At 72.5% G+C, this 45,260-nt stretch carries 40 protein-coding genes; 15 read left to right on the top strand and 25 right to left on the bottom strand.

Annotated features, from left to right (window positions below):
- The first annotated feature begins 372 nt into the window (after window positions 1-372).
- Window positions 373-1,374 (top strand): tryptophan--tRNA ligase, encoded by a 1,002-nt coding sequence (gene trpS / locus IH09_RS30910; RefSeq protein ID WP_052860875.1) that lies wholly within the window; start codon window positions 373-375, stop codon window positions 1,372-1,374.
- A 68-nt stretch (window positions 1,375-1,442) separates the two neighbouring features.
- On the opposite strand, the gene proC is transcribed toward trpS, so the two are convergent.
- Entirely contained in the window at window positions 1,443-2,252 is an 810-nt protein-coding gene (gene proC / locus IH09_RS30915; protein ID WP_052860876.1) for a pyrroline-5-carboxylate reductase, read from the bottom strand.
- 831 nt (window positions 2,253-3,083) lie between these two features.
- On the opposite strand from proC, the gene IH09_RS30920 reads away from it, so the two are divergent.
- Window positions 3,084-4,490: a M1 family metallopeptidase gene (locus tag IH09_RS30920; protein ID WP_052860843.1), complete on the top strand. Its 1,407-nt coding sequence runs from the start codon at window positions 3,084-3,086 to the stop codon at window positions 4,488-4,490.
- Window positions 4,491-4,735: 245 nt separating this feature from the next.
- Here the strand turns inward: IH09_RS30920 and IH09_RS30925 are convergent, their stop codons facing one another.
- Together IH09_RS30925 and IH09_RS30930 are read right to left on the bottom strand one after the other, a co-directional pair.
- On the bottom strand, window positions 4,736-5,281 hold the full coding sequence (locus IH09_RS30925) for a hypothetical protein (RefSeq protein ID WP_052860844.1): 546 nt from the start codon (window positions 5,279-5,281) through the stop codon (window positions 4,736-4,738).
- Between the two features lie 53 nt (window positions 5,282-5,334).
- Window positions 5,335-5,697, bottom strand: a complete 363-nt coding sequence (locus IH09_RS30930; protein ID WP_165484923.1) for a peptidase — start codon at window positions 5,695-5,697, stop codon at window positions 5,335-5,337.
- 245 nt (window positions 5,698-5,942) lie between these two features.
- On the opposite strand from IH09_RS30930, the gene IH09_RS30935 reads away from it, so the two are divergent.
- Window positions 5,943-8,477 carry a serine/threonine-protein kinase gene (locus IH09_RS30935; RefSeq protein WP_052860845.1) on the top strand — a complete coding sequence of 845 codons (2,535 nt, stop codon included), beginning with the start codon at window positions 5,943-5,945 and terminating at the stop codon, window positions 8,475-8,477.
- Window positions 8,478-8,604: 127 nt separating this feature from the next.
- Here IH09_RS30935 and ilvD read toward each other — a convergent pair whose 3' ends face one another.
- The 3 genes from ilvD to IH09_RS30950 form a co-directional block, all read right to left on the bottom strand.
- Window positions 8,605-10,512 (bottom strand): dihydroxy-acid dehydratase, encoded by a 1,908-nt coding sequence (gene ilvD / locus IH09_RS30940; protein WP_052860846.1) that lies wholly within the window; start codon window positions 10,510-10,512, stop codon window positions 8,605-8,607.
- A gap of 254 nt (window positions 10,513-10,766) precedes the next feature.
- Window positions 10,767-11,591: a sugar phosphate isomerase/epimerase family protein gene (locus tag IH09_RS30945; protein ID WP_172451020.1), complete on the bottom strand. Its 825-nt coding sequence runs from the start codon at window positions 11,589-11,591 to the stop codon at window positions 10,767-10,769.
- Between the two features lie 118 nt (window positions 11,592-11,709).
- Window positions 11,710-12,642: a Ppx/GppA phosphatase family protein gene (locus tag IH09_RS30950; RefSeq protein WP_052860848.1), complete on the bottom strand. Its 933-nt coding sequence runs from the start codon at window positions 12,640-12,642 to the stop codon at window positions 11,710-11,712.
- A 58-nt stretch (window positions 12,643-12,700) separates the two neighbouring features.
- Between IH09_RS30950 and IH09_RS30955 the strand changes: the two genes are divergently transcribed.
- Window positions 12,701-13,537, top strand: a complete 837-nt coding sequence (locus tag IH09_RS30955; RefSeq protein ID WP_052860878.1) for a hypothetical protein — start codon at window positions 12,701-12,703, stop codon at window positions 13,535-13,537.
- Between the two features lie 61 nt (window positions 13,538-13,598).
- On the opposite strand, the gene IH09_RS30960 is transcribed toward IH09_RS30955, so the two are convergent.
- A complete protein-coding gene (locus IH09_RS30960) occupies window positions 13,599-15,431 on the bottom strand; it encodes a BACON domain-containing protein (RefSeq protein ID WP_052860849.1) in 1,833 nt (610 codons plus the stop codon).
- A 230-nt stretch (window positions 15,432-15,661) separates the two neighbouring features.
- Between IH09_RS30960 and radA the strand changes: the two genes are divergently transcribed.
- Together radA and disA are read left to right on the top strand one after the other, a co-directional pair.
- The gene (radA, locus tag IH09_RS30965) at window positions 15,662-17,074 is read left to right on the top strand and encodes a DNA repair protein RadA (protein ID WP_052860850.1); all 1,413 of its coding nucleotides are present in this window, start codon (window positions 15,662-15,664) and stop codon (window positions 17,072-17,074) included.
- A gap of 120 nt (window positions 17,075-17,194) precedes the next feature.
- A complete protein-coding gene (gene disA / locus IH09_RS30970) occupies window positions 17,195-18,319 on the top strand; it encodes a DNA integrity scanning diadenylate cyclase DisA (RefSeq protein WP_052860851.1) in 1,125 nt (374 codons plus the stop codon).
- 110 nt (window positions 18,320-18,429) lie between these two features.
- Here disA and IH09_RS30975 read toward each other — a convergent pair whose 3' ends face one another.
- Window positions 18,430-19,425, bottom strand: coding sequence for an NAD-dependent epimerase/dehydratase family protein (locus IH09_RS30975; RefSeq protein WP_052860852.1), 996 nt, complete (start codon window positions 19,423-19,425; stop codon window positions 18,430-18,432).
- Window positions 19,426-19,499: 74 nt separating this feature from the next.
- The gene (locus IH09_RS39395; RefSeq protein ID WP_052860853.1) at window positions 19,500-20,312 is read right to left on the bottom strand and encodes a hypothetical protein; all 813 of its coding nucleotides are present in this window, start codon (window positions 20,310-20,312) and stop codon (window positions 19,500-19,502) included.
- A 257-nt stretch (window positions 20,313-20,569) separates the two neighbouring features.
- Between IH09_RS39395 and IH09_RS30985 the strand changes: the two genes are divergently transcribed.
- The gene (locus IH09_RS30985; protein WP_052860854.1) at window positions 20,570-21,154 is read left to right on the top strand and encodes a phosphatase PAP2 family protein; all 585 of its coding nucleotides are present in this window, start codon (window positions 20,570-20,572) and stop codon (window positions 21,152-21,154) included.
- Between the two features lie 82 nt (window positions 21,155-21,236).
- Here IH09_RS30985 and IH09_RS30990 read toward each other — a convergent pair whose 3' ends face one another.
- The 3 genes from IH09_RS30990 to IH09_RS38195 form a co-directional block, all read right to left on the bottom strand.
- Window positions 21,237-21,737, bottom strand: a complete 501-nt coding sequence (locus IH09_RS30990) for a pyridoxamine 5'-phosphate oxidase family protein (RefSeq protein WP_052860855.1) — start codon at window positions 21,735-21,737, stop codon at window positions 21,237-21,239.
- A 103-nt stretch (window positions 21,738-21,840) separates the two neighbouring features.
- On the bottom strand, window positions 21,841-22,077 hold the full coding sequence (locus IH09_RS30995; RefSeq protein WP_052860856.1) for a DUF7848 domain-containing protein: 237 nt from the start codon (window positions 22,075-22,077) through the stop codon (window positions 21,841-21,843).
- Window positions 22,077-22,283, bottom strand: a complete 207-nt coding sequence (locus IH09_RS38195) for a hypothetical protein (protein WP_190233456.1) — start codon at window positions 22,281-22,283, stop codon at window positions 22,077-22,079. Before IH09_RS38195 ends, IH09_RS30995 begins: the two co-directional genes overlap by 1 nt.
- 155 nt (window positions 22,284-22,438) lie before the next feature.
- Here IH09_RS38195 and IH09_RS31000 point away from each other — a divergent pair, with 155 nt between their 5' ends.
- From IH09_RS31000 to cseC, 6 genes are all read left to right on the top strand, one after another.
- On the top strand, window positions 22,439-23,170 hold the full coding sequence (locus IH09_RS31000; RefSeq protein WP_052860857.1) for a GntR family transcriptional regulator: 732 nt from the start codon (window positions 22,439-22,441) through the stop codon (window positions 23,168-23,170).
- Between the two features lie 322 nt (window positions 23,171-23,492).
- Window positions 23,493-24,452, top strand: a complete 960-nt coding sequence (locus IH09_RS31005) for an HhH-GPD family protein (protein ID WP_052860858.1) — start codon at window positions 23,493-23,495, stop codon at window positions 24,450-24,452.
- Window positions 24,453-24,864: 412 nt separating this feature from the next.
- A complete protein-coding gene (locus IH09_RS31010; RefSeq protein WP_052860859.1) occupies window positions 24,865-25,416 on the top strand; it encodes a SigE family RNA polymerase sigma factor in 552 nt (183 codons plus the stop codon).
- A 151-nt stretch (window positions 25,417-25,567) separates the two neighbouring features.
- Complete coding sequence (locus IH09_RS31015) at window positions 25,568-26,206, top strand: hypothetical protein (protein WP_094793881.1); 639 nt, start codon at window positions 25,568-25,570, stop codon at window positions 26,204-26,206.
- A gap of 8 nt (window positions 26,207-26,214) precedes the next feature.
- Complete coding sequence (gene cseB / locus IH09_RS31020) at window positions 26,215-26,925, top strand: two-component system response regulator CseB (protein WP_052860861.1); 711 nt, start codon at window positions 26,215-26,217, stop codon at window positions 26,923-26,925.
- 8 nt (window positions 26,926-26,933) lie between these two features.
- Window positions 26,934-28,235, top strand: coding sequence for a two-component system sensor histidine kinase CseC (gene cseC, locus IH09_RS31025; protein ID WP_052860862.1), 1,302 nt, complete (start codon window positions 26,934-26,936; stop codon window positions 28,233-28,235).
- A gap of 237 nt (window positions 28,236-28,472) precedes the next feature.
- Here cseC and IH09_RS31030 read toward each other — a convergent pair whose 3' ends face one another.
- Window positions 28,473-30,002 carry an MDR family MFS transporter gene (locus IH09_RS31030; protein WP_052860863.1) on the bottom strand — a complete coding sequence of 510 codons (1,530 nt, stop codon included), beginning with the start codon at window positions 30,000-30,002 and terminating at the stop codon, window positions 28,473-28,475.
- Between the two features lie 211 nt (window positions 30,003-30,213).
- Here IH09_RS31030 and IH09_RS31035 point away from each other — a divergent pair, with 211 nt between their 5' ends.
- Window positions 30,214-30,828 carry a TetR/AcrR family transcriptional regulator gene (locus IH09_RS31035; RefSeq protein WP_052860864.1) on the top strand — a complete coding sequence of 205 codons (615 nt, stop codon included), beginning with the start codon at window positions 30,214-30,216 and terminating at the stop codon, window positions 30,826-30,828.
- On the opposite strand, the gene IH09_RS31040 is transcribed toward IH09_RS31035, so the two are convergent.
- Both IH09_RS31040 and IH09_RS31045 read right to left on the bottom strand, forming a co-directional pair.
- Window positions 30,810-31,457: a M23 family metallopeptidase gene (locus tag IH09_RS31040; protein ID WP_052860865.1), complete on the bottom strand. Its 648-nt coding sequence runs from the start codon at window positions 31,455-31,457 to the stop codon at window positions 30,810-30,812. The genes IH09_RS31035 and IH09_RS31040 overlap by 19 nt on opposite strands.
- Window positions 31,458-32,444: 987 nt before the next feature.
- Window positions 32,445-34,970, bottom strand: coding sequence for an ATP-dependent Clp protease ATP-binding subunit (locus IH09_RS31045; RefSeq protein WP_052860866.1), 2,526 nt, complete (start codon window positions 34,968-34,970; stop codon window positions 32,445-32,447).
- Between the two features lie 564 nt (window positions 34,971-35,534).
- Between IH09_RS31045 and IH09_RS40340 the strand changes: the two genes are divergently transcribed.
- Entirely contained in the window at window positions 35,535-36,224 is a 690-nt protein-coding gene (locus tag IH09_RS40340; protein ID WP_446750513.1) for an SCO3374 family protein, read from the top strand.
- On the opposite strand, the gene IH09_RS31050 is transcribed toward IH09_RS40340, so the two are convergent.
- From IH09_RS31050 to IH09_RS31095, 10 genes are all read right to left on the bottom strand, one after another.
- Window positions 36,155-36,490, bottom strand: coding sequence for a histone-like nucleoid-structuring protein Lsr2 (locus IH09_RS31050; RefSeq protein WP_052860867.1), 336 nt, complete (start codon window positions 36,488-36,490; stop codon window positions 36,155-36,157). The two genes, IH09_RS40340 and IH09_RS31050, sit on opposite strands and share 70 nt — an antisense overlap.
- Before the next feature lie 157 nt (window positions 36,491-36,647).
- On the bottom strand, window positions 36,648-37,166 hold the full coding sequence (locus IH09_RS31055) for an amino-acid N-acetyltransferase (RefSeq protein ID WP_052860868.1): 519 nt from the start codon (window positions 37,164-37,166) through the stop codon (window positions 36,648-36,650).
- Between the two features lie 9 nt (window positions 37,167-37,175).
- Window positions 37,176-37,718 (bottom strand): BlaI/MecI/CopY family transcriptional regulator, encoded by a 543-nt coding sequence (locus IH09_RS31060; protein WP_052860869.1) that lies wholly within the window; start codon window positions 37,716-37,718, stop codon window positions 37,176-37,178.
- Window positions 37,719-37,890: 172 nt separating this feature from the next.
- On the bottom strand, window positions 37,891-38,070 hold the full coding sequence (locus IH09_RS31065; RefSeq protein WP_052860870.1) for a hypothetical protein: 180 nt from the start codon (window positions 38,068-38,070) through the stop codon (window positions 37,891-37,893).
- 47 nt (window positions 38,071-38,117) lie between these two features.
- On the bottom strand, window positions 38,118-38,756 hold the full coding sequence (locus IH09_RS31070; protein WP_240150574.1) for a hypothetical protein: 639 nt from the start codon (window positions 38,754-38,756) through the stop codon (window positions 38,118-38,120).
- A 125-nt stretch (window positions 38,757-38,881) separates the two neighbouring features.
- Window positions 38,882-39,679, bottom strand: a complete 798-nt coding sequence (locus tag IH09_RS31075; RefSeq protein ID WP_052860872.1) for a type III pantothenate kinase — start codon at window positions 39,677-39,679, stop codon at window positions 38,882-38,884.
- A gap of 5 nt (window positions 39,680-39,684) precedes the next feature.
- Complete coding sequence (gene nadC / locus IH09_RS31080) at window positions 39,685-40,749, bottom strand: carboxylating nicotinate-nucleotide diphosphorylase (protein ID WP_052860873.1); 1,065 nt, start codon at window positions 40,747-40,749, stop codon at window positions 39,685-39,687.
- Complete coding sequence (locus IH09_RS31085) at window positions 40,746-42,716, bottom strand: L-aspartate oxidase (protein WP_110952691.1); 1,971 nt, start codon at window positions 42,714-42,716, stop codon at window positions 40,746-40,748. Before IH09_RS31085 ends, nadC begins: the two co-directional genes overlap by 4 nt.
- The gene (gene panC, locus IH09_RS31090) at window positions 42,713-43,933 is read right to left on the bottom strand and encodes a pantoate--beta-alanine ligase (RefSeq protein ID WP_110952692.1); all 1,221 of its coding nucleotides are present in this window, start codon (window positions 43,931-43,933) and stop codon (window positions 42,713-42,715) included. Before panC ends, IH09_RS31085 begins: the two co-directional genes overlap by 4 nt.
- Window positions 43,930-44,946 (bottom strand): DUF2520 domain-containing protein, encoded by a 1,017-nt coding sequence (locus tag IH09_RS31095; protein WP_052860874.1) that lies wholly within the window; start codon window positions 44,944-44,946, stop codon window positions 43,930-43,932. The genes panC and IH09_RS31095 overlap by 4 nt, the downstream gene beginning before the upstream one ends.
- Window positions 44,947-45,260 lie beyond the last annotated feature (314 nt).

Here is a 45,260-nt window from a genome sequence, read left to right on the forward strand (position 1 = left end):
CATAATCGAGTCCCGGTCCGAATTCCGGCATGCCGAAATTGTTCCCGGTGAGGGACCGTGCAGTAGTGGTGTGCCGCTGAAGCGGCGGGATGGCTGCCGGGGGCCTGTCGGCTCCGCGGCAACTCGGAGAACACTACACGAGGGGGTCAGGTGCATCAAACCCGTGCCGGGCGGGCGTTGGCGGGGTACGTTGAGGCCATGACTACGCATGCGCTCGTACAGCAGTGGTGGCCCGCCTGACGGCGGCCGACCACCAGCGCATGCAGACCACGGCCGCCGCTTCGGCGGCCGTTCGCGTATCTCCATCTCGTAGCCGGCCGGCGAGGGCGACGGTCCCGACAGCGGTACGGGAGAGATGGATTCATGGACGACATGGCGAAAACGCGCATCTTCAGTGGCGTAAAGCCGACGGGACACCTGACGCTCGGGAATTACCTCGGGGCGATGCGACGCTGGGCCGACGAGGACCAGCACCGTGCGGATGCCTTGTTCTGTGTGGTGGATCTGCACGCGCTGACCGTGGAGCACGATCCGGCGCGGGTGCGGCGGCTGAGCCGGCAGGCCGCGACGCTGCTGCTGGCCATGGGGCTGGATCCGGAGCGGTGCACGGTGTTCGTGCAGAGCCAGGTGGTCGAGCATGCGCGGCTGTCGTATCTGATGGAGTGCACGGCCACGGACGGCGAGATGCGGCGCATGATCCAGTACAAGGAGAAGGCCGCGGGTGAGCGGGCGCGGGGCGGGAGTGTGCGGCTGTCGCTGCTGACGTATCCGGCGCTGATGGCGGCGGACATCCTGGCGTACGGGACGCACGAGGTGCCGGTCGGCGAGGACCAGGCACAGCATCTGGAGCTGACCCGGGATCTGGCGGTGCGGTTCAACCAGCGGTACGGGCCGACGTTCGTGGTGCCGAAGGCAACGCATCCGCAGGTGGCGGCGCGGGTGATGGACCTGACGGAGCCCACCTCGAAGATGGGGAAGTCGAACGGTACGACCGCGGGGATCGTCTATCTGCTGGACGAGGCGGACGTGGTGCGCAAGAAGGTGATGCGCGCCGTGACGGATGCGGGCCGGGACGTCGTCTACGACAGGGCGGAGCGGCCGGGAGTCGCGAATCTGCTGGATGTGCTGGCGGCCTGTACGGGTGGTGAGCCGGCGGAGCTGGCCGGGGCGTACACCTCGTACGGGGCGTTGAAGAAGGACACGGCGGAAGCGGTGGTGGAGCTGTTGCGGCCGGTGCGGGAGCGGCATGCGGAGCTGGCCGCGGACGGCGGGTACGTCGATTCCGTGCTGCGGGCCGGGGCGGACCGGGCGCGGGAGATGGCGCGGCCGCGGGTGGATGCGGCGTACCGGGCGGTGGGGCTGCTGCCCGGGTGAAGCGCGGCGGGGCGGCCGTCCCTGTGCAGTCGGGGCGGCCGCCCGGTGGTGGGTGTGCGGGGTGTGGGTCAGCTGTTGCCGGAGGCGAGTTCGCGGCTGCGGTCGCGGGCCGCCTCCAGGGCGGCGAGCATGGCGGCGCGTACGCCGTGGTTCTCCAGTTCGCGGATGGCGTTGATGGTGGTGCCGGCCGGGGATGTGACGTTCTCGCGGAGCTTGACCGGGTGTTCGCCGCTGTCGCGGAGCATCACGGCGGCGCCGATGGCGGCCTGCACGATCAGGTCGTGGGCCTTGTCGCGGGGCAGTCCGAGGAGGATGCCGGCGTCGGTCATCGCCTCGACGAGGAAGAAGAAGTACGCCGGACCGGAGCCGGAGAGCGCGGTGGCGGCGTCCTGCTGGGACTCCGGGACGCGCAGGGTCTTGCCGACGCCGGAGAAGATCTCCTCGGCGCGGGTGAGGTGGGCTCCGGTGGCGTGGGTGCCGGCGGAGATGACGGACATCGCCTCGTCCACCAGGGCGGGGGTGTTCGTCATGACGCGGACGACGGGGGTACCGGCGGCCAGCCGCTCCTCGACGAAGGCGGTGGGGATGCCGGCCGCGCCGCTGATGACCAGCCGGTCGGCGGGGACGTGCGGGGCCAGTTCGTCCAGGAGGGTGCCCATGTCCTGGGGTTTGACGGTGAGGATGAGGGTGTCGGCGGACTTGGCGGCCTCGGCGTTGCTGACCGCTTCGACGCCGTAACGGGCGCGCAGCTGTTCCGCGCGTTCGGGGCGGCGGGCGGTGACCAGCAGGTCAGCGGGCGCCCAGCCGCCTCGGATCATGCCGCTGAGCAGGGCTTCGCCGATTTTTCCGGTGCCGAGTACGGCGACCTTCTGGGTCATGCTGCGGTTCACCTCGCCGGTGGTGCCTGATCGGTTACGCCGTCATCCTCGCACCCGGGGGCGCGCGGTGCGGGGGCGTTCCGCGGGCCGGGACGCCGTGGTGCGCCCAGGACGCCGGGGTGCAGACGGTAGGCCGTACGGCCGGGCATCGGTCTCGGTCGTCGGGCCGTACGGCGGCGGGCGGCGCCGCGGGGCAGTGCGGGGAGGACGCAGTCGGTGACGACGGCGGGGGGGACCCTTCGGCTGCGTCGGCCGCCGGAAAGCGCGTCGGGGTGAGGCCGATGTCCTCGATGGCGCGGGGAGCGGCTCTCGCGGTGCTCGGGGCGGGTGGCCCGGCCGGGGTGCGGGGTGCGTGCGGGGCGCACAGCGCGGGCACACGGGCGGCATACGGACGACTCACGTACGACCGGCGAACGGCCACGTACGCCCGCACCCGGCCCCACCCACGAGCCGGGCCACGATCGGCCACGGCCCGGACCAGAAGTCGTTCACGCGTAGTCCAGAAGCAGCACAGAAGCGATCCAAGAGCCGCCCAGCAGCAGCCCGGTAGCAGCCCAGAAGTAATCCACACATGGTCAGCGCCCGGTCGAAGGTGGGCATATCGCGAGCCGTCCCACGGGACACATCACGGGACGCCTCACGAACGCGGGAGAGACAGCGAGACATATAGCGGAGCGCAATGCCAGCTAATGACCGATAACGCCTCACATGACCACAATCCCCCATCCAACCGGAAGTGACCGGCGTTGAGCCGGAAATGACCGTAGGGTCGGGGAAATCGCGAACGACGAACTCGTGAACCACGAACTCGTGAACGAATTGAGGAGTCCTGTGAACCGCCGGCCTCTCCGCTCCTGCGGTGCGACTGCTGCCCTGTCCGTCGCCCTGCTGCTGTCCTCCTGCACCAACGGGGCCGTGGGCGGCGGCGCGGCGGGCGCGGGCGGGGTCGGCGATCCGCTCTTCCCGGCGCTCGGCAACGGCGGCTACCGGGTCAGCCACTACGGGCTCGATCTCGACTACGACGTGCCGACGAAGCGGCTGGCCGCGACCGCCGAGATCACCGCCGATGCCAAGCAGGACCTGCGCTCCTTCCAGCTCGACCTCCAGGGGCTGACGGTGTCCGGCGTCCGGGTCGACGGCAAGGACGCCTCCTTCACCCGCAAGGGGCACAAACTGACGGTCCGGCCGCCCGACGGGCTCAAGAAGGGCGCGAAGTTCCGCACCACCGTCACATACGGCGGGATACCGCAGGAGATGACGGACGCGGACGGCGCCACGGAAGGCTGGGTCAAGACCGCCGACGGCGCGTTCGTGGCCGGTGAGCCCGCCGGGTCCATGACGTGGTTCCCCGGCAACAACCACCCCAGCGACAAGGCCGCGTACGACTTCCGGATCACCGTGCCGCAGGGCTACACCGCCGTCGCCAACGGCGAGCTGCGCTCGAAGAAGACCGCCCGGAGCAAGACGACGTACGTATGGCACAACGGCGAGCCGATGGCCAGTTACCTCGCCACCGCCACGATCGGCCAGTTCGAGGTCCACGAGTCGCGCACGCCGGACGGGCTGCCGCTGTACGTCGCGGTGGAACCGTCGCTGGCCGCGGAGAGCGCGAAGCCGCTGGCGCGGCTGCCGGAGATCCTCAAGTGGGCGAGCGGCCAGTTCGGCGCGTACCCCTTCTCCTCCGCCGGGGCGATCGTCGACCGCACGCCGAAGCGGGTCGACTGGGGCGCCCTGGAGACCCAGACCAAACCGATCTACGCGGGCGCGCCGTCGACCAAGACGGTGGTGCACGAGACGGCTCACCAGTGGTTCGGGGATTCGGTGACGCCGAAGACCTGGCAGGACACCTGGCTCAACGAGGGCTTCGCCACCTACGCCGAATGGCTGTGGGAGGAGCGCGAGGGCGGCGAGAGCCCGCAGGAGCAGTTCGACGCGCTCTACGACACGGACGAGGACGACAAGGTCTGGCACTTCCCGCCGGGCGACCCGGGCAAGCCGGAGAACGTGACGGGCACGCCCGTCTACGAGCGCGGCGCGATGGTGCTCCAGCAGCTGCGGAACGCCGTCGGCGACAAGACGTTCTTCTCGATCCTGAAGGAGTGGCCGGCCAAGTACCGCCACGCCAACGCGGACTCGGAGGACTTCATCGCCTTCTGCCAGGAGCGCACCGACGAGGACCTGACCGACCTCTTCGACGACTGGCTGTACGGGGAGGGCAAACCGGACTGGGAGTACTGACAACCGGTCCACAGGCTTGCGGGCCTACGGGACGGCGGGACTGCCGGCTTATGGGACAGCGGGACTGCGGGCTTACGGGTTCGCGTCCCCTCTCCCCCGGGTCGGGGCGGCCGGCCGGAGGGTGACGGTCAGTTCGAGCGCGTACGCCTCCGCCACGATGCCGTCGGGGAAGACCTCCAGCAGCGCGGCACGTTCGGCTGCCAGGACGGGAGCAGTCGATGAGGGCGGCCCCGCCGCCCGGCCGGTCAGCGGTGCTTTTTCCCCTTCGGGCGGGTCTTCCGGGCCGCCGGGTTGCCGGTGCGGGCGCCGCGGCGGCGCTCGAAGCGCTCGCGGGCCGTTTCGTACTCGGTGCGGCGCAGTTTCTCGCCGGGGGCCTCGACGATGCTGCGGCAGAAGTAGGCGAGCAGCGATCCGATGAAACCGATGAGCATCAGGCTCTGCCCTGACTTGTCGGCCGCGCTCCGGGCGGCCGGGTCGGGGCGGCGGACGAAGCCGTCCCAGGTGCGCCGGAAGGCGAGCGCGCTGCAGATGGCGAAGGCCGCCACGACGAGGAGGCCGACGAACGCGCCGACGTCGGCGACCTCCAGCCCCTGGAAGGCGAAGCGCAGCACCAGCGCGCCGGCCACGGCGAGCACGAGCGAGCCGGCCGCGACACCGGCGCGGCGCAGGCCGTAGCCGCCGTCGTGGTGAACCCAGGTGGTGCCGAAGAACCGGATCTCCTCCGGCTCGGGGCCGCCCTGCTCGGGACCGTCCCGCTCGGGGCCGCCGGGCGTCGTCTGCGCATCGCTCATGGCATCGATTATCCCCGGGCGGCCGGGGACGGCGGCGTGGCCGGCCGGGCGGTTCAACCGGTGCAGCGCGGCGCCACCATGCCGCTACTGCCCGTGTAGACGTAGGTGTCGGAGATGTACTGGCCGGGCGCGATGTTGTCCCAGATGTCCGAGGTGCCGTACGGGCCGCTGACCGACTGGCCGCGCCGCTGGCAGCGGACCGCGACCCGCGCGTCGTACGCCAGCTGCCGCACGATCGGGGTGTCGGTGCCCGGCCCCTTGCGGACGTTGACGCGGTAGCCGGGGGCGATGGGGAAGGAGAGGGTGGCGGCGGCCGCCAGGAGGGTCGGCTCCGCCGTGTCCCCGGCCGGTCCGGCCTCGGGTCCGGCGGTCGCTTCCGCGGCGTCCGGGTAGCCCTGATCGGGCGCTGTGCTCATATCGTGTTCCCCCCATTGGCTGGTGCCCGCCGCGGGGTGCCGTCGGCGGCGCCGCGCCGGGCCGCGCCCCGTAACCGGGCGCTTAGGTCCTGCGACGCGCACGCTAGCAAGCTTCAGCCGTTTCGTACGCGCTATCGACTAGGCTCCGCGCGTCGCAGCCGCGACCGAAATACGCGGGAAACCACGCGAGAACCACGCGGGGACAACGCGAGCAACAACGCGGGGAACATCACGGGGGTGGAAGGATGCCGTCGCTGCGTGATTCCGGGGCCGGCCCGGAAGCGGAGCATCCGGAATACGCCGGGCAGTACCGGCTGGAAGCACGGCTGGGCGCCGGCGGAATGGGCGTGGTCCATCTGGCGCGCTCGTCCTCCGGACTGCTGCTCGCGGTCAAGGTCATTCACGCCGAATTCGCCCAGGACCCGGAGTTCCGGGGGCGGTTCCGGCAGGAGGTGGCGGCCGCGCGGCGGGTCAGCGGGGCCTTCACCGCGCCCGTCGTGGACGCCGATCCGGACGCCGGCCGGCCCTGGATGGCGACCCTCCACATCCCCGGCCCGACCCTCTCCGACCATGTGAAGCGGAACGGCCCGCTGCCGCCCGCCGCGGTGCTGCGGCTGGCGTCGGGACTGGCGGAGGCGCTGCGCGACATCCACCGGGCGGGGGTGGTGCACCGCGACCTCAAGCCGGGGAATGTGCTGTTGGCCACCGACGGTCCGAAAGTCATCGATTTCGGCATCTCGCGCCCCTCCGACAGCGAAATGCGCACCGAGACCGGCAAGCTGATCGGGACACCGCCGTTCATGGCGCCCGAGCAGTTCCAGCGGCCGCGCGAGGTGGGCCCGGCGGCGGATGTCTTCGCGCTGGGTTCCGTCCTGGTGCACGCCGCCACCGGGCGCGGGCCGTTCGACTCGCACAGTCCGTACCTGGTGGCGTATCAGGTCGTGCACGACGAGGCGGATCTGACGGGTGTGCCGCACGAGCTGGTGCCGCTCGTCGAGAGCTGCCTGGCGAAGGACCCGGCGGACCGGCCCACACCGGACGCCCTGATGGCGCTGCTGCGCACCGACGTCCCCACACATCCGCAGATCGCGCCGGTGCACGAGCTGCTCGCCTGGACGCGGGGCGGACCGGCGGAGGACGGGCCGGCTGAGGACGGACCGGCGGAAGGCGGTCGGGTCGGGGACGGTCCGGGCCGGGACGGTCCGCCGGACAGCCGTGGTGCCGCGGACCGTACGGGTGCCACGGGCGGCGCGGGTGCCACGGACGGCGCCGCCGGAAGTCCGCAACCGCGGGTACCGGGCCAGCGGCAGCCGGTGCGCGACCGGTTCACGTCCGCGCGGGCCGAGGACACCCACGTCCGCGCCCGTACGCCGGAGCGGTCACGGGCCCTCGCGCCGCCCGCCGCCACACCTCCCGCCGCGGCCCGTACCACCGCAGCCCGTACCACCGCGGCGGACGCCCCGGACCCGGCCGCCCCCGGCTCCCCCCTGCCCGCCGGTAGAGCCGCCGGCCGCCGCACCCGGCCGCGCCGCCGCTGGCCGGTCTGGGTCGCGGTGGGTCTGGCCGTCGCCGGGGCGGGGACGTTCGCGGGCGTCCGGGCGGTGTCCGGCGGAATCCCGGACCACGATCCGGCGCTGGAGACGCATCCGCCGCGCACCGGCCCCGCCGACTTCCGCCCCTGGCGGACCCCGCTCCTCCAGCGCCCCGTGGGCTACGCCGCGGAGATGCCGTTCTGCACCACGGGTACCGGCGGTGACGCCCCCTCGGCCCGTCCCGCCCCCGCCGTCTTCTGCGTCCAGTCCGGAGTGCAGGCCGCCCGGCTCGACCCGGACACCGGCCGCGTGGTCTGGCGGCGTACCGGCGGCCCCGCGGGCAAGGCCGACGCCCCGCCGAGTGCGCCGGTGCTGTCCGGCGGCCTGCTGTACGTCTTCTCGCCCGACGGCACCCGGCTGACGGCGCTCGACCCCTCGGCGGACGGGCAGGGCGCGACCCGCTGGACCCAGGACCTCACCGGCTACCCGGGCGGCGCCGCCGTCATCGGGGACCGGGTACTGCTGGCCGCCGGGGACGGCACCGTCACCGCGCTCGACAGCGCGACGCACCGGCAGCGGTGGCGCAAGCGCTTCCCCGGGCACGCGCCGGCGGTGTTCACCACGTTCGACGCCGGACGCACCGCGTACGCCGCCACGCCCGCCGCCGACGGCACCGGCACACGGGTCACCGCCATCGATCCGCGGGACGGCACGGTCCACTGGGCGCGGCGGCTGGCCGGTTCGCTCACCCCGGTGGGCACCGGCGCCGGCGGCGCGCTCTATCTCACCGCCGCCGACCCGAGGCTGGACTTCCGTACCTCCGCCGTCGTCCGCCACGACCCGCGGACCGGGCGCACCGAGCGGCTCCCGCTGACCGCGCCGCTCGACGGGGTGGCCGCCGTGGTGCGCGGCGAGACGGTGTACCTGCTGGCCGAGGGCGGTGCGCTGCAGGCCGTCGGGGAGCGGACCTGGGATCTGGAGACCTCGGTCAGCCGGGGCTCGGCGCCGGTGGCGGCCGCGGACGGCCGGCTGTACTTCACCGCCGCGGACGGCCGGCTGCTGGCCGTCGACGCCGCGAAGGGGGCGCTGCTCGGGCAGACCCGGCCGCGGCTGGCGGCCGACCGCCACCACGGCTACCTGGAGTCGCTGCCCGCCCCGCTGGTGGACGCGGCGCGTGGCCGGATCTACGCGGCGGCGCCCGACGGCACGGTCTTCGGCACGGCGACCGAGGACCCGGCCCGGTGGTGACGGCGGCCCCGTAAAACCCGGCCGCCGGCCTTCAAGTGCCGCGCCGTACCGGGTCGGACCACACACGCGGGCCCCGTCCGCCGGGAGCAGCGGACGGGGCCCGTGTCCCGTACGGGGGGGCCGGCGGTCAGCCCAGCTTGCTCACATCGCGCACCGCGCCCTTGTCCGCGCTGGTCGCCATGGCCGCGTAGGCGCGCAGCGCCGCGGAGACCTTGCGCTCGCGCGTCTTCGGCGCGTACACCCCGCCCAGGGCCTCCCGGCGGGCCGCCAGCTCCGCGGCGGGGACGACGAGTTCGATGGTGCGGTTCGGGATGTCGATCCGGATCCGGTCGCCGTCCTCGACGAGCGCGATGGTGCCGCCGGACGCCGCCTCGGGCGAGGCGTGGCCGATGGACAGACCGGACGTGCCGCCGGAGAAGCGGCCGTCGGTGACCAGTGCGCATGCCTTGCCCAGGCCGCGGCCCTTGAGGAAGGACGTCGGGTAGAGCATCTCCTGCATACCGGGGCCGCCCTTGGGACCCTCGTAGCGGATGACGACCACGTCGCCTTCCTTGACCCGCTTGCCGAGGATCTTCTCGACGGCCTCTTCCTGCGATTCGCAGACCACGGCCGGGCCCTCGAAGGTCCAGATGGACTCGTCGACGCCCGCCGTCTTCACGACGCAGCCGTCCTCGGCGAGGTTGCCCTTGAGGACCGCCAGACCGCCGTCCGCGGAGTACGCGTGCGCCAGGTCGCGGATGCAGCCGCCGGCCGCGTCGACGTCCAGGGTGTCCCAGCGCTCGGACTGCGAGAAGGCGGTGGCGGAGCGCTTGCAGCCGGGGGCCGCGTGCCACAGCTCGACGGCCTCGGCGGACGGCGAGCCGCCGCGCACGTCCCGCCCGCCCGTCTCCCGGCCACCACCCCCCGATGACGCGGCTTTGCCGCGGATGTCCCATTTTTCAAGCCAGTCGGCGAGCGAGGCGCTGTGCACCGTGTGGACTTCCTCGTTCAGCAGTCCGGCGCGGTAGAGCTCACCGAGGATGGCGGGGATGCCGCCGGCCCGGTGCACGTCCTCCATGTAGTACGTACCGCCCGGTGCGACGTTCGGTGCGACCTTGGCCAGGCAGGGCACCCGGCGCGAGACCTCGTTGATGTCGTCCAGGTCGAAGTCGAGACCGGCTTCCTGGGCCGCGGCGAGCAGGTGCAGGATCGTGTTGGTCGAGCCGCCCATCGCGATGTCCAGGGCCATCGCGTTCTCGAAGGCGGCGCGGGTGCCGACGTTGCGCGGCAGGACGGTGTGGTCGTCCTGGTCGTAGTAGCGCTTGGTGATCTCCACGACCGTCCGGCCGGCGTTCTCGTACAGCGCCCGGCGGGCGGTGTGGGTGGCCAGCACCGAGCCGTTGCCGGGCAGGGAGAGGCCGATCGCCTCGGTCAGGCAGTTCATCGAGTTGGCGGTGAACATGCCGGAACAGGAGCCGCAGGTCGGGCAGGCGTTCTCCTCGATGCGGAGGATGTCCTCGTCCGAGACGTTCTCGTCGACCGCGTCCGAGATGGCGTTGATCAGGTCCAGCTTGCGGACCGTGCCGTCGACGAGGGTGGCCCGGCCGGCCTCCATCGGGCCGCCGGAGACGAAGACCGTCGGGATGTTGAGGCGCATCGCGGCCATCAGCATGCCGGGCGTGATCTTGTCGCAGTTGGAGATACAGATCAGCGCGTCCGCGCAGTGCGCCTCGGCCATGTACTCGACGGAGTCGGCGATCAGATCGCGGGAGGGCAGGCTGTAGAGCATGCCGCCGTGGCCCATGGCGATGCCGTCGTCGACCGCGATGGTGTTGAACTCGCGCGCGATACCGCCCGCCGCGTGGATCGCCTCGGAGACGATCCGGCCGACCGGCTGGAGGTGGGTGTGGCCCGGTACGAACTCGGTGAAGCTGTTGGCCACGGCGATGATCGGCTTGCCGAAGTCCTCGCGCGCTACGCCCGACGCCTGCATAAGGGCGCGGGCGCCGGCCATGTTGCGGCCATGGGTAACGGTGCGGGACCTCAGATCGGGCACGATGGTCACTCCCTCGGGGTTCGTACGAAGCCGTCCACGACACCGGGCGGGCCACACGGGGGAGCCACTGCTCCGCGGCGGGTATCCGCGCCATGTACCGGCCAGGTATCAGCTGACGCCGAGGTTACGCCCCCGATCCAAGATCCGGACAGCGACTCCGGAATATGAGACGGCTGACCGGACTGCGGACACCGGGCGGGCGGCGCTCCGGAGGGGCGCGGTACGGGGACGGGGGCCGGTGCCCGGCCCCGTCCTTACGAGCCCGGCACCCGGGTGGGCGACGCCAGATGCAGCCTGGTGAAGGCCAGCGCCTCGGCGAGGTCCGTCTCGCGTTCCGCGGCGGACATCGCCCGGCGGGTGTTGACCTCGACCACCACATGGCCGTCGAAGCCCGCGACGGCCAGCCGCTCCAGCAGTTCGGCGCACGGCTGGCTGCCGCGCCCCGGCACCAGGTGCTCGTCCTTGGCGGAGCCGTTGCCGTCGGCGAGGTGGACGTGGGCCAGCCGGTCGCCCATCCGGTCCACCATCTCCAGCGCGTCACTGCGCGCGGTCGCGGTGTGCGAGAGGTCGACGGTGAAGTGCCGGTAGTCGTCGGTGGTCGGGTCCCAGTCCGGGGCGTACGCCAGCATCTCGCGGTCCCGGTAGCGCCACGGGTACATGTTCTCGACGGCGAACCGGACGTCCGTCTCGTGCTCCATCCGCCACACACCGCGCACGAACTCCCGCGCGTAGCTGCGCTGCCAGCGGAACGGCGGGTGGACGACGACCGTCGTGGCGCCCAGCTTCTCCGCGGCGTTGCGGGCGCGCTGCAGCTTGACCCACGGGTCGGTGGACCACACCCGCTGGGTGATCAGCAGACACGGCGCGTGCACGGCCAGCACCGGCACCCCGTGGTAGTCCGACAGCCGGCGCAGCGCCTCGATGTCCTGGCTGACCGGATCGGTCCACACCATGACCTCGACGCCGTCGTAGCCCAGGCGCGCGGCGATCTCGAAGGCCGTCGCCGTCGACTCCGGATAGACCGAGGCCGTGGACAGGGCGACCTTCGCATCGGGGATGCGCACCACTGGCTCTGTCACGAGGGACAGCGTACGGGCCGCGGCCGCGCGCCGGGCAGGAGGTACGGACGGCCGGGCACCGCCACCGGGGCGGCGGTGACGCGTGCCACACGAGGCCGGGGAGCGGCGGCCGGTCCGGTCACGGCGCCGGAAGATGGTCCAGCCGGCGCAGGATGACGCCCTCGCGCAGCGCCCACGGGCAGATGTCCAGGGTCTCCACCCCGAACAGGTCCATCGCGGCCTCGGCGACCAGTGCCCCGGCGAGCAGCTGGCGGGAGCGGCCCTCGGACACGCCGGGCAGCGCGGCCCGGTCCCGCCCGGACATCCCGGCCAGCCGCGGCACCCACTCCTCCAGCGTCTTGCGGGACAGTTCCCGCTGGATGTACAGGCCGTCGGCCGACCGTGCCGCGCCCGCGATCCTGGCCAGCTGCTTGAAGGTCTTGGAGGTCCCGACGACGTGGTCGGGGCTGCCGTACCGGGTGAAGTAGCTCACCTCCCGGGCGATCTCGGCCCGTACCCGGCGGCGCAGCGCCCGTACGTCGTCGGCGTCCGGCGGGTCGCCCCGCAGCGCGGTGGCGGTCAGCCGGCCGGCGCCGAGCGGCAGCGAGGCCGCCGCGTCCGGCTCCTCGTCCAGGCCGTAGGCGATCTCCAGGGAGCCGCCGCCGATGTCCAGCACCAGCAGCCGGCCCGCGGACCAGCCGAGCCACCGGCGGGCGGCGAGGAAGGTGAGCCGCGCCTCGTCCTCGCCGGACAGCACCGCCAGTTTCACGCCGGTCTCCTGGGCGACCCGGCGCAGCACCTCCTCGGCGTTGGCCGCCTCGCGGACCGCGGAGGTGGCGAACGGCAGCACGTCCTCGACGCCCTTGTCCTCGGCGACCTGCATCGCCTCCCGGACGGTCGTCTCCAGCCGCGCCACCCCGGCCTCGCTTATGGCGCCGTCCGCGTCGAGGAGTTCCGCCAGGCGCAGCTCCGCCTTGTGGGAGTAGGCAGGCAGCGGGCGCGCGCCGGGGTGCGCGTCCACCACCAGGAGGTGGACCGTGTTCGAACCCACATCGAGGACACCGAGTCTCATACGGGAAACCTAACCGGCGGCGGCGGGGAACCGGTGACGGCCGCCTTAGTCTGGAGTGGTGGCAAAGACGAAAAAGGCGAAGCAGGAAAAGGCCCTGAAGAAGGCGGAAAAGCGGCGCGCCCAGGCAACGGCGGAAGCGCGGCGTCCGTCCGACGAGGTCGGCCTCGACTTCGCCCGCGCCTGGGTCACCTTCCCCGACCCGGCGGACGACGAGCAGCTCTTCCGCTGCGACCTGACCTGGCTGACGTCCCGCTGGACGTGCATCTTCGGCAGCGGCTGCCAGGGCATCGAGGCCGGCCGCGCGGACGACGGCTGCTGCACGCTCGGCGCGCACTTCTCGGACGAGGAGGACGAGGAGCGGGTGGCCGGGCACGTGGCCCGGCTGACGCCCGACCTGTGGCAGTTCCACGATGTCGGCACGGACAGCGGCTGGATCCAGGAGGACGAGGACGGCGACCGGCAGACCCGGCGCTGGCAGGGCTCGTGCATCTTCCAGAACCGCCCCGGTTTCGCGGCCGGCGCCGGCTGCTCGCTGCACATCCTCGCGCTGCGCGAGGGCCGCGAACCGCTGGAGACCAAGCCGGACGTCTGCTGGCAGCTGCCGGTCCGGCGCACCTACGACTGGATCGACCGGCCGGACGACACCCGCGTCCTCCAGGTGACCATCGGTGAGTACGACCGGCGCGGCTGGGGTTCCGGCGGCCATGACCTGCACTGGTGGTGCACCTCCGCGACCTCCGCGCACGGTGCGGGCGATCCGGTGTACGTCTCGTACGCGCCCGAACTGACCGAGCTGATGGGCAAGGAGGCATACGCCACGCTCGTCCAGCTCTGCGAGGAGCGGCTGGCGGCGGCGCTGCCGATGGCGCCGCACCCCGCGGACCCGCGCCCGTAGCGCGGGCGACAGGCACCCCGCCGGGGGCCGCCGGGCACCCGCCCGGCGGCCCCCGGCGCGTTCAGCGGACGGGGCCGGCCGGGAACGGCCGCCACCCCGGCCCCGCCGGGGCGAAGGCCGCCGCCGGACCGGTCGCGGTGGGGGCGGGCACCGGGGCCGGCGGCGTGTGCGGGCGCACCGGTACGGGCGCCGGGGCCGCGGGGCCTGACGGGGCCGGGGCCGGGCCGCGGCCCTCCATCAGGACGGCGCCGCCGCCGGGGCCGATGGCGATCCGGGACCGCCAGGGCCCCGCGGGCTCCCGGTCGCGGTCGACCTGGACCCGGACGTCCGAGGACTCACCGGGCCGCAGCTTCCCGGCCGTGTGGCTCAGCCGCAGCCAGACCGCGTCGGCCGACGCCGTCCAGCGCACCGGCGCCCCGCCGGAGGCGCTGAGCGTGATGACCGTCGCCGGGCCGCTCGGCTGCGCCGCGACGGTCAGCCGGCCCGGCCCCCGCCGCGCCCGGCCCGCCGCGAGCGACCGCACCGGGGTTCCGGCCGCGCCGCTCACCCGGGCCGGGGCGGCGGGCGTCCCCGCGGTGTCCGGCGGACCGGGCGCCGGTGGCCGGGCCGGGATCGGGGTCGGAGTCGGAGTCGGAGTCGGAGTCGGCCGCAGGCTGCCCGCGTTCTCGTACGGGCGGCGGCCCGCCCGGTCCCCGGCGTCCGGTCCGCCGGCCGCCGTCGCGGGGGAGCCGCCGGCCTCGTCGGCCGCCGGGGCGCCGCGGTACGCCACCCACAGGACCGGCACCGCCGCCGCCAGCACCGTCGCCACGACGGTCGTGGTCAGCGCCCGGCCGCGCAGCCGGGCACGGCGGGCGGCCCGGCCGCCGCGGCCGAGCGGGAATCCGCTGCGGTCATAGCGTGGAGAACCGTTTGTCCTACTCATTCGGCTCATCCGGCTCATCGGGACAGCACGGCCCGAACCCGGCGCGCCCGCGCCCGCCACCCCCTCGGCGCGCCCCGACCGGGACCGCCGGGCCGCCGCCAGCGCCCCGAACACGGCCTCCCGCGGGGCCGGGACCAGCGGCAGCGTGCCGTGCGCGGCCGGTGCGGTGCCCGGCCACGGTCCGGCGGCGGTGGCCCGCTCGGCCGTCCGGCGGCACTCCGCGCAGTCGTCCACATGGCGCACCAGCACACGGCGGAGCACGGCGCCCAGCAGCATCGGGGCCTCGTCCGCGAGCCGCGCGACATCGGGACAGCGGCCGTACTCGACGACGGCCAGCGCGGCGCGGGTCCGCTCGACCTCGCAGGACGCGGCGGCCAGCAGCGTGCGCAGGGCGGCCGGTTCCGCGCCGAGCACCGCGGCGACCTGGCCCGCCGGGAGGCGGTGGCGCACCGACAGCTCCAGCGCCTCGCGCTGCTCGGGGGTGGTGCCGACCGCCTCCGGCCAGGCGAGCGCCGACAGCTCCAGCCGTCGCCGCCGGCTCGCCGGGCGGGCCGGTCCGGCGGCCGGACCGGGCCGCTCGGCGAGCCGGCGCAGACAGGCCCAGCGGGCCAGGGCGTAGAGCCAGGGGCGGTAGAGGCCCGGGGCGGCGGGGCCGCGGCCGCGGTGCCGCTCGGCGAGCGCGAGCACCTCGCCGAGGACCGCACTCGCCGCGTCGTGGTCGCCCAGGACGGACAGGCAGTACGTGAACAGCCCGTCCAGATAGAGGTGGTAGCGGTCCGGACAGTCCTCGCGGTCGAGCCGACCGCGGTGGTCGGGGTGGTCGGGGCCGTCGTGCGGGTCGGGGCGGTCCGGCCGCCGGTGCCGCGCGGCCCGGCCGGCGGGCTGCGGCTGCGGCCGGCTCCGGTGCGGGGCGCCGCTGCGCGACCGGTGTGCGCCGGTGCCGTGCGTGGGGTGCTCGGGCCTGCTGCTCATCACCCGGCGACGGTAGGCGGATGGTGCAGCCGCTCTCGGCCGCCCGGAACACTTTTAACCCTTACGGGTGACGATCTCCCTCAAAAGGGGACACGAGGCGCCCCGCACCCGCCGTATCCGCCGCGCCCGTACCCACCCACACCCACCCATCCCCTACTCGCCGGTGCGTCCGATCGGCGCAACGGGCGGCACCGTCATCCGTTGTCGTACCCCGCCGATACGGTGACCTCATGGCAACCCGTAAAACGTCGGCCAAGGAGCGCCCCTCCTATCGCTGCACCGAGTGCGGCTGGACCACCGCGAAGTGGCTCGGCCGCTGCCCCGAGTGCCAGGCGTGGGGCACGGTCGAGGAGTTCGGCGGCGCCCCCGCGGTGCGGACGACCGCGCCCGGCCGGGTCACCACCGCCGCGGTGCCCATCGGCCAGGTCGACGGCCGGCAGGCCACCGCCCGCTCCACCGGGGTGCCGGAGCTGGACCGGGTGCTGGGCGGCGGGCTGGTCCCCGGCGCGGTCGTGCTGCTCGCGGGCGAGCCGGGCGTCGGCAAGTCCACCCTCCTGCTGGATGTCGCCGCCAAGGCCGCCTCGGACAACCACCGCACCCTCTACGTCACCGGCGAGGAGTCCGCCAGCCAGGTGCGGCTGCGCGCCGACCGCATCGGCGCCATCGACGACCACCTCTATCTGGCGGCCGAGACCGACCTCTCCGCCGTGCTGGGCCATCTGGACAGCGTCAAACCGTCCCTCCTGATCATGGACTCCGTGCAGACCGTCGCCTCACCCGAGATCGACGGTGCGCCGGGCGGGATGGCGCAGGTCCGCGAGGTGGCCGGGGCGCTGATCCGGGCGTCCAAGGAGCGCGCGATGTCCACCCTCCTGGTCGGCCATGTCACCAAGGACGGCGCCATCGCCGGCCCCCGGCTGCTGGAGCATCTCGTCGATGTCGTGCTCAGCTTCGAGGGCGACCGGCACGCCCGGCTGCGCCTGGTGCGCGGCGTCAAGAACCGCTACGGCACCACCGACGAGGTCGGCTGCTTCGAGCTGCACGACGAGGGCATCACCGGCCTCGCCGACCCCTCGGGCCTCTTCCTGACCCGCCGCGCCGAGCCGGTGCCCGGCACCTGTCTGACGGTCACCCTGGAGGGCCGCCGTCCGCTGGTCGCCGAGGTGCAGGCGCTGACCGTCGACTCCCAGATCCCCTCCCCGCGGCGCACGACCTCCGGTCTGGAGACCTCCCGGGTCTCGATGATGCTCGCCGTCCTGGAGCAGCGCGGCCGGATCAGCGCCCTGGGCAAGCGGGACATCTACAGCGCGACGGTCGGCGGGGTGAAGCTGACCGAGCCCGCCGCCGACCTGGCCGTGGCGCTCGCGCTGGCCAGTGCGGCGAGCGACACCCCGCTGCCGAAGAACCTGGTGGCGATCGGCGAAGTCGGGCTGGCGGGCGAGGTCCGGCGGGTCACCGGTGTGCAGCGCAGGCTGTCCGAGGCGGCCCGGCTCGGTTTCACGCACGCACTCGTACCGTCCGACCCGGGCAGGATCCCCGACGGGATGCGGGTGCTGGAGGTCGCCGATGTCGGCGCGGCGCTGAGCGTGCTGCCCAAGCGGGTGCGGCGGGAGGCTCCGCAGGAGGAGGAGCGGCGCCGGTAGACTTTGCCCTGGTCTCGCCCGTCACCGCAGTACTGCCCCGGCACACGCACCTCCGCCGGCGCGTCCCACGACGAGGGCCGGGCGGCCCGCGGACCGACAGACTTGCGACGGAGGAGTGCAGTGGCAGCCAACGACCGGGCATCGTCTCCCGGCAGGTCCGGCGGGAGCCCCGGCACCGAGGGCCTGATGCGCGCCTCGCTGAGCGCCGTCGCGCCCGGTACGGCGCTGCGCGACGGTCTGGAGCGCATCCTCCGCGGCAATACGGGCGGACTGATCGTGCTCGGCTTCGACAAGACCGTCGAGTCGATGTGCACCGGCGGTTTCGTGCTGGACGTGGAGTTCACCGCGACGCGGCTGCGCGAACTGTGCAAGCTGGACGGCGCGCTGGTGCTCGACAAGGACATCACCAAGATCCTGCGGGCCGGTGTGCAGCTGGTCCCGGACGCCTCCATCCCGACGGAGGAGACCGGCACCCGCCACCGCACCGCCCAGCGCGTCTCGATCCAGGCCGGTTTCCCGGTCGTCTCGGTCAGCCAGTCCATGCGGCTGATCGCGCTGTACGTCGACGGTGAGCGCCGCGTCCTGGAGGAGTCGGCCGCGATCCTCTCCCGCGCCAACCAGGCGCTGGCGACGCTGGAGCGCTACAAGCTCCGGCTGGACGAGGTCGCCGGCACCCTCTCCGCCCTGGAGATCGAGGACCTGGTGACGGTCCGCGATGTCACCGCGGTCGCCCAGCGTCTGGAGATGGTCCGCCGGATCGCCACCGAGATCGCCGAGTACGTCGTCGAACTGGGCACGGACGGCCGGCTGCTCACCCTCCAGCTGGACGAGCTGATCGCCGGTGTGGAGCCCGAACGCGAGCTGGTCGTCCGCGACTACGTCCCCGAGCCGACCGCCAAGCGCTCCCGTACGGTCCCCGAGGCGCTCGCCGAGCTGGACGCGCTCACCCACACCGAGCTGCTCGAACTCCCCATCGTGGCCCGCGCGTTGGGCTACAGCGGCTCGCCCGAGACGCTGGACTCCGCGGTCTCGCCACGCGGTTTCCGGCTGCTGGCGAAGGTCCCCCGGCTGCCGGGCGCGGTCATCGACCGCCTGGTCGACCACTTCGGCGGCCTCCAGAAGCTGCTCGCCGCGAGCGTGGACGACCTGCAGGCGGTGGACGGTGTGGGCGAGGCCCGCGCCCGCTCGGTCCGCGAGGGCCTGTCCCGGCTCGCCGAGTCCTCGATCCTCGAACGGTACGTCTGACCGGCGGCCTCCTCCTGGCGTTCCCGGCCCGCGCGGCGCACCCCGCGCGGGCCGTATGCGTTCCGCCCGTACGCATTTCGCCCGTACACGTTCCGCCCCGGGCCGGAGCCTCAACCGCCCAGTACCGCCGCCTCCTTCTCCGGGGGCAGGCCGACGGCCGGGCGGTCGGGGCGCTGCGGGGCCACCCCGCCGATGGAGCGCAGCCAGGACCAGGTGTCGGCCACCGTCTCGCCGACGGGGCGGCAGCGCAGGCCGGTGGCGACGGCCCTGGACACATCGCCGGCGTGCAGCGTGTCGTGCAGTTCCCCCGGCGGCAGCCAGACGGGCAGTTCGGACCAGGGCTCGATACCGGCCGCGAGCACGTCCGCCGGGTCGGTCCAGCGCAGTTCGGCGGCCGCGCCGGTGACCCGTACACAGCTCTCCAGCAGTTCGCCCATGGTGCTGTGTCCCTGCGGGCTCACCACGTTGTACGCGCCGCCGAGCCCGTCGCGCACCGCGTCCAGCGTCCATTCCGCGAGATCGCGGGCGTCGATGTACTGGAGGGGCAGTTCGCGCGGTCCGGGCGCGAGCACCGGGCCGCCGCGGGCGATCCGGGTCAGCCACCACGGCAGCCGGCCGATGTTCTCGCGGGGGCCGAGGATCAGCCCCGGGCGGACCAGCAGCGCCCGGTCCCCGAAGGCGCCGACCGCGGCCAGTTCACCGCCGCGCTTGGCCGCGGCGTAGTCGTCCGCGTCCGTGGCGTCGGGGGAGCCGGTCACCAGTGGGCCCTGTTCGTCGAGACCGGCCGCCGACGGGAAGGTGTGGACGGACCGGCTGGAGACATAGACGTACGTTTCGGCCCGCCCGGCCAGCAGCCGCGCCGCGTCCCGCACCGCCGACGGTGCACCGCTCCAGGTGTCGACGACGGCGTCCCACTCCCCCGTCGCCAGGTCCGCGAGCCCCGCTGTTTCCTCCGAGCCGCCGCGGTCGCCGTGGCGGACCGTCACCCCCGGCGGCGGCGCGTGGTGCCCGCGGTGGAACACCGTCACCTGCCAGCCCCGGGCCAGCGCCGCCTCGGCGACCGCCCAACCCACGAACTCCGTACCACCCAGTATCAGAAGCCTCATACGGGCGACTGTGCCCCACGCGCACCGCGCCGACCAGTACGGTGCGGCACGCTCTCAGCGGAATCCCGCCCCGCTCAGTCCTTGGTGAGGACGAAGGACGTCCGGGCCGCGGACAGGCCCGGCACCTTGGCCTCGATGAGGTACGTACCGGCCGGCACCGCGGCCGCGCTCGGCGTCGCGCAGTGCGGGGCGCTCGCCTTGCGGTCCCACTCGACGGTGCGCTTCATGGCGCCCTTCGCCGGCACCTGGAGCAGCGCGGGGCCGGTGGCCGACGGGCAGTCGTCGGAGGCCCACACCCGGTCGTCGCCCGCGGTGTCGGTGATGGTGAGCACCGCGGACTTCCGGCCGAGGTCCACCTTGCAGGCGGCGTCCGCGGAGTTCTTGACGGTCAGCTCGAACTTGGGCTTCGTGTCCGGGCCGTAGGAGTTCTTGACGCTGTGCAGCGCCAACTCGGTGGTGTCCGTGGCGCAGTTCGCGACGGCGGCACCGGCCGCCAGTGCGTCCTTGCCCGAGCCCTCGCCGATCGGGACGCCGGCCCCGGCGCCGCCGCCGGAGCCCGTACCGCCGCCGGAACCTCCGCCGCCGCCCGGCTCGGAGCCGCCGCCCGCCGAACCGGAACCGGAGCCGCCGCCGCCCGACTCATCGCGTCCGCCCGGCTTTTGGCTGATCGCCGGGCCGTCGGAGGACGGTCCCGGCGTGATGGACGTCGCGGGCCCCGACCCCTTCGATCCCTTGCTCTCGTCGGCGGTCTTCGCGCCGGTGCCGCCCAAGTTGACGGCCCACACCACCAGGAGGGCGAGTACGGCGACGATGGCCAGCGCAACGGCCCTCCGCCGCCAGTAGATGGAGGAGGGGAGCGGCCCGATCGGATTGCGCAGTGATCCCACGCGGAAACTCTACGAGAGAACGGCGCCCGCACCGTCCAGTACCCGCCGTACGAAGCTGCAACTTTTCTCATCATCGGCCCGGAAGCGGTCCGGAGACGAACCGCCCGCCCCAATTTCCGCCCATTTCGCATGAATCGGACGGTAACGGACCGTTTCGGACTGCTTACGATCGACTACGCAATCCGACTTTCGTCAGATGTACCTCCGGCCGATCGCCGGATGCGAGAAGGGGTTCACCTTCCGTACCGTCAACGTCCATGAACAGCACCGATCTCTATCGCGACATCACCGACCTCGCGCATGACTCTCCCGACTGGATACGCACCTTGGCCGACCTGGGCACCTCGGGCGGGCTGCTGCTCTTGATGGCGGTGGCGGTGCTGGGCTGGTGGCGGTCGCGGCGCGGCGAGGCGCGCGCGGTCGCGCTCGCGGTGCTGGTGCCGGTGGCGACCATCGCGGCGTATGCCCTGAGCGAGATCGTCAAGAGCCTGGTGAACGAGGAACGGCCGTGCCGGGCCGTGGCGGGGGCCGCCGCCTCGATCGTGCCGTGCCCGCCCGAGGGCGACTGGTCCTTCCCGAGCAACCACTCCACGCTCGCGGCGGCGCTGGCCGTGGGCATCGTCTTCGCCTGGCGGGCCGCCCTCTGGCTCGCGCTCCCGGTCGCGCTGCTGACCGGCTTCTCCCGGGTGTTCGTCGGCGTCCACTACCCGCACGACGTACTGGTCGGCCTCGGCCTGGGCACCCTGGTGGCGGCACTCTGCGTGGCGCTGCTCACGGGCACGGTGACCAACCTGGTGCTGCGGATGCGGTCGGGCCGCTGGCGGATCCTGGTCTCCGCGTAGCCGACCGCCCGGCGCGGGCCGGCCGGTCAGGGGGCACGGCCGTCCGCCGCCGGACGGTCCGGCCGGCCGACCCCCCGCCGGACTACGGGCCCGCCGGGGCCCGCCACTCCTCCTTGTGCCCGAAACCCCGCCCGTTGTCGATCAGCCGCAGCCAGTCGGGGCGCAGCTCCCACAGCGCGGTCCGCTCCAGCGCCGCGCGCAGCCGCTCGCTCTCCCCGACGAACGGGAACCGCTCGGTATAGACGCGCCAGCCCGCCGCCCGCTCGGCCCCGGCCAGCGGGCGGCACCGCCCCCGGCCCTGGAGCCCGGTCAGCCCGCTCCACTCCTGGCCGTCCCGCTGCGCCGTGAACGCGACCCGCGCCCCGGACTCCCCGAACGCCCGGCCGTGCCGCGTGGTGAGCGCCGTGACGAAGTACAGCACCGGCCCCCGCCCGCCCCCGCCCACCGCGTACAGCACCGCACACGCCTGCGGCCCGTCCTCGTCCACATACGCCAGCGTCATCGTCGAATGCGCACCCAGCGCCTGCCGGATCCCGTCGGGGCAGTCCACGGCGGCCACCTGCGCGCCCTCTGTATCTCCCATACCTGCATCCTCACCCGCCCCGCCTGCCGTCCCCGCACGCGGCCCGTCCCGTACGTCGCGGTAACCGCCCCCGGCCGGCTCGCGACCGGCACGGGGGCGGCGGTCACTCGGCGCGGCCCACCTCGGCGTAGTCCACGAAGGCACGCCGGAACCGGCCGTGCCCGGTGTCGGCGCGGTGCGCCCGCATCCACACCTCGACCGGATGCGGGGTCAGCCACTGCCCGGACTCTTCGCCGCAGTCCTCGACGTCGCCGGACACGCAGACCGCCTCATACGTCGGCGCAGCGGTCACGTCCTGCGCGGTCTTGTACGGCACGAACCTCATCACCGAGCGGGTCATCAGCGCCCCTCGTGAGGGTGCCGCCGGATCTCGATGTTGAGATCGGACACCCGCGACATGTCATGGGCCCTACGAGCCGAACTCCGCTGTTCGGCCAGCGCACCGCAGACATCGCAGTGCGGTACGGGCTCCGGATCCGTCATGGGCGGCGTCACCAGCGGCTCCGGTGCCATCGTCCCCTTCGGTTTCCCGTAGTTCAGGTGCATATCCCACGCCCTTACGCTCGCGCACAGCCAATGACGGCCACCCAGAATGAGCAACCTAGGTCACTGTATCCATGAACTAGGTTTCCTTCCTGGGGATCGAGCAAACTAGTACGCTCAAGAGTGAACTAGATCGCCGATCGCATGGAGTCACGGACATGCCCGACAGCGGCACACCCAAGACATTCGCCCGGATCGCCCATCACTACCGCGAGAAGATCCTTTCCGGCGGCCTCGAACCGGGCGCCAAGCTGCCGACCAACAAGGAGATGGCCGCCAGCTGGGGCGTGGCCGTCGCCACGGTCGGCCGGGCGCTGCAACAGCTCCAGGTCGAAGGGATCATCCGGACCAGCCCGCGGGGGACGTTCGTCGCCGACGACCCCATGGCGGGAGTGTCGGCCCGCGACCGGCTGGCCCGCGTCCAGCGGGTGCGGTCCCTTCTCATGGAGGGCGAGACCAGCGCGGTCAGCTCCGCTTCGCTGGTCGTCCCGCCGCTGTACATCGCCGAAATCTTCGACCTCGACCACGGGGATCAGGTGGTGCGGCGGCAGTACACGACCGGCCGGGGCGGTACGCGACTCACCTTCGGCGTGAACTGGTACCCGGCGCACTTCGCGGCCATGGTGCCCGACCTGCTCAGCACCGGCCGGAAGAAGAACGACGACCTGACGGCGCGGGTCCTGGAAGCGACCGGCCGCCGGATCACCTACGCCCGCGACGATATGCACGGGCGCGCGGCGGACGAACGGGAAGCCTCGCATCTCGGCCTACCGGTCGGTACGCCCATCCTCGCCGGAGCACATCGGTGGGCCGACGACGACGGTGTGATCGAGTACGGGGAATGGTGCCTGCCGCCCCGGATGACGATCGGGTACGAGTACCTGCCCTGACCGGCCTCGGAGCCGCGGCCGGGCCCTGGGCCCCGCCGGCAGCAGCGGCACCGGCGGCGCCCGCCGGGCCGCCCGGCCGCCCGTCACCGGGACAACCGCCCGTCGCCGCCCGTCCCACCGGACGGCGACGTCGGCGACGCGAGCTCCACAAGGCGGCCCCGGCGCACCGGTGCCCAAGGCCGGGGGGCCGCCGCCCGCCGCCGCGTACCCCCGGTAGCGGCCACCCGTACGCACTCGGCCGTCCGGCATGCGGGTGGGCGTGCGCTGCCGCGGCCCGGTGCGTTTCCCGGGTGACCGTGCTCGTGTCAGGATCTGCGGTGCCATGACTTCGACGCCTGCCACCCCCACTGCCACGACCGCCGCCGCCGAGACCGTCTCCGCCGCCTTCCCGGCCGCGGAGTCCGCCGACGGGACCGGCCTGCACGGCCCCGTCACCGACTGGTTCGACGAGCACGCCCGCGATCTGCCCTGGCGCCGCCCCGAGGCGGGCGCCTGGGGCGTGATGGTCAGCGAGTTCATGCTCCAGCAGACGCCGGTCAGCAGAGTGCTGCCGGTGTACGAGCAGTGGCTGGCCCGCTGGCCGCGCCCCGCCGACCTGGCCACCGAGGCGCCGGGCGAGGCGGTCCGCGCCTGGGGCCGGCTCGGCTATCCGCGCCGCGCGCTGCGCCTGCACGCCGCCGCCTCCGCCATACAGGAGCGGCACGGCGGTGACGTACCGCGCGAGCACGCGCAGCTGCTGGCGCTGCCCGGCGTCGGCGAGTACACGGCGGCGGCCGTCGCCTCCTTCGCGTACGGGCAGCGGCACGCGGTGCTGGACACCAATGTGCGCCGGGTGTTCGCCCGCGCGGTGGCCGGCCGCCAGTACCCGCCGAACGCCACCACCGCCGCGGAGCGCAAGCTCGCCCGCGCCCTGCTGCCCGCGGACGAGGACCTCGCGGCGCGCTGGGCGGCGGCCACGATGGAGCTGGGCGCGCTGGTCTGCACGGCGCGCGGCCCGGAGTGCGTGCGCTGCCCGATCGCCGCGCAGTGCGCCTGGCGGCTGGCCGGTTCCCCGGCGCACGAGGGCCCGGCGCGGCGCACCCAGACGTACGCGGGTACCGACCGGCAGGTGCGCGGCAAGCTGCTGGCCGTACTGCGCGAGGCCGTCACGCCGGTGCCGCAGACCGTGCTGGACGCGGTGTGGCACGAGCCGGTGCAGCGGGCCCGCGCGCTGGACGGGCTGGTGGCGGACGGCCTGGTGGAACCGCTGGCGGGCGGCCGCTACCGGCTGCCCCTCACCTAGGGCGTCCACCCGGACGAGAGGGTGCGCGGCGGCCGCCGGAGCGGCCGCCGCGGGCGTTTGCGGGCCCGTCCGGTGGCGGCGGTGCCCCTCCGGTGACGACGGACGCGTCCCTGTCGTGTTTCGCGCCGGATGACCGGAAATCGCCTCTGTACGGCCTGATTCCGCCTGTACCAGGGGCAGTCGGCCTTCCGGCGGGGGCAGTCGTCCCCCAGGAGTATGAGCCGCCGCTACCTCTCGTCCATCCACGGGATGACCCCCGGCCCGCTGTTACACAACCGAGGGTTTTCCGTGCACTCCCTGTGGGGCCCACGCACATTGCGCCGCAACACCCCCTCCGTAGCGTCTTCCTCGTGCTGGAGATGACCACCGGCACGGTCAACGTGGGGAACGCAAGCGGATCGGAGGCGTCGGGATGGCGACCAGCGGCGGCAAGGTACTGGACTTCGAAGAGTACGTACGGACGCGGCAGGAGGCCCTGCTGCGCAGCGCGCGGCGCCTGGTGCCCGACCCGGTCGACGCCCAGGACCTGCTCCAGACGGCCCTGGTCCGCACCTACGGGCGCTGGGACGGCATCGCGGACAAGTCCCTGGCCGACGCCTACCTCCGCCGCGTCATGATCAACACGCGGACCGAGTGGTGGCGGGCGCGCAAGCTGGAGGAGGTGCCCACCGAGCAGCTCCCCGACGCCAGCGTCGACGACGGCACCGAGCAGCGCGCCGACCGCGCCCTGCTGATGGACATCCTCGGGGTGCTGGCGCCCAAGCAGCGCAGCGTCGTGGTCCTGCGGCACTGGGAGCAGATGAGCACGGAGGAGACCGCGGCGGCGCTGGGCATGTCCACGGGGACGGTCAAGAGCACCCTGCACCGCGCACTGGCCCGGCTCCGCCAGGAGCTGGAGAACCGTGACATCGACGCCCGGATCCTGGAGCGCGGTGAGCAGGAGCGGGAGCGGTGCGCGGCCTGACGGGCGGCGCGGGGCCCCGGGCGACCGCCGCGGCACGGCGCACAGCCGGACGCGCGACAATCGCCGCAGGAACGGCAGCGGGAGCGGTGGCTGTGCGAGCAGCGCGGTGAGCGGGAGCGGTTTGACCAGGTACAGGTTGACCAGGAACGGGTTGACCACAGGAGGCGCGGCCACCGCGGGGGTGGCCGCGCTGGGCCTTTTGCTGGCCGGCTGTCACACCGGGGGCGAGGGCGTCCGCGCCGAGGGGACGGCGAGCCACACCCCGGCGCCCCCCAAGGGCGCGCTGAGCGCCTCGCCCGCGCCGAAGCCGAGCGCCGCGTACCAGAAGGTCGACGCGGTGGCGCTGCTGAAGGGCGATGCGAAGGTCGGCGACGATGTGAAGAAGTCCCTCGCCAAACCGTGCGCCGCAGACGAGTACCCCCTCGACGTGACGTATGCCTCACTGACCGGCAGCAAGACCCCCGATGTCATCGTCAATGTCATGACCTGCGCGGACTCCGTCGGCATCGGCTCGTACGTCTACCGGAAGCGGAGCGGTGCGCACACCGGGTATGACAACGTGTTCACAAATGAACAGCCGACCGTCTACGCCGGGGTCAACAAGGGTGAGCTGGAGATTTCCAAGCAGACCTATGCCGCGGGGGACAAGGTGTGCTGTCCTTCCGGTGAGGACGTACTGACCTACCGTTGGGCGGACGGTCACTTCACCGAGTACGACCGCTATCACACCGACTACAGCAAGACCGACGCCGACGAACCCCAGCCGGCGGACACGGGATCGGAGGGTTAGACAGCCGCATGGCCGATACCCATGTGCTTTTCGTCGAGGACGACGACGTCATCCGCGAGGCCACCCAGCTCGCCCTGGAGCGGGACGGCTTCGTGGTCACCGCAATGCCCGACGGTCTCGCGGGCCTGGAGGCGTTCCGCGCCGACCGCCCCGACATCGCGCTGCTGGACGTGATGGTGCCGGGGCTCGACGGCGTCAGTCTGTGCCGCCGGATCCGCGATGAGTCCACCGTCCCCGTGATCATGCTGTCGGCCCGCGCCGACTCCATCGATGTGGTGCTCGGCCTGGAGGCCGGCGCCGACGACTACGTCACCAAACCGTTCGACGGTGCGGTGCTGGTCGCCCGGATCCGCGCCGTGCTGCGCCGCTTCGGCCACGCCAGCGGCCCGGACGGGGCGGGCGGCGGCGCGGCGGACGCGGACGTACCGGCCGAGGCCGTACTGCGCTTCGGTGATCTGGAGGTGGACACCGAGGGCATGGAGGTCCGCAAGGGCGGCGTGAACGTCGCGCTGACGCCGACCGAGATGCGCCTGCTGCTGGAGTTCTCCAATGCGCCGGGTACGGTCCTCTCGCGCGACCGGCTGCTGGAGCGGGTGTGGGACTACGGCTGGGGCGGGGACACCCGGGTCGTGGACGTCCATGTCCAGCGGCTGCGCGGCAAGATCGGCCAGGACCGGATCGAGACGGTCCGGGGCTTCGGATACAAGCTGAGAGGCTGACACCTGCGGTGGTCAGGCTGGCCCTGCGGACGGGCCTGAGATGGAAGCTCAGTGCCGCGATCGCGCTCGTCGGAGCGCTGGTCGCCGTCGCACTGAGCCTTGTCGTGCACAACGCCGCCCGCGGTTCGATGCTCGACAACAGCCGGGATGTGCAGATCGAGCGGCTCAACTTCACGCAGAAGATCTTCGAGTCCACCGGCCGGCTCCAGTTCGGCGCCAAGATCGACGACCCGGCGCTGCCGAAGGCGCTGCGCGCGGCGGTCGCCAAGAACAAGCGCGCGACCTTCCTCCAGGACACCGGGCAGACCGCCCCCGAGGTATGGGCCGCCGCCCCGGCCGGCAGCGGCCGGGTGCTCTCCCTCCACGACCGGTTCCCCGACCGGTTCGCCGTCCTGGACGATCTGGACCAGGCGCTGCTGATCGGCTCCACCGCGGTCGTGGTCGGCGGCTGCGCGCTGGGCGTCCTGGTCGGCGGCCGGCTCTCCAAGCGGCTGCGCAAGGCCGCGGCCGCCGCGGGCCGGCTCGCCGACGGCGACACCTCCGTCCGTATCCGTGACGAGGTCGGCGGCCGGGTCAGGGACGAGACCGACGATCTGGCCTGGGCGGTGGACGCCATGTCGGACGCCCTCCAGCAGCGCATCGAGGCGGAGCGCCGGGTCACCGCCGATATCGCGCACGAGCTGCGCACCCCGGTCACCGGTCTGCTGACCGCCGCCGAGCTGCTGCCGCCCGGCCGCCCCTCCGAGCTGGTCCGCGACCGCGCGCAGGCGATGCGCACGCTCGTCGAGGACGTCCTCGAAGTGGCCCGCCTCGACGGCTACGCGGAACGCGCCGAACTCCAGGACGTCGCGCTCGGCGAATTCGTCACCCGCCGGGTACGGGCCCTCAACCCCGACATCAGCATCGACGTCGTACGGGACGCGGAGGTCACCACCGACCCGCGGCGGCTGGAGCGCATCCTCGGCAATCTCATCGCCAACGCCGCCCGGCACGGCAAACCGCCCATCGAGGTCACCGTCGAGGGCCGGGTGCTGCGGGTCCGCGACCACGGCACGGGCTTTCCCGAGGCGCTGCTGCGCGAGGGCCCCAGCCGCTTCCGCACCGGCAGCAGCGACCGGGCGGGCCGCGGCCACGGCCTGGGCCTGACCATCGCGGCGGGGCAGGCCCGGGTGCTGGGCGCGCGGCTGACGTTCCGCAACGCCGAGGAGCTCACCGACGGTTCGACCGGCGCCGTCTCCGTCCTGTGGCTGCCGGAGAACGCGCCCACGGACACCGGCAGCTTCCCGGTCATCCACCTTCCCGACCGCTGACCGCTGACCGCTGACCCCTGATCGCTGGCTGCCAGCTGCCGGCTGCCGGCTGCCGGCTGCCGGCTGCCGGCTGCTGATCTTTGCCGTCGGCGGCGGGAGCGGCCGTGACCCGCGGTCCGGCCGGGGCCGGACCGCCGCTCGCCGGGCCGCCATCCGGCAGCGGTGGTTTTCCCCGAACGCGGAGCGGGCCCCCGGCACATGCGCCGGGGGCCCGCTCAGGCCGGGTGACGGACCAGGTCAGATGACCTCGGCCACCGCCGGGCGGTCCGCCGGGGCGTCCCCGCCCTCAGTCTTGCCACTCGTTGCGGAGGGGCCGCCGCGCAGCGGGACCTCCTTGAGGAACCAGGCCGCGGCGAAACCGATGACGCTGATCACCGCGCCCCACAGGAAGACATTGTGGGTGCCGGTGGCCACCGCGTGCAGATAGGCGTCCTTGATCATCGGCGGGAGCTTGGCCAGGCCCTTGGGGTCCAGCTGGGCGGTGCCGGAGGGCAGCGCCCCGCCGGCCTTGCCGAGCCGCTCGGCCATCGTGCTCTGCACCCGGTTGGTGAAGACCGCGCCGAGGATCGCGACGCCGAAGGAGCCGCCGATCGTCCGGAAGAGGGTGGCGGAGGACGAGCCGACGCCCATGTCCTTCATCTCGACGCTGTTCTGCGCGATCAGCATCGTGGTCTGCATCAGGAAGCCCATACCGGCGCCGAGCACCGCCATGAAGGCACCCGAGGTGAAGCGGGTGGTGTCGGTGTCCATCAGGGACAGCAGCGCCAGCCCGACCGTGATCAGTGCGCCGCCGACCACGACGAAGATCTTGTACTTGCCGGTCGTGGTCGTGACCCGGCCCGCGAACAGCGAGACCACCATCATGCCCAGCAGCATCGGCAGCAGCAGCAGCCCGGAGTTGGTGGCCGAGGCGCCCTGCACGGTCTGCTGGAACAGCGGCAGGAACGTCATCGACCCGAACATCACGAAGCCGACCAGGAAGCCGATGAGCGTGACGAGCGCGAAGTTGCCGTTGCGGAAGATGTGCAGCGGCAGGATCGGCTCCTTGACCTTCCGCTCCACCAGGACGAAGGCGGCCAGCGAGACGACGCCGAGGATGCCGAGCCCGATGATCTGGCCCGAGCCCCAGTCGTACTCCGTACCGCCCCAGGTGGTGATCAGTACGAGCGAGACGATGCCGATGGTGAGCAGCGCGGCGCCGACGTAGTCGATCCGGGCCTGGGAACGCTTCTTCGGCAGATGCAGCACCGCGGTCACCATGACCAGGGCTATCGCGCCGAGCGGCAGGTTGATGTAGAAGCTCCAGCGCCAGCCGAGGTGGTCGGTGATGGCACCGCCGACCAGCGGTCCGCCGATCATCGCGACGGCCATCACACCGGCCATCATGCCCTGGTACTTGCCGCGCTCCCGCGGCGGAATCAGATCGCCGATGATCGCCATGACGCCGACCATCAGACCGCCCGCGCCCAGACCCTGGACCGCGCGGAAGCCGATCAGCTGTCCCATGTCCTGGGCCATACCGGACAGCGCGGAGCCGATCAGGAAGAGGACGATGGATGCCAGGAAGACACCCTTGCGTCCATACATGTCGCCGAGCTTGCCCCAGATCGGGGTCGAGGCCGCGGTGGCGAGTGTGTACGCCGTCACGACCCAGGACAGATGCTCCAGCCCACCCAGCTCACCGACGATGGTCGGCATCGCGGTGCCGACGATCATGTTGTCCAGCATCGCGAGCAGCATCGCGATCATCAGCGCGAAGAGCACCATTCGCACACTGGCCGGCTGCCTGCCCCCGGCCTTCGCCGGTTTTTCTGTTGTTTCCCCCGTTGGGGTCGCTGTCTGCGACATCCCCGTCCTCCACTTACTTGCCGCCCGGCTAGTTTCAGTACAGTGTTGAAGGTAAAGCGCTACTTGCCGGTCGTCAAGTAAGTTAATCGGGGCGGCCCGGGGGCCTGATCGACAACGCAGGAGAAGCACCATGAGCACACCGCAGGCGCGCAGAGGGAACACGCGGCAGCGCATCCAGGACGTCGCTCTGGAGCTCTTCGCGGAACACGGCTACGAGAAGACCTCGCTCCGCGAGATCGCCGAGCGGCTCGATGTGACCAAGGCCGCGCTCTACTACCACTTCAAGACCAAGGAAGACATCGTCATCAGCCTGTTCCAGGACCTGGTCAGGCCGATCGACGAGCTGATCACCTGGGCCCAGGAACAGCCGCGCACGCTGGAGACCAAGCGCGAGGTGATGCGCCGCTACAGCGAGTCGCTGCACGGTTGCGCCCCGCTCTTCCGCTTCATGCAGGAGAACCAGGCCACCGTACGCGATCTCAGCATCGGCGAGACCTTCAAGCGGCGGATGTACGACCTCTTCGAACTGCTCAACGAGCCCGATGCGGAGCTGCGCGATCAGGTGCGCTGCATCACGGCGCTGTTCTCGATGCACGCGGGCATGTTCATCCTCCAGAAACTCCACGGCGACCCCGAGGACAAGCGCAAGGCTGTCCTGGAGGTCGCCACGGAACTGGTTACGGCGGCCAACCCGCCGAGCCGCCGGCCAGCCCGGCCGGACTCAGCTCAGACAGCGGCGCCGTGAGCCCGCAGGAATCCGGTCGGCTCGATGCCCGACCCGTAGTTGGGACCGGTGCGGACCTCGAAGTGCAGGTGCGGGCCGGTGGAGTTACCGGTGCTGCCGGAGAGGCCGATCTGCTGGCCGGCACCGACCTTCTCGCCAACCTTGACCTGTATCGACGACAGGTGCGCGTACTGGGTGTACACACCGTCGGAGTGCTTGATCACGATGGCGTTGCCGTACGCGGGGCCGTCGCCGCCACCGTTGGGGCCGGCCTTGACGACGGTGCCGGCGTGCGCGGCCTTGACCGGGGTGCCGGTCGGCACGACGAAGTCCTGACCACTGTGGTTGTGCGACCAGTGGGTGCCGGCCAGACCGAAGGTCGAGCCCAGCGTGTAGTTGTCGACCGGCTTGACCCAGGCGTCGGCCTTCTTCGCCACGTCCTGCTTGGCGGTGGCGGCCTTGGTCTGCGCGTCGGCCTGCGCCGTGAGGGTCGAGCCGACGGCCGACGTGATGTTCGTCAGGCCCGAGTCGGCCGCCACCGCGACACCGGCGCCCAGGGCGGCGGTGGCGCCGAGACCGGCGACGAGAATGGCGGCGCGGGTGCGCAGCGCGGACTTCTTCGGGCGACGGATCTTGGTGAACTTGGACATGCGGGTTTGACCTCCAGAAAGGAATGAGCCCCGGCTGCGGACCGGGATCGCCATTCCTTGGTAACCCGCCTTCGCCGCCCCGCCAAGACCCCTTTCTACTAACCCGCCCCGTATCGGACGCCGAGGGAATTAAAGCCCTTCCGGTACCCCGGCCGTACGGGATCAAACGCCCGGCAGAGATCGACCAGGCGTCGGACAGTCTCTCCTCACACCCGCTTCGACCTGCGCATTTCCCCCTGCGCACCGCCACCGGCCGACGCCCCGCCGCACCCCGTCCGCACTGCCCCCGCCGCAATGGCGCGCGTCCCCCACATCACCGCCGGGTATCCCCCCTATTTCCTCTAGTAGGGTCCGAATCGCCTGTGCGCCATGTCACCGCAGAATAAGATCCAATGCATTTCCGCGGGCCTTCCGCCCGTCCGTTTCGGGACCAAAGCCCTTTGTGGCGGGGGTCACTCAAAACCCGCCGGATAACGGAATTACCCGCTCTCCGGGTCCCTTCATCCGCACCGTCCGGCGGGGGCCCGGCGTACCGCCGTCGCCTGCCACCGACGGCCTCCGTCGGCCGGGATCAGCCGGGATCGGCCACAGTCACCAACGATCCGCCCCGCCTCACCGGTCCCGCCCCGAGCCGCTTGTCCCGCCCCTGGCCCGCTCCCCTGGCCTCACGCACCCGCCCCGCGTGCACGCACCGCCCTCGACGGCCTCCGGCCCCGTACCGCCCGCCCAGCCACCGAGCCCCGCACGCACCCGGCCGGCCCCCGTCAGCCGAGCCAGGCCGTCGACCGTGCGGCCCGCACCGCCCCCACCCACCCCCCACAGCCACACCGACCCGGCCCGTCGGCCGAGGGCCCCCGTACGCCCCACCTGCCCCGCACAGCGCACAGCAGCGCCCCACACACACAGAACCGCCCCGGAACCGTAGGAACGGTTCCGGGGCGGTACCCGTGTGCGGGGCGCGAGACGCGGGGTCCAGCGCCCTCGCGGTTACGCTTCCTTGCTCAGGTTCGGTCCTGCGCCACCGGCGGTGGACTCGACCGGCGGGGCGTCCGGCAGGGCCGACTTCTCCTCGCCGCGGAAGGTGAACTTGGCCTTCTCCCCCTCGCCCTCGACATCGACGACCACGATGTGGCCCGGCCGCAGCTCGCTGAAGAGAATCTTCTCCGAGAGTGCGTCCTCGATCTCGCGCTGGATCGTGCGGCGCAGCGGACGGGCGCCGAGCACCGGGTCGTACCCGCGCTTGGCCAGCAGCGACTTGGCCTCGCTGCTGAGCTCGATGCCCATATCGCGGTCCTTGAGCCGCTCGTCCACCTTGGCGATCATCAGGTCGACGATCTGGATGATGTCTTCCTCGGTGAGCTGGTGGAAGACCACGGTGTCATCGACACGGTTGAGGAACTCGGGGCGGAAGTGCTGCTTGAGCTCTTCGTTGACCTTGTTCTTCATCCGCTCGTAGCTGGACTTGACGTCGCCCTGGGCCGCGAAGCCGAGGTTGAAGCCCTTGGAGATGTCCCGGGTGCCGAGGTTGGTCGTCATGATGATGACGGTGTTCTTGAAGTCCACGACCCGGCCCTGGGAGTCGGTCAGCCGACCGTCCTCCAGGATCTGCAGCAGCGAGTTGAAGATGTCCGGGTGGGCCTTCTCGACCTCGTCGAAGAGCACGACGGAGAACGGCTTGCGGCGCACCTTCTCGGTGAGCTGGCCGCCCTCTTCGTAGCCGACGTAGCCGGGAGGCGAACCGAACAGCCGCGAGACCGTGTGCTTCTCGCTGAACTCCGACATGTCGAGGGAGATCAGCGCGTCCTCGTCGCCGAAGAGGAACTCCGCCAGCGTCTTGGACAGCTCGGTCTTACCGACACCGGACGGGCCGGCGAAGATGAACGAGCCACCGGGGCGCTTGGGGTCCTTCAGACCGGCACGGGTACGGCGGATGGCCTGGGAGAGCGCCTTGATGGCGTCCTTCTGGCCGATGACGCGCTTGTGCAGCTCGTCTTCCATCCGCAGCAGCCGCGAGGACTCCTCCTCGGTGAGCTTGAAGACCGGGATGCCGGTGGCGGTCGCCAGGACCTCGGCGATCAGGTCCTCGTCCACCTCGGCGACGACGTCCATGTCGCCGGCCTTCCACTCCTTCTCCCGCTTCGTCTTCGCGGTCAGGAGCTGCTTCTCCTTGTCGCGCAGACCCGCGGCCATCTCGAAGTCCTGCGAGTCGATCGCGGACTCCTTCTCCCGGCGCACGTCGGCGATCTTCTCGTCGAACTCGCGGAGGTCCGGCGGCGCGGTCATCCGGCGGATGCGCATCCGGGAGCCGGCCTCGTCGATCAGGTCGATCGCCTTGTCCGGCAGGAAGCGGTCGGAGATGTAGCGGTCGGCGAGGGTGGCCGCCGCGACCAGGGCGGAATCCGTGATGGAGACGCGGTGGTGCGCCTCGTAGCGGTCCCGCAGGCCCTTGAGGATCTCGATGGTGTGCGGCAGCGACGGCTCCGCGACCTGGATCGGCTGGAAGCGGCGCTCCAGGGCCGCGTCCTTCTCCAGGTGCTTGCGGTACTCGTCGAGCGTGGTGGCACCGATGGTCTGGAGCTCGCCTCGCGCCAGCATGGGCTTGAGGATGCTCGCCGCGTCGATCGCGCCCTCGGCGGCGCCCGCACCCACCAGGGTGTGGAGCTCGTCGATGAACAGGATGATGTCGCCGCGGGTGCGGATCTCCTTGAGGACCTTCTTCAGGCGCTCCTCGAAGTCACCGCGGTAGCGGGAGCCGGCGACCAGGGCGCCGAGGTCGAGGGTGTAGAGGTGCTTGTCCTTGAGGGTCTCGGGCACCTCGCCCTTGACGATGGCCTGCGCCAGGCCCTCGACGACCGCCGTCTTGCCGACGCCGGGCTCGCCGATGAGGACCGGGTTGTTCTTGGTGCGGCGGGACAGCACCTGCATGACCCGCTCGATTTCCTTCTCGCGCCCGATGACCGGGTCGAGCTTGGTCTCCCGGGCGGCCTGGGTGAGATTGCGGCCGAACTGGTCCAGGACGAGCGAGGTCGAGGGCGTGCCCTCGGCCGGGCCGCCGGCGGTGGCCGCTTCCTTGCCCTGGTAGCCGGAGAGCAGCTGGATGACCTGCTGCCGCACCCGGTTGAGATCGGCGCCCAGCTTCACGAGGACCTGGGCGGCGACGCCCTCGCCCTCGCGGATCAGGCCGAGCAGGATGTGCTCGGTGCCGATGTAGTTGTGGCCGAGCTGAAGGGCCTCGCGGAGCGACAGCTCCAGCACCTTCTTGGCACGCGGGGTGAAGGGGATGTGCCCGGACGGAGCCTGCTGGCCCTGCCCGATGATCTCCTCCACCTGCTGGCGGACCGCCTCGAGCGAAATCCCGAGGCTCTCCAGGGCCTTAGCGGCGACACCCTCACCCTCATGGATCAGGCCCAGGAGGATGTGCTCGGTGCCGATGTAGTTGTGGTTGAGCATCCGGGCTTCTTCCTGAGCCAGGACGACAACCCGCCGCGCACGGTCGGTGAACCTCTCGAACATCGTTAATCGCTCCTCAGAGCGGTCGGGCAGTTAGGGGTCGGTCCCCTCCCTGTCCTTCCGCATGCTAGTCCCGCAGGACGGGACAGCTCATTCCGACTGCCGACATCCGTCCGGATCACCCCCCGCGACGGAGGGGAAATCTGCTGCCGAACAGCCGACATCTGCTCCAACCCGATGGTGCGAGACGATGTTCCCGCAGGCCAGGCATATACGCCGACCACCACTACGCCCGTGGCGAACGCGGGCCTCACCGGCCCCGCTCCCCCACCGCCGCGCCGTCGGCGCGGGCCGGGCGCATTGCGCGCCGTCACACCGTCTTTTCCCACTGGGAATGTCTTACCCGCTGCCACTGACACTCCATGCGGCGCGGCCCCCTGCCATCCGCTACGGGCGAACAGCCGCCCGCCACCGAATGCACCCCGCACCCCCTCCCGGAGACACCCCGCGTATCCGTACGGCAACCCAGCGTAACTTCCCGGGTTCACCGGAGTTTCACCGGGCATGCCCCGCGCGCTTCCGCGACCCCGCCCCCCTCTCGCCGCCGTGCGGTGGTACGAGGAGGAGATGGGCTGGCCGACCACCGGCGCGGAACCGGCGGAGCTGGTCACGGGCGTGTGCTTCGACGTCCTGGAGATGCCGGCGGACGCCGGAGGCGCTGTGCTGCGGCGACTGCCGCGCACCGGGCCGGTGGCGCTCCTCGGGCCCTCGTACGGCGCGCGGGGCCCGTACGGCCCGCACAGTCCCCGCGCGGGGGAGCGTGGCGGCGCGTGCGCCGGGGCCGGCCGGAGCGGGGATCGCCCGGTCGGCCGGCCGACCTTGCTGCTGCTGATCGCGGCCGGCGGTGCGGCCGAACTCCCCGGAATCCTGGAATGGCTGGAGTGGGGCGCTCTCGCACCGGATCTCACGGCGCGTGGCCCCGGCGGCCGGATGCCCGCGCCGTCGTTCACCGCCGCCGGGCCGTCGCCGGGCGGATTCGGCTCACGGGAGGCCGCCCGTTGGGTGCGGCCTCCCGTGTCTGTGCACGAGGTCCGGAATTCCCTGCCCACCACGGGGTTCGGGACAGGAATCAGGGACGGTGAAGGCGCCCCCGACCTCGTACGGCTGGTGAGCGCGGCGGCGTCCGAATGCCACCGGGCCCGGTTGTTGCGTGCCGGTAATGACCAATCGGATCGCCCGAACGGCGATCAGCCGTTGGCCTTCTCGAATGCCTCGCGAATGTCGGCGGGGACGCGGCCACGGTCATTGACGTTGTAGCCGTTCTCCTTCGCCCAGGCACGCACCTTCGCGGTGTCCTGGTTGCCGGCGGAAGCGGCACGCACCTTGCCACGGCCCGTGGCGGCACGGCCACCGGTACGGCGGCCCGCCTTCACGAAGTCGGCGAGCGAGTCACGCAGCTTGCCGGCGTTGGCGGTGGTGAGGTCGATCTCGTAGGACTTGCCATCGAGAGAGAACGTCACGGTCTCGTCGGCCTCGCCGCCGTCGAGGTCGTCGACAAGAAGAACCTGAACCTTCTGTGCCACCGGGTTTCCCTTTCATCGAATGTGGATTACGACGGAAAGCAAACCGCTTTTCCGGGGAAAACACAAACCCTTGGGTAGGCTTCAGTTGCCCACCGGCCAGTGAAGACCGGGTTCCACAGCCATGAGATAGGGGAGCGATTCGGACATAGAACACTGATCACAGGTGCAGAAGCATGCGACTGTTACCCAGGGTGTTGGGCTTCACTCGTTCGAGACCGAGGAACTCGGCAACGCCCTCGTCATAGGAACGCAGCAGCTCGCTGTACACATCACCGTCTACGGGAGTCTCACCGATCTCCACGAAGCCGTGCTTGGCGAAGAAGTCGACTTCGAAGGTGAGACAGAAAATGCGCCGCACTCCGAGCCAGCCCGCGGTGCGCAGCAGCTTGTCGAGGACCTGGTGTCCGACACCCGAGCCCTTCAGCTGCGGATCCACGGCCAGAGTGCGCACCTCCGCGAGGTCTTCCCACATGACGTGCAGCGCTCCGCAGCCGACGACCTCGGCGTCTTCGTCGCGCTCGGCGACCCAGAACTCCTGGATGTCCTCGTAAAGCGTGACGGTGGCTTTGTCGAGCAGGATGCCGTCACGGGAGTAGGAGTCGATGAGGCGGCGAACGGCCGGTACATCACCTGTCCTGGCACGGCGGACGGTGAGCCCTTTTGAATGCGGAGGCATGCGGGGACGCTATCGCCCCTTGTCGGCCGGGTTCGCCCCGGGTTCGCCCCCGGCCCCTTCCGCCGCTTCTCCCCCGCGCTCTTCCGCGGTCTCTTCCGCGGTCTCTTCCGGGATCTCTTCGCGAGTCCCTTCGCTAGTCCCTTCGCGAGTCCCTTCGGGGGGTGCCGGTTCTTCCGCCCGTCCGGCGCCTTCCGCGGGTGCGGCCGGTGCGGCGGGTTCCCGCGGCAGATCGCTCTGCACCATCCGTACGGCGTCCCACAGGGCCTGCCGTTGTTCCGGCGACATCATGCCGAAGAAGGCGACAAGAGCGGCCGCGGGGTTGTCACTGGCGGACCACGCTTCGTTCATCAGTGCGGCCGAGTAGGCGGCGCGAGTGGAGACCGCCTCATATCGATAGGCGCGGCCTTCTGCTTCGCGGCGCACCCAGCCCTTCTGATGAAGGTTGTCCAATACGGTCATGACCGTCGTGTAGGCGATCGACCGTTCCTTCTGGAGGTCTTCCAGGACTTCTCGAACGGTGACCGGGCGGTTCCACTCCCAGACCCGCGTCATGACCGCGTCTTCCAGATCACCCAAGGCTCTCGGCACACCAGAACAATAGTGGGAGATGTCGCGAATGCCGGTTGATCTCGTTGCGTTTGCACCGGAAAAAGGTGTACGGCCCGGGAGGAACAATCCCGGGCCGTACGGTGCGTGCGGGCCGCCGAATTCGACGGCGGGTGGATCAGGCGCCGTGCGCCTTGGGCTCCTGGTGGGCGGCGTCGGTCCGGCCGAGAACGGCGTCGACGGCGGCGTCCTCCTTGGACTTGTTCTGGCCGCCCTGGCTCTTCACTATCGTCACGATCAGCGCGATGAAGGCCACGGCCATCACTACCGGCGGAACGAGCGCTGCGACGTAATCCATGGCATGGACCTCCTTGACGGCCTGAGTTTTCCCAGAGTACGCAGCCGTCAGGCGGTGCGGCCCGCGGGGGGCTGTACCGGCTTGCGGCGCGGCGGGAAGACCTCGCCCGGCGTGGGGACGGGGCGGTCCGGCCGGGGGGACGGGGGCCGCGGCTGCTGCGGCGCGGGCCGCGGTTCAGGTTCCGGTTTCCGTTCCGGTTCCGGTTCCGGGCCGGCGGCCGTCCGGCCGCCGGGCAGGGCGCGCAGCCGGGCGCGTACGGAGTGCTCGGCCAGCCGCTCGCAGTGGCGCAGCAGGGCGGTGCGGCGGTCCCGCTCGGCCGGGGCGGTGCGGTGCGCGTTCAGCGTCCGCAGGGCGGCGAGATCGTCGGGGCCGGGGACGTAGCCGGCCGCCAGCGCTTCCCGGAGCCGGTCGAGGTAGCCGGCGGCCGAGCCGGGCAGGGTTTCGCGGTAGCGGGCGAGGTCGGCGAGGAGGAAGGCGCGCAGCCGGCCGCCTTCGCGGACCGCCTCGTCCACCGCCGCGGCCAGCCGGAGGTATTCCTGGATGTCCTCCGTCAGCTCCGCGCCGAGGGCGCCGAGCGAGGCGGAGAGGGACGTCGTCTGGAGGGCATGGGCGAGGGCGCGACGGAGCACACGCAACTCATCGGCGCTGAACGCCATGCCGCCGCGGGATCCGTATGGCATAGGCATGCGGTGACTTTACGACCGTTTCGGACAAAAGCCGCTTAACCGCTGTGCTGTGGCGCGGTCGTGACCGGCCCGCCCGTGGGGCGCCCCGACGGGTGCCCCACGGGCGGCGTTCAAGAACGGGCGGTTCAGGAACGAGCGACGTTCCGCTCGTAGACCAGCCGCAGGCCGATGAGGGTGAGCCAGGGCTCGTGCTCGTCGATCACCGAGGACTCGCCGAGCACCATCGGTGCCAGCCCGCCGGTGGCGATGACGGTCACCTCTTCCGGGTCCTCGGCCAGTTCCCGGGCCATCCGCTTCACCACGCCGTCGACCTGGCCGGCGAAACCGTAGAGGATGCCGGACTGCATCGCCTCGACGGTGTTCTTGCCGATGACGCTGCGCGGCCGGGCCAGTTCGATCTTGCGGAGCTGGGCGCCCTTGACGCCCAGGGCCTCCACCGAGATCTCGATGCCCGGCGCGATCACGCCGCCGACGTACTCGCCGCGCGCGCTGACCGCGTCGAAGGTGGTGGCCGTACCGAAGTCGACGACGACCGCGGGCCCGCCGTACAGCTCGACGGCCGCCAGCGCGTTGATGATCCGGTCGGCGCCGACCTCCTTCGGGTTGTCCATCAGGATCGGCACGCCCGTCTTGACGCCCGGCTCCACCAGGATGGCGGGGACGTCCCCGTAGTAGCGGCGGGTGACCTCGCGCAGTTCGTGCAGGACGGAGGGGACGGTGGAGCAGATGGAGATGCCCTCGATGCCGTCGCCCAGTTCGTCGCCGAGCAGCGGGTGCGTCCCCATCAGGCCCTGGAGGAGCACGGCGAGTTCGTCGGCGGTGCGGCGGGCGTCGGTGGAGATCCGCCAGTGCTCGACGATCTCCTCGCCGTCGAAGAGGCCGAGGACGGTGTGGGTGTTGCCCACGTCAATGGTCAGCAGCATGGCGGTCAGCGGTCCTCGCGCGGGTCGTCGTCCTCAAGGCTGCCGTCGCTCTCGCGCAGGTCGAGGCCGATGTCGAGGATCGGGGAGGAGTGCGTGAGCGCGCCCACGGCCAGGTAGTCGACGCCGGCCCCGGCGTACGCGCGGGCGGTGTCCAGGCTCAGCCGGCCGGACGACTCCAGCACCGCGCGCCCGGCGACCAGTTCGACGGCCTCCTTGGTCTGCTCCGGCGTGAAGTTGTCCAGCAGGATCAGGTCGGCGCCCTCGGCGAGGATCGGCGGGATCTGGTCGAGCCGGTCCACCTCCACCTCGATCGGCACACCGGGGAACTCGGACCGTACGGCGGTGAACGCCTCGGCGACACCGCCCGCCGCGATGACGTGGTTGTCCTTGATCAGCGCCGCGTCCGACAGCGACATGCGGTGGTTGACGCCGCCGCCGCAGCGCACCGCGAACTTCTCCAGGGCGCGCATGCCCGGGGTGGTCTTACGGGTGTCCCGGACCTTGGCCTCGGTCCCGTCGAGAACATCGGCCCAGGCGCGGGTGGCGGTGGCGATACCGGACAGCCGGCACAGCAGGTTGAGCGCGCTGCGCTCGGCGGTGAGCAGGTCGCGGGTGCGGGTGGTGACGCTCAGCAGCCGGGTGCCGGCCGCGACCCGGTCGCCGTCCTCGACGTGCCGCTCGACGGCGAACGCGTCGGTGCAGACGAGGGAGAGCACCGCCTCGGCGATTCGCAGCCCGGCGACCGTACCGGCCTCGCGGGCGGTGAAGTCGCCGGTGGCCACCGCGTCTTCGGGGACGGTCGCCACGGTGGTGACGTCCACGCCCTGGTCGAGGTCCTCCTCGATGGCGAGGTGCGCGATGTCCTCCACCTGGACGGGGTCGAGACCGGCGGCGGTCAGGAGCGCGGCCAGGTCGGGGTCCAGACCGCAGCTGAGCGGGTCGAGGCCGTACGCGTCGTCCTCGTCCCCACCGCCGCAGCCGCAGGCGTCGCCGCAGCCGCCGCCGGTGGGGGGCCCGGCCTGGAGCCCGCCGATCTGGAGGAGGGGGAGGTCGTCGGAGGTGCTGCTCACGGGGTGCGCTCCGTATCCGGGGAGGGGGTGGGGGTGGAGGTGGGGTTGTGCTCGTGGTGGTGTGTGGGGGCGGTGTGGTCCGGCCCGGTGATGGTGGCCGGGAAGGCGTCGGTCCCGGTCGTGCCGACGCGCAGCGTGCGGTCCGCGTCGAGGGTGATGCGGAAGTGGCGGCGCCAGGAGGCGTCGTCCCGGTCGGGGTGGTCCTCGCGCCAGTGGCAGCCGCGGGTCTCCTCGCGGCGCCGCGCCGCGGCGACCAGCACCCGGGCGACGCACAGGAGGTTGGTCGCCTCCCATGCCTCCACACCGGGCTCGGGGGTCTTGCCGTCGGGGGCGGCCTCGGTGGTACCGGTGTCGCCGGCGGTCCCGGTGTCGCTCACGGTCCCGGTGTCCGGTTCGGCGGGGGTCCCGGGCCCGGCCGCGTCGCGGTGGAGGCGGTCGAGTGCGGCGGCGGCCCGGTCGAGGCTTTCGGCGCTGCGCAGCACGCCGGCGCCGGCGGTCATGATCCGCTGCACGGCGCCACGGGTCTCGGGCGCGACGAGGCGCAGAGGGGTGGACGCCGGGGCGGGGACCGGGGCGGGGACCGGCGAGCTGCCGTGGCGCGTACCGGGGCCGTCCGCATCGCCGTCGTCCGTACCGCCGTCGTCGTCGCCGTACGCCGGGTTCGGGGCGCTCCCCGAGACGATGTCCGCGGCGATCCGTTCCGCGAAGACCAGGCCCTCCAGGAGGGAGTTGGAGGCGAGCCGGTTGGCGCCGTGGACACCGGTGCAGGCGACCTCGCCGCAGGCGTAGAGGCCCGGCACGGTCGTCCGCCCGTACAGGTCGGTGCGTACGCCGCCGGAGGCGTAGTGGGCGGCGGGGGCGACCGGGATGGGCTCGGTGACCGGGTCGATGCCGTGGTCGCGGCAGGCGGCGAGGATGGTCGGGAAGCGGTTGCGCCACATCTCGGCGCCGAAGTGGCGGGCGTCCAAGTACATGTGGTCGACGCCCTGTTCGTGCGCCCGGCGCATGATCGCCTTGGCGACGATGTCGCGCGGGGCGAGCTCGGCGAGCTCGTGCCGGCCGGCCATGAAGCGGACGCCGTCGGCGTCGACGAGATGGGCGCCCTCACCGCGTACCGCCTCGGAGATCAGCGGCTGCTGGCCCTCGGCGTCCGGCCCCAGGTAGAGGACGGTGGGGTGGAACTGGACGAATTCGAGGTCGGACACCTCGGCACCGGCGCGCAGCGCCAGGGCCACCCCGTCGCCGGTGGAGACGGCCGGGTTGGTGGTGGCGGAGAAGACCTGGCCCATCCCGCCGGTGGCCAGGATGACGGCCGGAGCGTGCACGGCCCCGACGCCGTCGTGCTGGCCCTCGCCCATGACGTGCAGGGTGACACCGGCGGTGCGGCCCGCGGCGTCGGTGAGCAGGTCGAGGACGAGCGCGTTCTCGACGGTGCGCAGCGCGGCGGTGCGGACGGCCTCGACGAGGGCGCGGGAGATCTCCGCCCCGGTGGCGTCGCCGCCGGCGTGCGCGATACGGCGGCGGTGGTGGCCGCCCTCGCGGGTGAGGGCTATCTCGTCGGTGCCGGGCGCGGTGTCGAAGCGCGCGCCGCTGCCGATCAGCCGGTGGACGGCGGCCGGCCCTTCGGTGACCAGGGTCCGTACGGCCGCCTCGTCGCACAGGCCGGCGCCGGCGACGAGGGTGTCGGTCAGATGCTGTTCGGGGGTGTCGTCCGTGCCGAGCGCCGCGGCGATACCGCCCTGGGCCCAGCGGGTGGAGCCGTCGTCGAGGCGGGCCTTGGTGACGACGACGGTCCGGCGGCCCGCGGCGGCGCAGCGCAGCGCGGCGGTCAGCCCGGCCACGCCGGATCCCACGACGACGACATCCGCGTCGATGGACCAGCCGGGGGCGGGGGCGGTCAGGCGTATGCCGGGGGTGGTGGCTCCGGTACCCGTGCAGGTGCCGGAGCCGGTGCCAGTGGCGGTCATCGGGTCGCTCCGAGGGGGCCTTGGGGGGCGGTGGGCGTGGTGGGGGCGGTGGTGTGGCCGGTATCCGTGCCTGTGCCCGTGACCGGATCCGTGTCCGTGTGCCGCTCCGTGTCGGCGTCTGCCGGGCTGTTGGGGGGCGTGGCGCCGAAGGTGAGGCGGATGTTGTCGATGAGACGGGTGGTGCCGACCTTGGCGGCGACGGCGAGGATCGCCTCCCCCTCGTACCCGTCCGGGATCTCGGTGAAGCCGGACGGGTCGACCAGCGCCAGATAGTCGAGGACGAGCGGCGGGTCGAGGAGGGCGGCGTCCGCGAGGACCGCGCGGGCCGCGGCGCGGGCGACGGCCGGACCGTGCGGCGGGCCGGCCGCGTACGCCACGGCGTGCGCATCGGCGGCGGCCCGGTCCTCGCCGAGGGCGGCGAGTGCCGCGGAACGGTGGTGTGCCCGGTGGCCGGTGGTGGTGGCGCGGGCGCGCAGCGCCTCTTCGGCCGCGAGCCGGTCGCGGGCCGCGAAGAGCGCCGCGGAGAGCGCGAGGGCGGTGTGCCGCTCCGGGCGGGAGAGGTAGCGGTTGCGGCTGGAGAGGGCGAGGCCGTCGTCCTCGCGGACGGTGGGGACGCCGACGATCTCGACGGGGAAGTTGAGGTCGGTGGCCATCCGTGTGATGACGGCGAGCTGCTGGGCGTCCTTCTGCCCGTAGAGCGCGATATCGGGTGCGCAGAGGTGCAGCAGCTTGGCGACGACGGTCAGGACGCCGTCGAAGTGCCCGGGGCGGCTGGCGCCTTCCAGGAGGGTGCCCATGGGGCCCGCGGAGATCCGGATCTGCGGTGCGCCGCCCGGGTAGACCTCGTCGGCGGACGGCGCGAAGACGGCGTCCGCGCCGGCCGCCGCGGCGAGTGCGACGTCCGCGTCCAGGGTGCGCGGGTAGCGGTCGAGATCCTCGCCCGCGCCGAACTGGAGCGGGTTGACGAAGACCGTCACCACGACCTGCCCCCGCGGCCCGACCCGGCCGCGGGCGGCGCGGATCAGCGTGGCGTGGCCCTCGTGCAGGGCGCCCATGGTCATGACGACGGCGCGCGGGCCGCTGCCGCGCGGGAGCGCGCGCAACTCGGCGGCGGTGTGGACGAGTTCCGTACGGGAGGTGGGGGTGGGGGTGGCGGTAGCGGTGGGCAGCGGGTCCGCGGCGGAATGCGGGTGGGGGGACGGGTGCGGGGTGGTCATCGGCGGCCTCCCGTGGGGCCGTCGCCGGAGGCGTCCGGGCCGTCCGGGTCCGGGCCGGGGACGGGGCCGTTCGGGTCGGGGGTGGCCGGGCCGCCGGGGGGCCGGCCGGGGGACGCCTCGGCGAGCACGCCGAGCAGGTCCTCGGCCAGCTCCGGCTTGAGGAGGCCGTGGGCCAGCGCCCGGTCCGCGGTCATCCGGGCCATCGCGAGATACCCGGCGACACTCTGCGGCGCATGCTGGCGCAGCTCGGCGACGTGGGCGGCGACGGTGCCCGCGTCGCCGCGCGCGACCGGGCCGGTCAGCGCGTCGTCGCCGGAGCGCAGCGCGTTGTCCAGGGCCGCGCCGAGCAGCGGGCCGAGCATCCGGCCGGGGGCCTCGACCCCGGCCGTGCGCAGCAGTTCCATCGACTGGGCGACGAGCGTGACCAGGTGGTTCGCCCCGATGGCGAGGGCCGCGTGGTAGAGCGGACGGGCGGATTCGGCGATCCACACGGGCTCGCCGCCCATCTCGATGACCAGCGCCTCGGCGGCCATCCGCAGTTCGTCGGGCGCGGTCACCCCGAACGAGCAGCCGACCAGCCGCTGGACGTCCACGGAGGTGCCGGTGAAGGTCATGGCGGGGTGCAGGGCGAGCGGCAGGGCGCCGGCCCGGGTCGCCGGGTCCAGTACGGACGTTCCATAGCGCCCGGAGGTGTGCACGAGCAGTTGTCCCGGGCGGACGGCGCCGGTCTCCGCGAGGCCGCTGACCAGGTCGGCGAGGGCGTCGTCGGGGACGGTCAGCAGGACGAGGTCGGCGCGCGCGAGGACCTCGGCGGCGGGCACCAGGGGCACCTCGGGCAGCAGCTCCGCGGCGCGTCGCACGGAGGCGTCGGAGACTCCGGACACGGCCACCGGGCGGTGTCCGGCGAGGTGCAGTGACGCGGCGAGGGCGGGCCCGACGCGACCCGCGCCGACGACTCCGACGGTGAGCCGGGCGGGGCGGTCCTGGGCCTCGGTGGGTGGGATTGCATTCACGCGGCGATGGCCTTCCGTTCCAGTCCGCGGGGGGTACCGGACGATTCATCGCCATGCTACGCGAGTGTTTCCGGCGGGCTTCAGGGCTGCGCGAGGGTGAGACGAGGGACTCATCGACGCGTTGTCCACAGAAGTTTTCCACAGGGGTCGCGGGCCGTGCGGGGGTGCGTCATGATCCAAGCGACGGCGCGAACGGCGGGTGTACGGAAGGGCAGGTGGGGGCCGTGGACGAGGGCGGGCTGGACCGGGAGCGGGGTCTGAACGGGCGGCCGGGATCGGGTGGGTCGGATGATCGGGGCGGGGCGGTAGGGACC

It is taken from the genome of Streptomyces celluloflavus (assembly GCA_000720995.1).
In the GTDB taxonomy this organism is placed as follows: domain Bacteria; phylum Actinomycetota; class Actinomycetes; order Streptomycetales; family Streptomycetaceae; genus Streptomyces; species Streptomyces celluloflavus.

Excerpts from the sequence above, each read along its gene's own strand:
- trpS (WP_052860875.1), top strand. The coding sequence starts at position 373 with ATGGCGAAAACGCGCATCTTCAGTGGCGTAAAGCCGACGGGACACCTG.
- proC (WP_052860876.1), bottom strand. The coding sequence starts at position 2,252 with ATGACCCAGAAGGTCGCCGTACTCGGCACCGGAAAAATCGGCGAAGCC.
- IH09_RS30925 (WP_052860844.1), bottom strand. The coding sequence starts at position 5,281 with ATGAGCGATGCGCAGACGACGCCCGGCGGCCCCGAGCGGGACGGTCCC.
- IH09_RS30930 (WP_165484923.1), bottom strand. The coding sequence starts at position 5,697 with ATGAGCACAGCGCCCGATCAGGGCTACCCGGACGCCGCGGAAGCGACC.
- IH09_RS30935 (WP_052860845.1), top strand. The coding sequence starts at position 5,943 with ATGCCGTCGCTGCGTGATTCCGGGGCCGGCCCGGAAGCGGAGCATCCG.
- IH09_RS30950 (WP_052860848.1), bottom strand. The coding sequence starts at position 12,642 with ATGAGACTCGGTGTCCTCGATGTGGGTTCGAACACGGTCCACCTCCTG.
- IH09_RS30960 (WP_052860849.1), bottom strand. The coding sequence starts at position 15,431 with ATGAGCAGCAGGCCCGAGCACCCCACGCACGGCACCGGCGCACACCGG.
- radA (WP_052860850.1), top strand. The coding sequence starts at position 15,662 with ATGGCAACCCGTAAAACGTCGGCCAAGGAGCGCCCCTCCTATCGCTGC.
- IH09_RS30975 (WP_052860852.1), bottom strand. The coding sequence starts at position 19,425 with ATGAGGCTTCTGATACTGGGTGGTACGGAGTTCGTGGGTTGGGCGGTC.
- IH09_RS30985 (WP_052860854.1), top strand. The coding sequence starts at position 20,570 with ATGAACAGCACCGATCTCTATCGCGACATCACCGACCTCGCGCATGAC.
- IH09_RS30990 (WP_052860855.1), bottom strand. The coding sequence starts at position 21,737 with ATGGGAGATACAGAGGGCGCGCAGGTGGCCGCCGTGGACTGCCCCGAC.
- IH09_RS30995 (WP_052860856.1), bottom strand. The coding sequence starts at position 22,077 with ATGACCCGCTCGGTGATGAGGTTCGTGCCGTACAAGACCGCGCAGGAC.
- IH09_RS38195 (WP_190233456.1), bottom strand. The coding sequence starts at position 22,283 with ATGCACCTGAACTACGGGAAACCGAAGGGGACGATGGCACCGGAGCCG.
- IH09_RS31000 (WP_052860857.1), top strand. The coding sequence starts at position 22,439 with ATGCCCGACAGCGGCACACCCAAGACATTCGCCCGGATCGCCCATCAC.
- IH09_RS31005 (WP_052860858.1), top strand. The coding sequence starts at position 23,493 with ATGACTTCGACGCCTGCCACCCCCACTGCCACGACCGCCGCCGCCGAG.
- IH09_RS31010 (WP_052860859.1), top strand. The coding sequence starts at position 24,865 with ATGGCGACCAGCGGCGGCAAGGTACTGGACTTCGAAGAGTACGTACGG.
- cseB (WP_052860861.1), top strand. The coding sequence starts at position 26,215 with ATGGCCGATACCCATGTGCTTTTCGTCGAGGACGACGACGTCATCCGC.
- IH09_RS31030 (WP_052860863.1), bottom strand. The coding sequence starts at position 30,002 with ATGGTGCTCTTCGCGCTGATGATCGCGATGCTGCTCGCGATGCTGGAC.
- IH09_RS31035 (WP_052860864.1), top strand. The coding sequence starts at position 30,214 with ATGAGCACACCGCAGGCGCGCAGAGGGAACACGCGGCAGCGCATCCAG.
- IH09_RS31040 (WP_052860865.1), bottom strand. The coding sequence starts at position 31,457 with ATGTCCAAGTTCACCAAGATCCGTCGCCCGAAGAAGTCCGCGCTGCGC.
- IH09_RS31045 (WP_052860866.1), bottom strand. The coding sequence starts at position 34,970 with ATGTTCGAGAGGTTCACCGACCGTGCGCGGCGGGTTGTCGTCCTGGCT.
- IH09_RS40340 (WP_446750513.1), top strand. The coding sequence starts at position 35,535 with ATGGGCTGGCCGACCACCGGCGCGGAACCGGCGGAGCTGGTCACGGGC.
- IH09_RS31055 (WP_052860868.1), bottom strand. The coding sequence starts at position 37,166 with ATGCCTCCGCATTCAAAAGGGCTCACCGTCCGCCGTGCCAGGACAGGT.
- IH09_RS31060 (WP_052860869.1), bottom strand. The coding sequence starts at position 37,718 with ATGACGCGGGTCTGGGAGTGGAACCGCCCGGTCACCGTTCGAGAAGTC.
- IH09_RS31065 (WP_052860870.1), bottom strand. The coding sequence starts at position 38,070 with ATGGATTACGTCGCAGCGCTCGTTCCGCCGGTAGTGATGGCCGTGGCC.
- IH09_RS31070 (WP_240150574.1), bottom strand. The coding sequence starts at position 38,756 with ATGCCTATGCCATACGGATCCCGCGGCGGCATGGCGTTCAGCGCCGAT.
- IH09_RS31075 (WP_052860872.1), bottom strand. The coding sequence starts at position 39,679 with ATGCTGCTGACCATTGACGTGGGCAACACCCACACCGTCCTCGGCCTC.
- IH09_RS31085 (WP_110952691.1), bottom strand. The coding sequence starts at position 42,716 with ATGACCGCCACTGGCACCGGCTCCGGCACCTGCACGGGTACCGGAGCC.
- panC (WP_110952692.1), bottom strand. The coding sequence starts at position 43,933 with ATGACCACCCCGCACCCGTCCCCCCACCCGCATTCCGCCGCGGACCCG.